Source organism: Calditerricola yamamurae (genome assembly GCF_054654135.1).
The window spans coordinates 627348-682523 of record NZ_BAAIFH010000006.1 but is presented as its reverse complement, the minus strand read 5'-3'; the positions used below and the strand labels follow the sequence as shown (position 1 = coordinate 682523).

General features: G+C 61.4%; 56 protein-coding genes and 3 pseudogenes (2 of these 59 running past the window's edge). 43 read left to right on the top strand and 16 right to left on the bottom strand.

Going from position 1 to position 55176, the window contains the following annotated elements; translation table 11 throughout:
• Nucleotides 1-39, bottom strand: partial view of an aminotransferase class I/II-fold pyridoxal phosphate-dependent enzyme gene (locus ACYQ0Z_RS09690; protein ID WP_459867329.1) — the 5' portion only. 1434 nt of this gene lie to the left of the window's left edge; only the first 39 of its 1473 coding nucleotides appear in the window; the start codon lies at nt 37-39; its stop codon lies off the left edge, out of view.
• Between the two features lie 143 nt (nt 40-182).
• Between ACYQ0Z_RS09690 and ACYQ0Z_RS09685 the strand changes: the two are divergent.
• From ACYQ0Z_RS09685 to ACYQ0Z_RS09675, 3 genes and pseudogenes are all read left to right on the top strand, one after another.
• Nucleotides 183-755 (top strand): annotated as a pseudogene (locus ACYQ0Z_RS09685) (NAD(P)H-dependent flavin oxidoreductase); the annotation flags it as partial.
• 240 nt (nt 756-995) lie between these two features.
• Nucleotides 996-2282, top strand: a complete 1287-nt coding sequence (locus ACYQ0Z_RS09680; RefSeq protein ID WP_459867326.1) for an IS110 family RNA-guided transposase — start codon at nt 996-998, stop codon at nt 2280-2282.
• Nucleotides 2283-2673: 391 nt separating this feature from the next.
• A complete protein-coding gene (locus tag ACYQ0Z_RS09675; RefSeq protein WP_459867323.1) occupies nt 2674-3660 on the top strand; it encodes a tyrosine-type recombinase/integrase in 987 nt (328 codons plus the stop codon).
• 65 nt (nt 3661-3725) lie between these two features.
• Here ACYQ0Z_RS09675 and ACYQ0Z_RS09670 read toward each other — a convergent pair whose 3' ends face one another.
• Nucleotides 3726-4952 carry an IS256 family transposase gene (locus ACYQ0Z_RS09670; RefSeq protein WP_459864370.1) on the bottom strand — a complete coding sequence of 409 codons (1227 nt, stop codon included), beginning with the start codon at nt 4950-4952 and terminating at the stop codon, nt 3726-3728.
• 199 nt (nt 4953-5151) lie between these two features.
• On the opposite strand from ACYQ0Z_RS09670, the gene ACYQ0Z_RS09665 reads away from it, so the two are divergent.
• Complete coding sequence (locus tag ACYQ0Z_RS09665) at nt 5152-5397, top strand: hypothetical protein (RefSeq protein ID WP_157057615.1); 246 nt, start codon at nt 5152-5154, stop codon at nt 5395-5397.
• Here ACYQ0Z_RS09665 and ACYQ0Z_RS09660 read toward each other — a convergent pair.
• Nucleotides 5394-6005, bottom strand: a complete 612-nt coding sequence (locus ACYQ0Z_RS09660; RefSeq protein ID WP_188816670.1) for a VanZ family protein — start codon at nt 6003-6005, stop codon at nt 5394-5396. The two genes, ACYQ0Z_RS09665 and ACYQ0Z_RS09660, sit on opposite strands and share 4 nt — an antisense overlap.
• 89 nt (nt 6006-6094) lie before the next feature.
• Complete coding sequence (locus tag ACYQ0Z_RS09655; protein ID WP_157057998.1) at nt 6095-6523, bottom strand: hypothetical protein; 429 nt, start codon at nt 6521-6523, stop codon at nt 6095-6097.
• 178 nt (nt 6524-6701) lie between these two features.
• Between ACYQ0Z_RS09655 and ACYQ0Z_RS09650 the strand changes: the two genes are divergently transcribed.
• Nucleotides 6702-7922 (top strand): ISL3 family transposase, encoded by a 1221-nt coding sequence (locus ACYQ0Z_RS09650; protein ID WP_459867318.1) that lies wholly within the window; start codon nt 6702-6704, stop codon nt 7920-7922.
• Here the strand turns inward: ACYQ0Z_RS09650 and ACYQ0Z_RS09645 are convergent.
• Complete coding sequence (locus tag ACYQ0Z_RS09645) at nt 7911-9422, bottom strand: IS1182 family transposase (RefSeq protein ID WP_157057714.1); 1512 nt, start codon at nt 9420-9422, stop codon at nt 7911-7913. The genes ACYQ0Z_RS09650 and ACYQ0Z_RS09645 overlap by 12 nt on opposite strands.
• A gap of 272 nt (nt 9423-9694) precedes the next feature.
• Between ACYQ0Z_RS09645 and ACYQ0Z_RS09640 the strand changes: the two genes are divergently transcribed.
• A complete protein-coding gene (locus ACYQ0Z_RS09640; RefSeq protein ID WP_054670724.1) occupies nt 9695-10138 on the top strand; it encodes a GNAT family N-acetyltransferase in 444 nt (147 codons plus the stop codon).
• 248 nt (nt 10139-10386) lie between these two features.
• Here the strand turns inward: ACYQ0Z_RS09640 and ACYQ0Z_RS09635 are convergent, their stop codons facing one another.
• Together ACYQ0Z_RS09635 and ACYQ0Z_RS09630 are read right to left on the bottom strand one after the other, a co-directional pair.
• Nucleotides 10387-10572: an excalibur calcium-binding domain-containing protein gene (locus ACYQ0Z_RS09635; RefSeq protein ID WP_218185365.1), complete on the bottom strand. Its 186-nt coding sequence runs from the start codon at nt 10570-10572 to the stop codon at nt 10387-10389.
• A 121-nt stretch (nt 10573-10693) separates the two neighbouring features.
• Nucleotides 10694-11170, bottom strand: a complete 477-nt coding sequence (locus ACYQ0Z_RS09630; RefSeq protein ID WP_054670721.1) for a thermonuclease family protein — start codon at nt 11168-11170, stop codon at nt 10694-10696.
• A gap of 284 nt (nt 11171-11454) precedes the next feature.
• Between ACYQ0Z_RS09630 and ACYQ0Z_RS09625 the strand changes: the two are divergent.
• Nucleotides 11455-11855 (top strand): annotated as a pseudogene (locus ACYQ0Z_RS09625) (NAD(P)H-dependent flavin oxidoreductase); the annotation flags it as partial.
• A 73-nt stretch (nt 11856-11928) separates the two neighbouring features.
• Here ACYQ0Z_RS09625 and ACYQ0Z_RS09620 read toward each other — a convergent pair.
• On the bottom strand, nt 11929-12555 hold the full coding sequence (locus ACYQ0Z_RS09620) for a YktB family protein (protein WP_229725851.1): 627 nt from the start codon (nt 12553-12555) through the stop codon (nt 11929-11931).
• A gap of 211 nt (nt 12556-12766) precedes the next feature.
• Between ACYQ0Z_RS09620 and ACYQ0Z_RS09615 the strand changes: the two genes are divergently transcribed.
• From ACYQ0Z_RS09615 to gerQ, 6 genes are all read left to right on the top strand, one after another.
• Nucleotides 12767-12955, top strand: coding sequence for a hypothetical protein (locus ACYQ0Z_RS09615; protein ID WP_054670718.1), 189 nt, complete (start codon nt 12767-12769; stop codon nt 12953-12955).
• 160 nt (nt 12956-13115) lie between these two features.
• Nucleotides 13116-14621, top strand: a complete 1506-nt coding sequence (locus tag ACYQ0Z_RS09610) for a leucyl aminopeptidase (RefSeq protein WP_459867311.1) — start codon at nt 13116-13118, stop codon at nt 14619-14621.
• A 30-nt stretch (nt 14622-14651) separates the two neighbouring features.
• On the top strand, nt 14652-15593 hold the full coding sequence (locus tag ACYQ0Z_RS09605; RefSeq protein ID WP_459868864.1) for an NAD(P)-dependent oxidoreductase: 942 nt from the start codon (nt 14652-14654) through the stop codon (nt 15591-15593).
• Nucleotides 15580-16350, top strand: a complete 771-nt coding sequence (locus tag ACYQ0Z_RS09600) for an endonuclease III domain-containing protein (protein WP_459867308.1) — start codon at nt 15580-15582, stop codon at nt 16348-16350. Before ACYQ0Z_RS09605 ends, ACYQ0Z_RS09600 begins: the two co-directional genes overlap by 14 nt.
• 286 nt (nt 16351-16636) lie before the next feature.
• Nucleotides 16637-17068, top strand: coding sequence for a cell wall hydrolase (locus ACYQ0Z_RS09595; protein WP_459867305.1), 432 nt, complete (start codon nt 16637-16639; stop codon nt 17066-17068).
• Nucleotides 17069-17117: 49 nt separating this feature from the next.
• Nucleotides 17118-17510, top strand: a complete 393-nt coding sequence (gene gerQ, locus ACYQ0Z_RS09590; protein ID WP_459867302.1) for a spore coat protein GerQ — start codon at nt 17118-17120, stop codon at nt 17508-17510.
• A 122-nt stretch (nt 17511-17632) separates the two neighbouring features.
• Here the strand turns inward: gerQ and ACYQ0Z_RS09585 are convergent, their stop codons facing one another.
• Together ACYQ0Z_RS09585 and ACYQ0Z_RS09580 are read right to left on the bottom strand one after the other, a co-directional pair.
• Nucleotides 17633-18025 (bottom strand): hypothetical protein, encoded by a 393-nt coding sequence (locus ACYQ0Z_RS09585; protein ID WP_459867299.1) that lies wholly within the window; start codon nt 18023-18025, stop codon nt 17633-17635.
• Nucleotides 18026-18248: 223 nt separating this feature from the next.
• Nucleotides 18249-19418 carry a DDE-type integrase/transposase/recombinase gene (locus ACYQ0Z_RS09580; RefSeq protein WP_459865126.1) on the bottom strand — a complete coding sequence of 390 codons (1170 nt, stop codon included), beginning with the start codon at nt 19416-19418 and terminating at the stop codon, nt 18249-18251.
• 182 nt (nt 19419-19600) lie between these two features.
• Here ACYQ0Z_RS09580 and ACYQ0Z_RS09575 point away from each other — a divergent pair, with 182 nt between their 5' ends.
• The 6 genes from ACYQ0Z_RS09575 to ACYQ0Z_RS09550 all read left to right on the top strand — a co-directional run bounded on the left by ACYQ0Z_RS09575 (nt 19601) and on the right by ACYQ0Z_RS09550 (nt 24124).
• A complete protein-coding gene (locus ACYQ0Z_RS09575; protein WP_459867296.1) occupies nt 19601-21145 on the top strand; it encodes a fumarate hydratase in 1545 nt (514 codons plus the stop codon).
• A 68-nt stretch (nt 21146-21213) separates the two neighbouring features.
• The gene (locus tag ACYQ0Z_RS09570) at nt 21214-21645 is read left to right on the top strand and encodes a CoA-binding protein (RefSeq protein WP_459867293.1); all 432 of its coding nucleotides are present in this window, start codon (nt 21214-21216) and stop codon (nt 21643-21645) included.
• 4 nt (nt 21646-21649) lie between these two features.
• Complete coding sequence (locus tag ACYQ0Z_RS09565; protein WP_459867290.1) at nt 21650-22549, top strand: TatD family hydrolase; 900 nt, start codon at nt 21650-21652, stop codon at nt 22547-22549.
• Nucleotides 22550-22711: 162 nt separating this feature from the next.
• Nucleotides 22712-23551 carry a deoxyribonuclease IV gene (locus tag ACYQ0Z_RS09560; protein WP_459867287.1) on the top strand — a complete coding sequence of 280 codons (840 nt, stop codon included), beginning with the start codon at nt 22712-22714 and terminating at the stop codon, nt 23549-23551.
• A gap of 7 nt (nt 23552-23558) precedes the next feature.
• A complete protein-coding gene (locus ACYQ0Z_RS09555) occupies nt 23559-23852 on the top strand; it encodes a YlaH-like family protein (protein WP_459867284.1) in 294 nt (97 codons plus the stop codon).
• Nucleotides 23849-24124 (top strand): hypothetical protein, encoded by a 276-nt coding sequence (locus ACYQ0Z_RS09550; protein ID WP_459867281.1) that lies wholly within the window; start codon nt 23849-23851, stop codon nt 24122-24124. Before ACYQ0Z_RS09555 ends, ACYQ0Z_RS09550 begins: the two co-directional genes overlap by 4 nt.
• Before the next feature lie 5 nt (nt 24125-24129).
• Here the strand turns inward: ACYQ0Z_RS09550 and ACYQ0Z_RS09545 are convergent, their stop codons facing one another.
• Together ACYQ0Z_RS09545 and ACYQ0Z_RS09540 are read right to left on the bottom strand one after the other, a co-directional pair.
• Nucleotides 24130-24363: a YlaI family protein gene (locus ACYQ0Z_RS09545; RefSeq protein WP_459867278.1), complete on the bottom strand. Its 234-nt coding sequence runs from the start codon at nt 24361-24363 to the stop codon at nt 24130-24132.
• A gap of 73 nt (nt 24364-24436) precedes the next feature.
• Nucleotides 24437-24796, bottom strand: a complete 360-nt coding sequence (locus ACYQ0Z_RS09540; RefSeq protein ID WP_459867275.1) for a DUF5665 domain-containing protein — start codon at nt 24794-24796, stop codon at nt 24437-24439.
• A gap of 99 nt (nt 24797-24895) precedes the next feature.
• On the opposite strand from ACYQ0Z_RS09540, the gene ACYQ0Z_RS09535 reads away from it, so the two are divergent.
• A complete protein-coding gene (locus tag ACYQ0Z_RS09535) occupies nt 24896-25960 on the top strand; it encodes an LCP family protein (protein WP_459867272.1) in 1065 nt (354 codons plus the stop codon).
• An 82-nt stretch (nt 25961-26042) separates the two neighbouring features.
• Nucleotides 26043-26495, top strand: coding sequence for a pyridoxamine 5'-phosphate oxidase family protein (locus tag ACYQ0Z_RS09530; protein ID WP_459867269.1), 453 nt, complete (start codon nt 26043-26045; stop codon nt 26493-26495).
• Nucleotides 26496-26559: 64 nt separating this feature from the next.
• Here ACYQ0Z_RS09530 and ACYQ0Z_RS09525 read toward each other — a convergent pair whose 3' ends face one another.
• Entirely contained in the window at nt 26560-27132 is a 573-nt protein-coding gene (locus ACYQ0Z_RS09525) for a YhcN/YlaJ family sporulation lipoprotein (protein WP_459867266.1), read from the bottom strand.
• A 187-nt stretch (nt 27133-27319) separates the two neighbouring features.
• Between ACYQ0Z_RS09525 and ACYQ0Z_RS09520 the strand changes: the two genes are divergently transcribed.
• Nucleotides 27320-28651 carry a PhoH family protein gene (locus ACYQ0Z_RS09520; protein WP_459867263.1) on the top strand — a complete coding sequence of 444 codons (1332 nt, stop codon included), beginning with the start codon at nt 27320-27322 and terminating at the stop codon, nt 28649-28651.
• Nucleotides 28652-28668: 17 nt separating this feature from the next.
• On the opposite strand, the gene ACYQ0Z_RS09515 is transcribed toward ACYQ0Z_RS09520, so the two are convergent.
• Together ACYQ0Z_RS09515 and ACYQ0Z_RS09510 are read right to left on the bottom strand one after the other, a co-directional pair.
• Nucleotides 28669-29445 (bottom strand): class I SAM-dependent methyltransferase, encoded by a 777-nt coding sequence (locus tag ACYQ0Z_RS09515; protein ID WP_459867260.1) that lies wholly within the window; start codon nt 29443-29445, stop codon nt 28669-28671.
• On the bottom strand, nt 29442-30086 hold the full coding sequence (locus tag ACYQ0Z_RS09510; RefSeq protein WP_459867257.1) for a hypothetical protein: 645 nt from the start codon (nt 30084-30086) through the stop codon (nt 29442-29444). The genes ACYQ0Z_RS09515 and ACYQ0Z_RS09510 overlap by 4 nt, the downstream gene beginning before the upstream one ends.
• A 128-nt stretch (nt 30087-30214) precedes the next feature.
• Here ACYQ0Z_RS09510 and ACYQ0Z_RS09505 point away from each other — a divergent pair, with 128 nt between their 5' ends.
• Both ACYQ0Z_RS09505 and ACYQ0Z_RS09500 read left to right on the top strand, forming a co-directional pair.
• On the top strand, nt 30215-30847 hold the full coding sequence (locus ACYQ0Z_RS09505; protein WP_459867254.1) for an MBL fold metallo-hydrolase: 633 nt from the start codon (nt 30215-30217) through the stop codon (nt 30845-30847).
• Nucleotides 30848-31092: 245 nt separating this feature from the next.
• A complete protein-coding gene (locus ACYQ0Z_RS09500; protein ID WP_459867251.1) occupies nt 31093-32247 on the top strand; it encodes a class I SAM-dependent methyltransferase in 1155 nt (384 codons plus the stop codon).
• On the opposite strand, the gene ACYQ0Z_RS09495 is transcribed toward ACYQ0Z_RS09500, so the two are convergent.
• The gene (locus ACYQ0Z_RS09495; protein ID WP_459867248.1) at nt 32244-32531 is read right to left on the bottom strand and encodes a DUF2626 domain-containing protein; all 288 of its coding nucleotides are present in this window, start codon (nt 32529-32531) and stop codon (nt 32244-32246) included. The two genes, ACYQ0Z_RS09500 and ACYQ0Z_RS09495, sit on opposite strands and share 4 nt — an antisense overlap.
• 241 nt (nt 32532-32772) lie before the next feature.
• On the opposite strand from ACYQ0Z_RS09495, the gene ACYQ0Z_RS09490 reads away from it, so the two are divergent.
• The 19 genes and pseudogenes from ACYQ0Z_RS09490 to spoVE form a co-directional block, all read left to right on the top strand.
• Nucleotides 32773-33369, top strand: a complete 597-nt coding sequence (locus tag ACYQ0Z_RS09490; RefSeq protein ID WP_459867245.1) for an RsfA family transcriptional regulator — start codon at nt 32773-32775, stop codon at nt 33367-33369.
• Between the two features lie 161 nt (nt 33370-33530).
• Nucleotides 33531-34898 (top strand): acetyl-CoA carboxylase biotin carboxylase subunit, encoded by a 1368-nt coding sequence (locus ACYQ0Z_RS09485; RefSeq protein WP_459868861.1) that lies wholly within the window; start codon nt 33531-33533, stop codon nt 34896-34898.
• The gene (locus ACYQ0Z_RS09480) at nt 34895-35110 is read left to right on the top strand and encodes an acetyl-CoA carboxylase biotin carboxyl carrier protein subunit (RefSeq protein WP_459867242.1); all 216 of its coding nucleotides are present in this window, start codon (nt 34895-34897) and stop codon (nt 35108-35110) included. The genes ACYQ0Z_RS09485 and ACYQ0Z_RS09480 overlap by 4 nt, the downstream gene beginning before the upstream one ends.
• A gap of 4 nt (nt 35111-35114) precedes the next feature.
• Nucleotides 35115-36020, top strand: coding sequence for a hydroxymethylglutaryl-CoA lyase (locus ACYQ0Z_RS09475; RefSeq protein WP_459867239.1), 906 nt, complete (start codon nt 35115-35117; stop codon nt 36018-36020).
• Nucleotides 36021-36064: 44 nt separating this feature from the next.
• Entirely contained in the window at nt 36065-37630 is a 1566-nt protein-coding gene (locus ACYQ0Z_RS09470) for an acyl-CoA carboxylase subunit beta (protein WP_459867236.1), read from the top strand.
• A gap of 137 nt (nt 37631-37767) precedes the next feature.
• Nucleotides 37768-38781, top strand: coding sequence for a ketopantoate reductase family protein (locus tag ACYQ0Z_RS09465; protein WP_459867233.1), 1014 nt, complete (start codon nt 37768-37770; stop codon nt 38779-38781).
• 78 nt (nt 38782-38859) lie between these two features.
• Nucleotides 38860-40479, top strand: coding sequence for a bacillithiol biosynthesis cysteine-adding enzyme BshC (gene bshC, locus ACYQ0Z_RS09460; protein ID WP_459867230.1), 1620 nt, complete (start codon nt 38860-38862; stop codon nt 40477-40479).
• 37 nt (nt 40480-40516) lie between these two features.
• Nucleotides 40517-41761 (top strand): adenosylhomocysteinase, encoded by a 1245-nt coding sequence (locus ACYQ0Z_RS09455; protein WP_459867227.1) that lies wholly within the window; start codon nt 40517-40519, stop codon nt 41759-41761.
• 287 nt (nt 41762-42048) lie between these two features.
• On the top strand, nt 42049-42480 hold the full coding sequence (mraZ, locus tag ACYQ0Z_RS09450; protein WP_459868858.1) for a division/cell wall cluster transcriptional repressor MraZ: 432 nt from the start codon (nt 42049-42051) through the stop codon (nt 42478-42480).
• 51 nt (nt 42481-42531) lie between these two features.
• The gene (gene rsmH / locus ACYQ0Z_RS09445) at nt 42532-43509 is read left to right on the top strand and encodes a 16S rRNA (cytosine(1402)-N(4))-methyltransferase RsmH (RefSeq protein ID WP_459867224.1); all 978 of its coding nucleotides are present in this window, start codon (nt 42532-42534) and stop codon (nt 43507-43509) included.
• Nucleotides 43506-43877 (top strand): cell division protein FtsL, encoded by a 372-nt coding sequence (gene ftsL / locus ACYQ0Z_RS09440; protein WP_459867221.1) that lies wholly within the window; start codon nt 43506-43508, stop codon nt 43875-43877. Before rsmH ends, ftsL begins: the two co-directional genes overlap by 4 nt.
• A gap of 15 nt (nt 43878-43892) precedes the next feature.
• Nucleotides 43893-45929 (top strand): penicillin-binding protein, encoded by a 2037-nt coding sequence (locus ACYQ0Z_RS09435; RefSeq protein WP_459867218.1) that lies wholly within the window; start codon nt 43893-43895, stop codon nt 45927-45929.
• A 147-nt stretch (nt 45930-46076) separates the two neighbouring features.
• Nucleotides 46077-47417: pseudogene (locus ACYQ0Z_RS09430) on the top strand (IS1182 family transposase); the annotation flags it as partial.
• Nucleotides 47418-47639: 222 nt separating this feature from the next.
• Nucleotides 47640-49607, top strand: coding sequence for a stage V sporulation protein D (locus ACYQ0Z_RS09425; protein WP_488193080.1), 1968 nt, complete (start codon nt 47640-47642; stop codon nt 49605-49607).
• A 135-nt stretch (nt 49608-49742) separates the two neighbouring features.
• Nucleotides 49743-51212 carry a UDP-N-acetylmuramoyl-L-alanyl-D-glutamate--2,6-diaminopimelate ligase gene (locus ACYQ0Z_RS09420; protein WP_459867215.1) on the top strand — a complete coding sequence of 490 codons (1470 nt, stop codon included), beginning with the start codon at nt 49743-49745 and terminating at the stop codon, nt 51210-51212.
• A complete protein-coding gene (locus ACYQ0Z_RS09415) occupies nt 51206-52573 on the top strand; it encodes a UDP-N-acetylmuramoyl-tripeptide--D-alanyl-D-alanine ligase (RefSeq protein ID WP_459867212.1) in 1368 nt (455 codons plus the stop codon). Before ACYQ0Z_RS09420 ends, ACYQ0Z_RS09415 begins: the two co-directional genes overlap by 7 nt.
• Nucleotides 52574-52585: 12 nt before the next feature.
• Nucleotides 52586-53551, top strand: a complete 966-nt coding sequence (gene mraY / locus ACYQ0Z_RS09410) for a phospho-N-acetylmuramoyl-pentapeptide-transferase (RefSeq protein ID WP_459867209.1) — start codon at nt 52586-52588, stop codon at nt 53549-53551.
• Complete coding sequence (gene murD, locus ACYQ0Z_RS09405) at nt 53548-54927, top strand: UDP-N-acetylmuramoyl-L-alanine--D-glutamate ligase (protein WP_459867206.1); 1380 nt, start codon at nt 53548-53550, stop codon at nt 54925-54927. Before mraY ends, murD begins: the two co-directional genes overlap by 4 nt.
• Before the next feature lie 58 nt (nt 54928-54985).
• A protein-coding gene (gene spoVE, locus ACYQ0Z_RS09400; RefSeq protein ID WP_459867203.1) for a stage V sporulation protein E crosses the window boundary here: on the top strand, nt 54986-55176 show its start. 904 nt of this gene lie beyond the right edge of the window; 191 of the gene's 1095 nt are visible here — the first part of the coding sequence; it begins with the start codon at nt 54986-54988; its stop codon lies beyond the right edge, outside the window.

Here is a 55176-nt window from a genome sequence, read left to right as displayed (position 1 = left end):
CAGACCCGTGAATAGCGGCGTACGCGCCTGCCGATTCATGGCTCTCTCCTCGCTTTATTAAAAATCAAGGTAGAGTATAACAGATTCCCCCCCGTTTGCAAGAGGAATTTGTGACAATCGCATGGTAAAATAACCAACGAGTAGGCAAACGATTTCGAATGGTCTGAAGGGAGGAACGCGATGTGAAGACGCGCGTGACGGAACTGTTGGGGATTCGTTACCCGATTGTACAGGGCGGGCTGGCCTACTTGGCCTACGCCGAGCTGGCGGCGGCCGTCTCGAACGCCGGTGGGGTGGGACAGATCACGGCCATGACCATCGGGGATCCCGAAGCGTTGCGCGAGGAGATTCGCAAGGTACGCCGGCTGACCGACAAGCCTTTCGGCGTCAACTTTGCCATCGGTCAGCACGGCCGGCCGTATGAAGATCTGCTGCAGGTTGCCATTGAGGAGCGGGTGCCCGTCATCTCCGTCACCGGCGGCAATCCGACGCCCCTGGTGGAAACCATCAAGCCCCATGGCATCAAGGTGTTGGTGCTCGTTTCCTCGGTGCGGCAGGCCAAGAAGTGCGAAGAGATCGGGGTTGACGCGGTAATGGCCGTGGGGCAGGAGGGTGGCGGTCATCTCGGGCGCGACGACGTGGGGACAATGGTGCTCATCCCTCGCGTGGTGGACGCGGTGTCCATTCCCGTGCTCGCCAGTGGCGGAATCGGCGACGGGCGGGGGCTCGTGGCGGCGCTGGCCTTCAAAACCGAGGTTAATATTTTGATATTCTGAAATGTCAATCGATGTGGTTTCCAACCGAAAACACGTGCGGTCTCCCGAACATTTTATCGGAGTACGAGGGGGTTACTTTATACCGAGACCGTACGTGTCTTTTAAGGAGCATTCCTGTAATGAAACAAACGGGGGTTTGAACAAAACGAAAACCTCCTGATATCGTGGTGGTGTCAGAAGAAGCACCCACCACCACGAAAATCAGGAGGTAGTACCCCTATGATAGCACAAAATCGCAAGCTTGCCACCATTCACGATTCCACGCTCATCGTAGCCGTTGACATCGCGTCCCAGAAACACGTGGCACGTGCGATTAACTGGCGTGGGCACATCCTTGGCGAACCGTTGATCTTTGACAACCGACTTGAGGGGTTTGAGGGGTTCTTAAAGTGGATCCGCCAGCTGCAGGCGAAACACGGGCTTTCAGAGGTCGTGGTCGGCATGGAGCCGACCGGTCATTACTGGCTGAACCTTGCCGCTTATTTGCGTGCTTGCGATGTCCCGGTCGTCCTTGTCAACCCCTTCCATGTCAAGCAAACCAAAGAGTTTGTAGAGAACTCGCCGACCAAAAACGATCGCAAGGACGCCTTGGTCATTGGCAAGCTTATCAAAGACGGGCATTTCGTCATTCCCACATGGCCGCAAGGCGATTTCGCCGAGCTGCGCGGCCTTGTCCATCTCCGCTACCAGCTCATGAAGAACCTTCAGCGCCTGCACGCGCGCATCCGCCGCTGGTTGGACCAGTACTTCCCGGAGTTCCTCGATGTGTTCCCGGACTGGGAAAGCAAAACGGCCCTCGTGTCGCTTCGTCTCTTCCCGCTTCCGCAAGATGTGTGTGCGTATACGCCCGAAGAGCTGGTTCGCCTGTGGCGAGAACACGGGGTACAGCGGGCCGTGGGACTTTCGCGCGCTCGTTCCTTGCGCGCAAGCGCCGAGCGTTCCATCGGTCTGACCCAAGGCCTGCATGCCGCGCGCCTTTCGCTTCGCTGCTGGCTGCAGGAATACGACCTCCTGCGCCAGCAGCTTGAGGAGATTGAGCAGGCAATCGCAGAGCTCCTCAAGCGCATTCCCGGGGCTATGGAAATGCTGAGCATTCCCGGCGTCAGCGAAATGACGGTGGCGGGGTTTCTGGCCGAGACGGGTGACTTGCGCCAATACCGCGACTGGCGGCAAATTCGCAAGCTAGCAGGGCTGAACATCGTCGAAAACCGTTCCGGGAAACACGTAGGCAAAACGCGCATTTCCAAGCGCGGACGTGCGCGCCTGCGCGCGCTTCTGTACCGTTGTGTCTTCGTGCTGGTGGCCAAAAATGCGGAGTTCCGGGCCTTGCACCGCTATTACACGAAGGAACGCCCAAACCCGCTGAAACCCAAACAATCTCTCGTTGCGTTGTGCTGCCGGTTGATTCGCCTGCTCTATGTTCTGGGGACGCGCAAGATCCGCTACGATGCCAGCCGAATGCCCAAACCTCCGCAATCCATTGCGACGGTAGGTCTCGTCGCCTAGGGTCAGGAATGCTCCTGATGGTGTGACGAACGCCTTGATCCGTTCTCGCTCATTCGTGCACGCAGAGAGCCGGTATTTCAATCCATTCGGGCTGAGACCCTGCCTAGGAGCAAACGTGGCCTCCTCCCTCGACAGGTTGGACGAAGGAATGTGGTGGGCACAAGACTCCGTGAGATATGGGAGGGTAGCTGCGAGGGAAAACAGGGGAGGCCTAGGAACGGCCTAATAAATGGAAGTTCGTTGATCTTTTCCCTCAACAGCACCCCCTCAAACCAATATTCAACTTATAATCAACAAATAGGAAATAATTCTGATTTCGCCGAGGGAGTAAACGTGCGAATGGGTGAGCAAAACGAAGAAAATAGCTTTTTGCTTGAGGGAGGGGTTTACTATGAGAAAATACGTCAGAAATTTCGGTCAAATTGGTGTTAGCTCCTACCAAGTGCGTCATCACTTCGTCAAGGGAAAGTTGCCGATGGAAAAAGCAATGAGCCTCTTCCTGTCGCACAAGGATGCCGAAGGATTAAACGAAAGCACGATGCAGATGTACCGGGAGCACTTCCGTTACCTTCTGTATTACTTCAACCCGGAAATATCGGTTTCCGATCTGACCAGTGACGCGGTTCTGGGATACGTAAGATGGATGAAAGACGAAAAGAGGCTGTCCCCCGTAACCATCAATATCCGAATCCGCACCCTTCGGACCTTCCTGCGATGGCTGGAACGGGAGGGATATCTCAGCGAACCCCTTCACGAAAGGCTGACAAAGATTCGGGAACCCGATACGGAAATCGATGTACTGACCCCAAGGGAGATAAGGAAGCTTCTTTCCGTTATCGACACGAATCGTTACGTAGGTTTCCGGGATTATGTGATGATCTGCATCCTCCTGGATACGATGGTAAGAATCAGCGAACTGTTGAAGATGAAACGGTCAAACGTGCGAGGTGGATCGATCCGGTTAGATGCTCAGGACACGAAGGTAAAGCGTGGTCGAACCGTCCCCGTTTCCGATAAAACGGAAAAGCTTCTTCTGGAATACATCGCTGAAACCAATGATTTTGGCCGGAATGAGCTCTTTCTTAACTACGACGGCACCCCGGTCAAAGCCAATACCTGGAGAAAGCGGTTACAGGAATATGCACGGAACGCCGGATTGGAGCATAAGCGAATCCGGCCGCACCTATTCCGACACACCGGAGCGGTTCTCTACCTCCTGAATGGTGGTGATCCGTTTTCCCTCCGGTTAATCCTTGGCCACTCCGACATGTCGATGGTTAAACGATACATCAACATGACCGAAGTGGACGTTAAACGCCAACATTCCGCTTTCAGTCCTCTACGGGATATTCGGGATCAAGTCCAAATTTCTGTGTAAAATTGCCCCTCGGCTCGAACGGGCTTATCCCAAGAAATTACATACGGTCGGTAAGGGAATGGCCCCTAGCTGACCCGCACCACTTTCGCAGACGCTTCGGCCTCCTGAGCGGCACGCCATTCCAGGTATTCGGTCATGCCCAAATACTTTTTGCCGCTGGCCCACTTCTCGTCAATCTCCATCAGCAAAGCACCCAAAAGCCGCAAGGCGGACTCGCGGTTGGGGAAGATCCGAATCACTCGTTCACGGCGCCGAATCTCCTCATTCAGCCGTTCAACGGCGTTGGTGGTGCGCAGCCGCCTCCGGTACTTTTCTGGCAACGCCAAGACCGCCGTCGCGTCTTCAAAACCGGCTTCCAGGATCGCCATCGCTTTCGGTGCCTTCTCCTCGTACGCCTTCAGCGTTTGCTTCAGGAGTTGCCGTGCCGTCTCCATATCCGGTGCCTCCAGGATGGCCCGTACCCGGCCATGGACCTCCTCCTGCAGCGGTTTTGGTGTAGCATCGAGAATGTTTCGCACAAAGTGCGTCTGGCACCGCTGCCAGGTTACGCCCTGAAAGTGCCGCCGAATGGCGCGTACGAGCCCGCGATGGTCATCCGACACCACCACATCAACACCATGCAGCCCGCGGCTTTTCAACCAGCTGAAAAACTCGCCCCAGCTGGCTTCCGACTCGCTGTCGCCAAGCATCAGGCCCAACACCTCACGATATCCCTCGGTGTTGATGCCAATTCCGATAAGCGCGCCGCGTGACCGGACGCGCCCCTCTTCGCGTACCTTCAGCACCAGCGCGTCGACGAGGACAAAGGGATAGGCCTTCTCTTCAAGCGACCGGTTGTTCCATGCCTTGACCACCGGATCCAGCCGCTTGCACAGCTCCGAGATGGTGGATTTCGAGAACTCCGTACCGCACAGCTCCTGCGTGATCTGTTCAATTTTGCGCGTCGATACCCCGTTCACCACCATTTCCATTAAGGCCAACACCAGCGCCTGTTCGCTCCGTTGATAACGGGCAAACAGCTCCGTCGAAAACTTCCCGTTTCGAAACCGCGGAACCCGAAGCGTGAGGGTACCCACCCGGGTCGTGAGCTGATGCGGATACGTCCCATTGCGGTATCCCTGGCGTTCTTCCGTCCGTTCATAGGGCTCTGCACGCAGCTGCTCCGTGGCCTGAGCTTGCAAAATTTGATTCAAGACGGACTCCAGGAGCTTGGCGAGCGCATCGTCTTTCGTGTCGCGGAGAAAAAGTTGATGCAAAAGCTGTGCATCTACGGTAATCTGATAGTGAGCCATTTCGATCCCCTCTCCCTTTTTGGTTTTTGTGGGTTCAAGCTCCATTCTAACCGAGGGGGATTGGAAATGGCTCTCTGACTTTTTTCAGAGAGTCCTTTTTACACAAGAATATGGACTCAACTATATTCGGTTGTAACAAAAATGAACCGAATAAACTGAATTGTATGTGTGGAAACAAGAAAAGGAGGGTTTGCTTTTGATGTACATCAATCAAACCCTCCCGTATCAAATAGAAGATGCTCCACTTGAAGAATCCGAGTGCTTCGGGTATTATTACGATCCCATAGCAAGGGAGTGCAAGCATTGCGACTTTCAACAGAAATGCGCTTCTGTATTTAACACCAGAAAATCCCTTGGATTGATTGAAGATGATGAACTCCGTGAAGAAGTAAGAAAGCTGTTGGAAGAGTATAAAGCCCCCTTTAGTATCTTGCCTCTTAATTAGTCAATGGTTTTTACACTTTGACTCGTCAGGACGTTGTGGATGTGGCTCCATACACCCTTGGTGGGTTCGTCTTTAGACACAGATTTGCGGTAAATCCAGGCAAAAAAGCAAAACAGCGCATATCCAATTAATACACCCGAAAGGTTCAACAAAACATCGTTGATGTCAATGGTTCTGTAAGGAAATCTGTATAGCAAGGATATTACCAACTGTACAAGCTCAATCGTGAGCGTAAAAAATAATCCTCTTAGCAAAATTGACTTATAATTACTTTTAACGAGAAACGGCAATCCAAATCCAAATGGTATCCCAAGAACAATATTTCCAACACCCTGGATAGACAGCAAATAGTCAATAGACATTCCCCGGAGAGGAATGAGATTTATACTGGACATCAGATTTGCATCACGCCTAAGGAATTCAAGTACTTCTGGATCAAACCAAAGAGGCAGGATAGTGTATCCCACTACATAAGTCAGGTATATGTAGAAGATGGTAAAGCATATCAAATAACCGCTTGTTCGCCCTTTCCTTTTCTTTAAATAGATAAGAAGTGAAACAAGGATGATGACAGCAAGCGGGATGATACTTTCGATATCGATTCTCACAAAAACCCCTCCCTTATATGTGACACGGCCCGGCAGAGGTTAAACCTTTGCCAGGCCATATATAATGTGTTTTTTAACTAATGTGTTTTTTAACGGGTGGTTAATGTGCCTTGTGCCTTGATGTCCCAACCGTCATCGTTTGTTTTCCATGCTTCGATATAATAAACGCCCGTTGGTACGCTACCACACGCTTTGGAAAAAGATTTTTTCTCATTCAACGTAGTGGATGGTGTTACAGACACTGTGCAGATTGTGTCATCGATGATTTCGTCTTTTACAACTGCAATTGTTACGGAGTACGGACCAACCGCTCCTGCAGCTTTTCTATAAGCCCAGAGACTACCTGAATTCGTAAGGGAACCTGCACTGAGTCCATGAGTTACCCCGTTATCCTTTCCGTTAACATAACGATAGTCCATCGTGAAGGAATAACTTGAACTATTGGCAAGAGCAACGGGCATTGCCATGATCAAAAGTGCTACTACTGCTAATGTACTCCGGATAAAAAACTTCTTCATACAAAATCCCTCCAATAGACAAAATTTTTAATATGCTTTAATTATAAAGAACGAGTACAAAAATGTCAACCATTCCAAGGCTCTACGCTAAAAAGTGTGGGAACTAAGAGGAAAAGGCGGTCGACGAGCCAAGGGATAGTTAAGCGCACCACATCCCGAAGGAGGCTCGCGACCGCCTATGAACAAGCTTACCGCAGAAATGTTCGGCTTACAATCGTGGATTGTTTACCGTACCGTCCATCAATCCGACAGCATCCACGTCTACGCAGGTCGGCCGCGTAAGGAAGCGCGGTGTCCGGATTGTGGACAGCTGACACGCCGCGTCTACGATCGTGCGCGCGAATGGAAACGAAAGCTGCACACCTGGTGCAACGAGAAACCGGTTTACCTCTGGGTACGTCCCCGGCGCTTCCAGTGCACGGCCTGTCGAAAAGTGTTCACCGAACGCTTCCCTGGCATTCGCCCCTGGGCACGCAGGACCGAACGGGCCGAAGCCCTTTTGCTCCAGCGCCTGAAAGCAGGCAGTTTTCGTCGTGCCGCCCAGGAAAGCGGAACAAGCACCAGCACCTTGCGCCGTCTGCTTTTCCGGTGCGTAGGCCAGCAGATAAACCTCGAGGAAGCCCTCCGGGATGTTGATGCGTTCGTGCTGAGCATCGATGAACACAGCTATCGCGGCCGTGACATGATGGTCACGGTCACATGCGTGTGGCCAAAACGGCGCCTTTTGGCCATCTTGCCGGATGACCGCATGAAAACGCTGGAGCGCTTTTTGCGACAGTTGCCGGATACGGTTCGTCGGCGCATTCGGGCCGTATGCATCGACCTGAAGGATGCTTGGCGCCATGCCGTGAAGCGCGCTTTGCCCGGCGCTGTCATCGTGGCAGATCCGTTTCACGTTATCCAGGACGCGAATCGGCGGGTTGACGAAGCACGGCTTGTGGAACAGCAGGTGACCGGGGTACGCCTGCCTCGATGGCCGCTTTTGAAGAACGAGGACGATCTCACTGAACGCCAAGCTGCCCAGCTTGCCGCCATTCGGAAGCATCACAAAAACGTGGCCCACTTTCACTGGGTCAAAGAGCAGCTGCGAGACGTCTACCGCGCCTCCAATCGAGACGAAGCCACAGCCATCCTGGACCGCGTGATCTTTGAGACCCAGTCGGCAAGCGATGCCGCGCTCCTGCAGTGGGGACGCACGCTCCGCCGCTGGCGCGAGGCGATTCTGGCCTATCACACCTGGCGTGTTTCAAACGGCTACACGGAGGGCGTGCACACCAAGATCAAACTGCTCAAACGAATCAGCTACGGGTTCCGCAACCGCGAAATCTATGTGCGAAAGATGCTCCTCGCTTTTATGCCCTTGGCTTGGTTGACCTCCCATCCACAGTTATTGACTTAGAGCCCCATTCCAAGTTATATAAAGCACTCTCAGCGATCCGATACGGATCGCTTCAGACTGCAGACAAACTCCCTCGGTGCCAACGCAGCCGAGGGAGTTTTCTTGTCGTCTGAGAACAAAAAGGATACCGAAATGAAGGGCATGGCGCCCTGTTTTTCCTAACCTCCATAACCAATTCGCCAGCTTTTTTAAATTCATACAAGCAAAAACAAGCATCGCCTGCATTGTCACTTTTTCCAATCCTCGCAACGTGGTCCAACGCAAGCCATGCTTCTCCTTGAGATCCGCAAATACACGCTCGATCGTTTCCTTTCGGCGTGCATATAGGCGTTTATTCACTTCTGTATGGCGCAGGTGCTCCACTTCCTCCATGTAATGGGCCCAGATATGGCGGCTCACGCGTTTAACCGCATCGTGACTTTCTGTGCACTGGGAGCGGAATGGACAAGATCGACAGGTCGTGGCATCGGAACGGTAGATTCGGTAACCCTCACGGGTCGTGGTTTCGTAGGTGAGCACTTGTCCGGCAGGACAAAGATAGCAATCGTAGTACTCATCGTACACGTAATCCTGCTTTCGATACCTTCCGTCTTTTGTGTGGGGACGAGTATACGGCATGACCGGACGGACCTGTTGGTCCAAGAGGTACTTGCAGATATAAGGCGTTTTATACCCTGCATCCACCGCGACAGCGCCGGGTTTTCCGACGTGCTTGACGGCTTGCTCGAACACATCTGTGAAGACCTGACTGTCATGAACGTTGGCGGCCGTGACGACGGCACTGACGACAAAGCCGTTTTGGTCGCTGGCTGCATGGAAGGAGTAAGCGAACGTCTGTTCCTTTTCGTTTTTGACAAACCAGCCGCTGTCTGGATCGGTGGTGCTTTGCTTCACCTCCTTCCAGACGGCTTTAGACTTTTTTGGCAACGGCTTTTTCCCGTGCGCTACGCGGTCCTGGTTGATTTCCTCTTCGAGAAGTTCTTGATATTTCTTGCCTTCTTCCTGGACAAGCCGCTTGAGATATTTCCTCTTGTTGGCGTTGGCTTTGACATGGGTGGAATCGATATACAACACGGAAGGGTCGACCAGCCCATGATGGCAGGCTTCTTCGAGAATGCGCGTGAAGATCCTTTCAAAGAGGTCGGTACCCTTGAATCGGCGGACATAGTTTTTTCCAAACGTCGTGAAATGGGGGATGGGCTGGGTGAGATCGTATCCCAGAAACCACCGGTAGGCGAGATTGGTTTCGATTTCTTTGATGGTTTGCCGCATGGAACGGATGCCGAACAGATACTGGATGAGCACCATTTTGATGAGGACAACGGGATCGATGCTGGGTCTTCCGTTGTCTGGGCAGTAACGATCTTCCACTAGCTCGTAGATAAACGAGAAGTCGATGGCGTTTTCGATTTTGCGGACCAGGTGATCCTGAGGAACCAATTCGTCCAACGAAACAACGGTAAGCTGGTAACGGCCTTCGGCCGATTGTTTTCTCAGCATGTGGCCACCTCTGCATGATGGGATAAGAACTCTATTCGACAAAAAAGCGTGTAGACCTTGTACCTCCCGGTACTTTGTCTACACGCTGCAGCGATCCGATACGGATCGCTTTTTTGTTTTCCCGCGCGGTCCCGCCGGACCGGAGGAAAGGAACGAAGGGCTTTCTCACATCTTCCGGTATTTGTTCACAAGCGCAACCGCTTGCTGCCTCTTTTTTGAAAGAGGTGGGTAAGTTACCATCGATGATGGGGAGAAAACGAGGGGGGAAGACGATGATCCGCGAATTGACGACGGAAGAGGAATGGATCGCCGCTTTTCCGGTCATGAAGGAATTGCGCACCCATCTGGATCTGGAAACCTACTTGTCCCTGCTGTCGGAGATGCGGGCACAGGGTTACCAGCTGTTCGCCCTGGAGAAGGAGGGCCGGTTCGTCGCCTTGGCGGGTGCGGCGGTGATGACCAACTTTTACAACGGCCGGTATCTTTTCCTCTTTGACTTGGTGACGCGGGAGGAAGAGCGCTCCAAGGGGTACGGCGCCGAACTGCTCCGCCATGTCGAAGCCTTCGCCCGGGACAACGGCTGCCAGCTGGTGGAGCTGACCTCGGGTGTTCAGCGGAAGGATGCGCACCGCTTCTATGAGGAGAAGATGGGATATTCGAGAACCAGTTGGGTTTTCCGGAAAGCGCTTCACGGTGAGCCGAACAAAGGGGAATGATTTTCGGAAGAAAGAGAAAACCGGAGAAAGTTCTTCGGTCGATGACAAAGGACCGGGATGGACCGATTTTCGCCGAGCGACTCGCCTCTGCGCCGGAGCGAAGGGGGAAGATCGCGTCCCGCCCCCTTGGATGCAGGGTTTGTCAGCAGTCTCGGGCGGGTAGAAAGACCGCCCCAGGCTGTTGACCCTTCTTTGTCAACAGCCTCACCCAACCACACATGGTTGGGCTTGTTTATTGGTGTTTTCCACTACGGCAGGGACTCACACGCCACCCCATCTTTATCCGGATCCAACCGATGTGGGTCTTTCTCTGGTCCTCCTGCCGCTTCAAAGAAGGCCTGCGCTTCCTTTTGGGTTTTAAAGTCCGAACAGTCCCGATCAGGACCAAAGGGATCAAAGGGACCGTTATAACCCGTGGTTTTCGGTTTCGGCACTGATCCGTTCAATTTCCCCTTACACCACTTCTCTACCACATACCCTTCATCCGTAGCGTATCCCGGACATTGCTAGATACCAATCTTCTTCTCCTGTGCAATGTCCTCCGCTTTTCTGAATTCATCCAAATGCCGGCGGGAGTTCGTATATGTACCCAACCCTAGCCAAACCCTTTTTCAGCAAAGCTTCTTGAACGTTTTTTCCGTCAGCATAGACATAAGCCAGCACCCGACCGTATTTGTCCCGCTTCTCCACGTCATACTCCAAGGTGATCCGGTTTGCATTCTCCAGCATCTTTCGGGTGAATTCGCTGGCCTCTTTCCCCAGCGGCTGTTCCCCCAATTCGGGATGCTTGGTCTCCGGTGTATCGATCAACAGGTACCTAACCGTCTCTACTTTCCCGTCAATCCGGAATTTGCTTGTGTCCCCATCGACATGCTCCACAAACTGAACCTCCTCCGCATCCTTCGGTTCCTTTACAAATATATGTCCTGCTATATGATGCTTGTCCACTTGTTTCGATGAATCAGCATTCTGGTCCACACAACCGGTCAGAACCAGTGCAAACGCCAACATCAACAACATCCATTTCTTCATGCCTTCATTTCCTCTCCGTTTCGCTGTTTTTAAAGTATCTTTCCTAAACAGTTTAAAAACGTTAAAGATATTTACCATTTTTTAACAAACGTAAGTTCCCGTAACGAAACAAAAATTTCGTTACCCTTTCTCCCTAGCCCCGTCCCCTTCCCGTTATAATTAAGACCGTACGCCTCCACTTCGGGTCCGTACGCGTTCAAAAACGGAGATCGGACGTCTTAGGCGGAAAACCGAATCACCATGCGGGAAATGTGGGAGCGGATGGGGTGCTGGTGTCCCCCCCGGTCTTGGGGGCCGAGGGGGTGGAGATGGGCACACGTTTTATCGCCACAAAGGAGTGTGTTCACGCGCACGAGCGGTATAAACAAGCCCTGGTGGAGAGCGCCGAGACCGATACCGTTGTGATCAAGCGCTCGCTCGGTGCTCCGGGGCGCGTGTTGAGGAACGCATGGACAGAAAAAATTCTCGAGCTGGAGCGGCAAGGCGTGGGGTACGAGGAGCTTAAGGACTACATTATCGGGCGGCCAACCGCGCATTCATCCATGAAGGGCGCGTGGACGAGGGCTACGGCTGGGCGGGCCAGGTAATCGGGCTCATCCGCGACATTCCATCGGTTCAGGAACTGATCGAGCGGATGGTGGCCGAGGCGGAAGCGGTGCGCGATCGGCTCAACTGCTTGTGGTAAAAGGGGATACGCGGCGGCAAAACCACTGAAGGCCAGGGATGTGTCCCTGGCCGTCTCCGTTTTCGTGGCCGTCTCAGCGTGCCAACCGGTACAGGGGCATCAGCGTCTGGAAGGTCTCCTCGATGCGGGCAAACAGGGCATCGCCGTCGGTGAGGAGGGGGTCGGTGCGATCAATGGTGATGCCGCACAGCACTTCAGCTTTCTTTACCTCTTTTAACCGACGGATGAGCGTGACGAAGTCCTCGTCGGTCATGTCGGCGTGCGGCGTGCTCTCCGGAACCGTGTGGTCTCGTGACCAGCGGAAATGGGCGGGGATCGCGGCACGGATCTTGTCCAGGTGGCGTTCGAGGTTTTCGGCGAAATGCGGCTTAAGCGGCGACTCCTCGATCAGGGCAAACCAGACGAACAGGTGGGTGGACCACAGGCCCACCTGGAAGTGGGGATCCTTCTTATAGCCGCGCGGATTGGCCGCCCAGGCCACCCATGTGCTGTCGGGCGGGTTGACGGTGCGACGGGCGTGCTTGGCCACATGGGCGAAAAACCGATCCCCGCTCATCGCCGACAGAGCAGGGGCCAGCCGCTGGCCGAGGGCCTCCAGCTTCGGGCGTACCGTTTCCTTGATCGCGCGCATCCGTGCCTCCAAGCCAGGAACGGTCATGGCCTCGAAGTCGGCGGCGGTGAAGCCGGTAAAGGCTGGCACATGAGACACCTCCTCAGCGCATACACTTGCTATCACTATAACACAACCGGCATATACTGGACAAAAAAGCGTCAGTTGCACGGGAAACGGAGGGGACGGATTTCCGGGGGCGGAACGCGGACTGCAGGATGTGACTGGCATCCGGCCATTCCAACGGCAAAGTGAGGGATTCGCATGGACTCCTTTCCCTAAAAAAGGCCAAGGCGTGACCATGGAGCAAGTGCTTCGGGCGTTCAAGCGTACCGACGCCGAACGGCGCATTCCCCTACTTCGTCGGGAGATTGACGAGGAGCTGGCCAAATTGCACCACGCGATTATGTGTGAAGACCTGGAAACCATCGAAGCGTGCAAAGAGCGATTGGAGGCGTTGCGGCGAGAAATGTTGCTTCTGGAACTGTAGCGCGTCTCACACCGGTGTCATCGCGGTGGGGCGCGTTTTTTTGTGGATTGCGGCCGCGTGAAAGCGCCTACGGTTCCGTTTTTTCGCGTGCCTTCCATCCCTGTCATCTCGTATAATGAAAAACGGGAACGGACACTGGACAAGTCGAGGAGGGAGACGGGTGGAGATTCGTGTTACCCGTGAAAATCCGACGAAGCTGACGACTGATGCGCTGGTGGTCACGGTGTGTGAAGGCCACGAGGCCCTGCGAGGGTTTGCCCGCATGGTCGACGAGGCGCTGGGGCATCGCATTGCCGAGCTGATGGCGCTCAAGGAGGTACGCGGCAAGTTCGGGGAAGTGACCATCTTGCACAACTGGGGCAAAATCCCGGCTCGCCGCACGATCGTTCTGGGATTGGGGAAAGAGGAAAAGCTCACGCTGGAAAAGATCCGCGATGCCTTTGGCATCGCTGCCCGCAAAGCGCGAGACGTGGGTGTGCACCACTTGACGCTGACCGTCCTGGAGAACCATGACAAAAAGTGGAATCCGGTTGACGTGGTGCAGAGCCTTGTGGAAGGGGTGCTGCTCGGTACATACCGGTATCAAGGCTACAAAACCGGCGAAAAGGAAGAAAAGTTGGCGTTGGAGCGGCTGACCGTCGTTGTCGACGATTCCATATCCGACCGCGCCGCGGCGGTGGCCGTGGAGCGGGGCGAGGTGTTTGCCCGGGCGACCAACTTCGCGCGTGATCTCGTCAACACGCCGGCCAACCGCATGACGCCGACGGTACTGGCCGAAAAGGCGGCGGAGATTGCCCGCCGGCGCAACCTGGAGTTTCGCGTGCTCGAGCGGGACGAGCTGGAGGCCCTCGGCTTCGGCGCCTTCCTCAGCGTGGCCAAGGGCAGCGACGAGCCGCCGAAGCTGATCGTCCTGCAGTACAAGGGGGCGGCGGACAGCAAGGAGATGCTCGGCTTTATCGGCAAGGGGATTACCTTCGATGCCGGCGGCGTGCAGATCAAGCCCGATGAGGGGATGCACGAGATGAAGATGGACATGGCCGGCGCCGCCGCAGTGCTCGGGGCCATGGATGCCATCGGCGCGCTGCAGCCGCATGTCAACGTGGTGGCGGTGATCCCGGCCTGTGAAAACCTTGTTTCCGGGCGCGCCTTCAAGCCGGGGGATGTGATCACCTCCTTCTCCGGGAAGACCATCGAAGTGCGGCACACCGACGCCGAGGGCCGCCTGATCCTGGCCGACGGCATTGCCTACGCCAAGCACCTCGGCGCGACGAAGCTGGTCGACGTGGCCACGCTCACCGGGGCGGTCATCGTTGCCTTGGGCAAGGCGGCCAGCGGTCTGATGACAAACGATGCCGAGTGGGCCGAAGAGGTGAAGAAGGCGGCCGAGATCGCCGGCGAAAAGGTGTGGGAACTGCCGCTCTTTGACGAGTACGAGGAGTACATCGAAAGCGATGTGGCCGATCTGAAGAACGATGCCGGCCGCCCGGCGGGCACCATCCAGGGCGGGCTGTTCCTGCGCGCCTTTGCCGAGGATACGCCGTGGGTGCATCTCGACATCGCCGGCACGGCGGACACCGACAAGGACCGCGGCCACTATCCGGCCGGCGCCACCGGTGTGGCGGTACGCACCCTCACGCAACTGGCCATCCGCTTCGGCGGGAAGTAACGGGGAGGACGCCGGCGCCGCGCGCGCCGGCTGTCTCGTTCCCGCAGACCGCAAGGAGGAGAGTACGAGATGAAGGTCGGTTTTGTCGGACTCGGGACGATGGGGCTGCCGATGACGAAAAATTTGCTAAAAGCGGGGTTCGAGGTGGTCGTGGTCAGCCGCAGCCGGGGGCCCATTGAGAAGGCGGTGGCCCTGGGGGCGAAGGAAGCGGCCAGCCCGGCCGACCTGGCTGCGCAGGTGGACGTGGCGCTGACCTGCTTGCCCATGCCGGATACGGTAGAGGAGGTGTACCTCGGGGAAAACGGCCTCCTGACCGGTGCGCGACCGGGCACGATCCTGGCCGACCACAGCACGGTCAGCCCGTCGCTGAACCGCAAGATTTACGAGGCGGCGCGGGCTAAGGGGGTGCACTTTCTCGACGCGCCGGTGAGCGGGGGGCCGATGGGTGCCGAGGCGGGCACCCTGACGATCATGTGCGGCGGGGATCTGGAAGCCTTTGAGAAGGCGAAACCCGTCTTCGAGGCGATGGGCAAATTTGTGGTCCTCGTCGGCCCCGTAGGCAGCGGGAGCGTGGTCAAGCTGATCAACAACCTGCTCGTCGGCGTGCACACGGCGGCGCTGTCGGAGGCTTTCGTGATGGGAGCCAAGGCGGGCATCGATTCGCGCGTCCTCTACGAGATCCTCAAGCATAGCACCGGCCACAGCTACATGATGGACCGCACCGTTCCGCTCATCCAGGCCGGGGACTTTGCCCAGCGTTTTTCCATCGATCTCTTGTACAAAGACATGCGCATCGCTACCCAGTTGGCGGAGGAGTTGGGCGTGCCGCTGCGCCTCGGGCGCGTGGCCGAGACGATGGTCGGCGAGGCGCAACAGCAGGGACATGGGCGGGAAGATGTGGCGGCAATCATCCGCCCGCTCGAAAAAGCGGTTGGCGTGGAGGTGCGCGTGGAGGACGATGGCGGGAAGTAAGCGTGCCGCAGGCCGTTCTGGGGCGGCGGCCGATGCGGGAGACGCTCCCGCGGGAACCCGGCGCGCGGCCCTGACGTGGCGGGTGCTGTACCGCGCACTGGCGGCATGGGCGCCCGGCCTCACCCCCGACGGGTGGTGGGGCATCACCGATCCCTACGAGCGGGCGTGGGGGACGGTGCTGGTGCAGAACACGGCGTGGACGAACGCCAGGCGGGCCCTGGAGGGGCTGCGTGTCCGTGGCCTCACCGCACCGGACGCGCTCGAGATCGCCGACCGCGCCGCGGTCGAGGAAGCCATTCGTCCGGCCGGGTTCTACCGCCAGAAGGCATCGACGCTGCAACGGTTGGCCGCCTTTTTGCGGCGCACGCCGCTCGTGCAGCCGTCCGACGTGGCTTCGGTCGAGGCCTTGCGCCGCGCGCTGCTTGCGATCAAGGGCGTCGGCGAGGAGACGGCCGATACCCTGCTCCTCTATGTCTTTGGCCTGCCGTCGTTCATCGGTGATGCCTACACCCGGCGCCTGGCCGAACGGCTGTGGGGGCGGCCCTTTGCCTACGGCGACGTGCGCCGCGCCGTCCTTACCGAGGGGTTTGCGCTTGACGAACTGGCCTTGTTTCACGCCCTGATTGTGGAGTTCGGAAAAGCCGTTTGCCGCAAGAATGCGCCGAGCTGTGCTGATTGTCCTTTGGCGGATGCGTGCGCGCATGTCGGTCGTGCGGCGGACACGGCGACGGGTCTGGACAGCCGGAGCCTGTCCTGATAAGGCGGGCGGGGACGGGCGGAGGAGGAGCACCCGGCATGAAAAACAGGGCTGCCGACATCTGGTGTCGGCAGCCCTGATTGTTCGGAGGCGGCGTTAGGGTTACGCTGGATCCACCATCTCGATGGGTTTGCTTGCGACCCCATGATCCACGGTATCGCCCACGTGTAGACCGGGATCCTCTCTGAGGCGGCTCCGTTGCTCGGTTTTCTTTGCCCCGTGCGTCACCTTTTGTGCGATCACCCAGTATCCTAGTCAGTGATCTTGTTGGCAAAGGAGTGGGGTGATGGCGGTTATCCGGGCGAGAGAACAGGACATCCGGCTGTTGGCCCAGTTGATCCGCGCTGAGGCCGAAGGCGAGGGGGAGTTGGGGATGCTCATGGTGGGCAACGTCGGCGTGAACCGGGTTCGCGCGGATTGCCTCGATTTCCGAGGCATTCGCACGATCGCGCAAATGGTTTTCCAATCGCCGGGCGGGTTTGAAGCGGTGCGCTTTTCATATTTTTACCAACACCCGCGCGAACACCATATGCGCTTGGCCCGTCAGGCCGTCAACGGCCGGCGGGTTCACCCGGCCACGTTCGCCCTGTGGTTTCACCGTCCCCCGCAGACGTGTCCGCCACAGTGGTTCGGCCAACCGTTAAGCGGGCGGTTCAAGGCGCATTGTTTCTTCCAACCGGTGCCCCAGAACTGCCCCAACGTTTACGGAACGTACTGACGCGTGACTGGCCGACGATGGCGCAAACGCAAACCGGAGGAGGGCGGCGATGTATCCATCTTACGTTCCCTACCCGTTTTGCTGGCCGCAAGGGTATCCCATCGCGGGGAGAGAGAATCCAGGTCCGCCGGGCATGGAGGGCCGACGCCCAATCCCCACCCCCGCGCCGGGTGTGCCGCCGCAGCTTCCGCTTGAGGAGTCGTACATTGAGAACATCTTGCGTCTCAACCTGGGCAAGATGGCCACCATTTACATGACCTTTGAGAACAACACGCAATGGAACGCCAAGGTGTTCCGCGGGCGCCTGGAGGCGGCAGGGAAGGACCACATCATCATCAGTGATCCGAGGACGGGGAAGCGGTACCTGTTGCTCATGGTCAATGTCGATTGGATCGAGTTTGAGGAGCCCCTGCGCTATTTTTCTCCACCGCGCGTACCGTAAGCGGAGGGAAAGGGAAGCGGTTGGCCACGCCTGCCGGAATCCCTGCGCGACAATGCCCGGAGCGCTGGACGAGGCCAGCCGTTCCGGGCATTCGCGTGCAGGCGAACGGGCGAAAAGATGGGCTAATGGCGGTGCTGCAAGGAACGGACGAAGGTGCGGACGAGGGGGTTTTTCAGCAGTTCGGCAAGGGCGGGCATCTGTTTGACCAGTTCGCTGGGGTTCAGCGGTGTGGAAGGGGTTCGGGAACGATCCGGTTCGGGCGAACGCCGCAGGCCGGGTTTCGGCGGGCTGACACCGGGAGGCGCGCCGAGCTGACGTCGCCGGCGCGGTGGTACCACATAATACCGAATTTCGTCGATGCGTTCCAGGAGATGGTTCATTTGCCCGAGTTGTTCCTCGATGCGGGCCATCCGTTCGCGGGCCTCGGTGACCGCGCGATACATCTCGCGCAGGGATACGGGGGGGCGACCCGGTCCGGTGCGCGCACGGTTCGCCCGTTTTCGTGCTGCAGGCATGGCAAACCCTCCTTCGGTTTTCGGGTGCGAGAGGATGTCACGTTATAGTGTATGGACGGTGGGGGAAAGGGGCGCGCGCAGCGCAGGGAAACGGGCCAGCGCCTGAGGCTGACGTGTCAACTCACATAAAAACCTAACCGAAGTGAAACCGATCCCTCACGTAAAAACCTAACCGAATACTCTTGGCAAGAGGCTCCCTCAGGTAGGAAAATGGAGTTGAGGTCTACCCGACCTCAAGAGGTTCTTGGTTAGGTGGCTCGGGGGAGGGAGCCCAAGGACCCCGAGCCACGATTTTTTCGAGCTGATCATGAAGATCGAGCGGGTTGAGCGTTTCAAACTGAGCCTTGAGCACGTGTTCCATCTCCGGTTTTAAGGCGCCGCTTTCGATCAGGCGTTGGAAAGGCGTGCGGGCTTGGTCGAAGCGTTTGCGAATGCGCTTGCCTTCGTAGGATTTTTCGACGACCTTGCGGGTGGGCAAAAAGAGATTGGCGTAGGGGTCGAGGAGGGCATAGACGGCGTTGAGCCACTCCACAGCCTCTGGGGTGTCGTAGCGGGCATAGCCCACGATCTCGCGAACGAACTGGCGGTTTTTCTGTTCGACATGGGGGTTGTCGTTTTTGCGGTAGGGACGGCTGCGCATAAACGCAATTCCTTTTTGCCTGCAGAAACGGAGGAGATGATGGTTCAAGAACTCGGAACCGTTATCGCTGTGGAGGGTATGGACAGCTGTAGGCCACTGCGAGAGGATGGATTCCAAGGCAGCGAAGACGGCTTTTTGGCTTTTGCCGAGGATGGCCTGGCGGCGGCTGTAGCCGGTGACCATGTCGGTAACCGACAAGGTGCAGGCGAACTGGCCGGACGAGTCGCCGCCATTGTGTTCGACGAGATCGATTTCCAGGGCGCCGGGGCGGGATTCGTTCCAAGGGAGCCGGCCTGCAGGGATGTCCCTTTTCAAGCGATTGGTGGGTTTGGGGCGCATAAAGCGTCTGGGTTTGGGCGAATCGAATTCCTTCAGGCGCCGAGCGAGCGTAGATCGGCTGATTTGGGCGAGTTGCTGGCGGATGAGCGAGGTTAAGCGAAGTTTTCCATGGCGTTCTAAATGCTCGGCAGTCGGCAGGAGGACCGGATGGAGGCGTTCGGCACAAGGGTAGTCAAGGGCTTCCCAAACGGTTCGGATGACAGGGAGCGCTTCTTGATACCGCTTGGGCCGTTTGCGCCGGATCTGTTTGGGTTTCCACTCCGGGCCGTTGAGAACCTGGATAGCGTACTTGCGGTGATACCCCAGCACGCGCGTGACTTCATCGAGAATGCGCGACTTTTCTTTTCGGGACGAGGCTTTGGCATACCATTTCCGGATTTGCGTAAGGTATTCGCGACGGCTTTGGAGAGACATGGTCACGTCACATCCCCCTCGGTAAGATTTCGATGTGAGTGATCCAGTCTCCCTTCGGTTAGATTTTAGCTGAGCGATTGCGGCTGACCGCCAAAGGGGCGAATTTGTGCTATACTGATGAATGGAAAAGATGTGACTCCGCTTCGGTTTCCGTCGAAAGATTACGGAAAAGGGGTATGCATATGGATCTGCGGCAATTCAAGGAAAGCATCTATGAGCTGATCGTCGAGACGTCGACCAACCTGCCTGCCGACGTGCGTCGGGCCATCCTGCGTGCCAAGGAGCGCGAGGATGCCGGGACGCGCGCGGCTCTGGCCCTGACGACCATCGTCGACAACATCCGCATGGCCGAAGAGAACGTCTCGCCCCTTTGCCAAGATACCGGGATGCCCACCTTTGAGATCAAGTGCCCGGTGGGGGCCAACCAGATCGAGATGAAGCAGGCGATTCGCGAGGCGGTGGCTGAGGCGACGAAGAACGGCAAGCTGCGCCCCAATTCCGTTGACCCGGTCACCGGCAAGAACACGGGTGACAACGTGGGTCCGGGGATGCCGGTCATCCACTTCGAACAGTGGGAACGCGATGACATCGAGGTGCGCCTCCTGCTCAAGGGCGGTGGCTGCGAGAACAAGAACATCCAATACAGCCTGCCCTGTGAGCTGCCGGGGCTGGGCCGGGCGAACCGCGATCTCGACGGGGTGCGCAAGTGCATCCTGCATGCCGTCTACCAGGCGCAGGGGCAAGGATGCAGCGCCGGCTTCATCGGCGTGTGCATCGGCGGCGACCGTACCACCGGTTACCAGGCGGCCAAGGAACAGCTTTTCCGGCCCGTTGACGACGTCAACCCCGACCCGCAGCTGCGGGAGCTGGAAGCGTACATCATGGAACACGCCAACAAGCTGGGCATCGGGACGATGGGCTTTGGCGGACAGACGACGCTCCTCGGCTGCAAGATCACCAAGCTAAACCGTCTGCCGGCCAGTTTCTTCGTGTCGGTGGCCTACAACTGCTGGGCCTTCCGCCGCATGGGCGTGGTCATCGACGCACAGACGGGGAGAATCAAGCAGTGGCTGTATCGGGACGAGAAGGTGGAGATGCCGGCGGTGTCGAACGACCTGGCCGCCGCGGGCGGAAGCGGTACCCGCACTGTTGTGCTCACGACGCCGTTGACCGAAGAGCAGGTCCGCGAGCTGCGCGTCGGCGACGTGGTAATTCTGAACGGGCTCGTCTACACCGGTCGCGACGCGCTGCACAAGTATCTGGTCGACCACGACAGCCCGGTGGACCTGCGCGGCGGCGTGATCTATCACTGCGGTCCGGTGATGATCAAGGATGAGGCGGGCAACTGGCAGGTCAAGGCGGCCGGCCCGACGACGAGCATCCGCGAAGAGCCCTACCAGGCGGACATCATCCGCAAGTTTGGTATCCGCGCCGTAATCGGCAAGGGCGGAATGGGCAAGAAAACCCTTGCGGCCCTCAAGGAATGTGGGGCGGTGTATCTCAACGCCATCGGCGGCGCGGCGCAGTACTACGCCGACTGCGTCGAGGCGGTCGAAGGGGTGCACTTCCTCGAGGAATTCGGCATTCCCGAGGCCATGTGGCTCCTGCGGGTGAAAAACTTTGCCGCCGTGGTGACAATGGACGCCCACGGCAACAGCCTGCACGAGGACGTGGAAAAGTCGTCCTTCGAGCGGCTGGCTGAACTGGCCGACCCGGTCTTCAAGTGAGGACGCCTGCCCGCTGCGCACCCGCGCGCAGGGCCGGGCGTGCAGACGGGCGGAAAGGAGGAATCCCCATGGCCTTTCACAATCCCCCCGATGACGTCCGCCGCCGACTCCTGGAAGAGGCGAAAACCATCGCCGTGGTGGGCCTCTCCGACAACCCGGAGCGGACGAGCCATCAGATTGCCGCTGCGCTCCAAGCGGCGGGTTACCGCATTATCCCCGTCAATCCCAACGTGACGGAAGTGCTGGGTGAAAGGGCTGTCGCCTCCCTGACGGAGATTGCCGAGCCGGTCGACATCGTCAACGTCTTTCGGCGCAGCGAGCACACCGTCCCTGTCGCCGAGGAAGCGGTGAAAATCGGCGCCAAGGCCTTGTGGCTGCAGGAGGGTGTGTACAACGAGGAGGCGGCGCGCATTGCCCAGGAGGGCGGGCTGGTCGTGGTGATGGACCGGTGCATCAAGGTGGACCATGCCCTCCTCGTCAAGGGACGCCGGCGGGGGTGAGCGCATGGTGATGCGACAGACGGACACGGCCTTCGGGCCCCGGCAAATGACCGGGGCCTTTTTTGCGCCGGAAGCGCCTTTACCTGGCGGCGAGGAGAAGGGTTCCCCGACAGGCGACCGTTGCGGCGACTGCCCCGCAAGCCCGTGGTGGGATGCCCACGTGCACCTCGACCGCTACAGCGATCCCAAGGCGGTGCTCGCGCGTGCCCGGGCGGCGGGCGTGGCCTTTCTTCTGGCCGTGGCCACCGACGCTGCTTCCTGCCGCCGCCTGCTCGCCCTCAAGCGGCGTTTTCCCGGCCGCGTCGGCATTGCCTTTGGGCTGCATCCCGAGCGGAAGATATGGAACCGCGACGAGGTGGAAAGTGTGCTCGAACTGCTCGAGGCCCACGCCGACGAGGTGGACGCGGTGGGCGAGGTGGGCTTGCCGCATTACATCCTGCCGGAAACCGAGCGCGCCCGGCCCCCGTGGGAGGCCGTCGAGGTGCTGGACGCCTTTCTCGATGCCGCCGTACGGCTGGGTAAGCCGGTGCTCCTGCACGCCGTCTACCATGGGGCGTCCATCGCGCTGGAGCGTCTCCGCCGCGCCGGTGTGGCGCGGGCCCATTTCCACTGGCTCAAGGCGGAGCCCGACGTGCTGGCGCGCATCCTAAGCGAGGGGTATTTCGTTTCCGTCACGCCCGACGTGCTGGTGCGCGCGCGCGACCGGGACCTGGTGCGACGCGTGCCGCTTGCGCAACTGTTGCTGGAGACCGACGGGCCGTGGCCCTTTGACGGACAGCCGGCCGAGCCGGCGTGGATTCCGCGTGTTGGAGCGGCCGTCGCCGCGCTGTTGGGGCTTGACGAGGCGGCCGTGCGGCGGACAGTGTGGGAAAATGGCAGGCGGCTGCTGAACGGCCGAATTTGATGATTGTACGACCGTTTTAGACAAATTTCGGGTTTTCTCTTGTCGGATGGCCGTAGAACACGCTACATTAATAGAAGATGTGCAATGAGGCGGTGCGGGTTCGCACCAACACGAGGCCGAAACGGCCCCGAAACCAGAGGGACGGGCAATTGAGGTGAGGACGTGAAGATCGGGTGCCATGTGAGTGTTGCTAAGGGCTTCGCCCAGGCGGCGAAAAACGCGCGAGCCCTGGGGGCGGATGCCTTTCAAATCTTTACGAAAAATCCGCGCGGCCTGCGCAGCAAAAAGATCGACCCGCGCGATGCGGAAGAGGGCGTGGCATACTGCCGCGAGCACGGGATGGTGCTCGTTGCGCACACACCCTATGTGACCAATCTGTCCACGCCGGATGACGAGCTGTGGAATGTCACCGTCCGTTCCATCGCCGAGGACCTGCGGATCGCCGAAGCGTACGGCGCTGTGGGAGCCGTGGTGCATTGCGGCAAGCATGTCGGCCAGGGCGAAGCCTATGGGCTGCGGCGCATGGTGGAGGCGATCGACGCCATTTTCGAGCTGTACGAGGGTCCGACCAAGCTGCTCCTGGAAAACACGGCGGGGCAAGGGTCGGAGCTGGGGCAGACGTTTGAGACCCTGCTGGAGGTGCGCGCAGCGACGCGGCACCCCGAGCGCGTCGGCTTTTGCTTCGACACGTGCCATGCCTTTGCTGCGGGGTTGTGGAACGGGCACACGGTGGACGAGCTGGTGCGGGCCATGGAGGAGACCGGCTACCTCGACCACCTGGTCGCCATCCACGTCAATGACAGCAAGGCGCCGTTCGGCAGCCGCAAGGATCGGCACGAAAAAATTGGCCGCGGGGAAATCGGCGCCGATGCCCTGAAACGGTTCCTGCTTGCCGAACCCCTCGCCCATCTGCCGGCGGTGTTGGAGACGCCGGTGGAGGAAGAAGGGGAGTACGCCGAGGAGATCGCGCTGTTGCGTTCGTGGCTTGCGGAAAGGGAGTGAACGACCGGTGGGAATCGCGGCGTGGGAGGCCGTTGCGGCGTTTGTACGTGACCACGCCTACGCGGTCATTCTGGTGTTGACCGTCATCATCTATAACCTTGGCTTTGCGCGCAAACTGCCGCTGCTCAAGACGGTGATCGTGTACCTGCTGCTGGCCATCGGCTGTATACCGCTGACCGTTCTCTATGCCCTCGGGCTGCCGATCGTCGCCGCACTCCTCGTAGGTGTGGCCTTGCTGACGGTGGTACAAATCCGGCGGCGCGCATCCGAGCGTCGCAAGCGGGAGGAACCCACTGCATGAACCGTGCGGATGCCCTCTTCAACTGGCTGCAGAGCAAGGTGCTGTCCGATGCCCGGCCCGGCGATCGGGCCGCGGCCGAGACGCGAGAATTTTTTGAAGACCTGCTGCGGCGCGATCACCGCGTCGACCACCTGGAGGTTACCGTCGACGAGACGATGTACACGGTGCGCTTTGTGGCCGGGGGCCAGCGGGGGCTGCAGCGGTTTGATCGTGAAGCGGTGGAACAGCTGTTGCGCGACGTGATGGAACTGGAAAAGCCGGTCCGTGACTGAAACCATCACGGTCGTCCATTTGTGTGACTGGCGGAATCGCCTGCGTCTCGTTCGTTCTCGGCCTGCACAACGCCACGGGCTTCTTTTTGTTGCCGGCGGGCCAGCGTTTTTTGGGCAATGCGGTCGTGGCAGGCCGGGCAGAGGTACGTGGTGAGGGGACGGTTGCGGATCCGCTTGGCCAGCAGGCTGTTGTCGTCGATCTCGTCCACGCGGTCACACAGAAAACACGTGACGCGCATGCAGGGTCGCTCCTTTCGTACCGCGAATTCGGGCTCGGGCGGATTGCCCACCCCAGTATACCACGTGCGCCGGTCAGGGAGAAAAGGGCTCGTGATACTGGGCACGGTAGTACTCGATCCACTCGAGCACGTGGGCCGCTTTTTCGCCGATAACCGGCACGTTGACAAATTGGCTCAGCACATAGCCGGCGATGCCGATGACGATGGCCGTGCCCACGGTCAGGCCCAGCCCGCGGGACAGCCCGCTGAGAAAATGAAGCCAGAAAATCCGCCGCGGCCGCGTATAGTTGAGCAACACTTCACCCAGGCGCACGCGTTCGGCCGCGAGGGCCAAGCGTTCCAGGCGGTTGTGCAGGCCTTCCACCGCCTCGAGCCGCTCGGCAAGGACATCAAGCGTATCGAGCAATTCGCGGACATCGTCGGAGCGTCGCATGAAACTGTCCTCCTTCGGGGTAGGCGAGCAGGGAAAACGCATCTCATATGGGGCACCGGAAACGGAATTGTGCAAATCGGCAGTTGGAGGTGAAGGCGTATGGCGGTGGCCGCTCAGCCCGTTCAAGTACCGTCACGTCGAAAGCGGCGCCGGAGATGGCCAAAGGTACTGCTCTCGTTTTTCCTTATGGTCATTCTATCCGTCGGGGCCTATGCCGGGTATTTGTATTGGAAAATGGAACGTGCGCTGCAGAAGATCACCCAGCCGTCGCCACCGGGGACGTCCGTGGTGAGCATACCAACCGACAGCCGCATTACCGAAAAGCCGTTTGCCGTGCTGTTGCTGGGGAAAGATACGCGTGCCGAGACGGGATCGCTGAACACGGATGTCATCATCGTCGGCGTGGTCAATCCGAAGATGCACAAGGTAACGCTGGTGTCGATTCCGCGAGATACCAAGGTGAAGATTCCCGGGCTGCGCGCGCCACACAAAGCCAACTACGCCTTCGCCTACGGCGAATGGAAGAAGGAACGGGCCCTGCAGCGCGGCGAGGTGCCCGAGGTAGACGGTCCGACGATGGCCAAGGAAACCGTCGGCCGGCTCCTAGATATCCCGATTGACTACTACGTGCTGATCGATTTTGAGGGCTTTGTGAAGGCCGTTGACGCCCTCGGCGGAGTCGACATTGAGGTGGAGCGTGACCTTGTCTATCATGACCCAACGGATGGGACGCGCATCAACCTGAAGAAAGGGTTCCAGCACCTCGATGGCGAGGAGGCGCTTGGTTACGTTCGCCACCGCTTGGACGACCGCGGCTGGCGATACTACTCCAATGACTTTGAACGCAATGTGCGCCAGCAGAAGGTGTTGCGCGCGTTGGTGGAAAAGGCCCAATCCATCGGCGTGTTAACAGCCCTCGCCGAGCTTCTGGATGTGGCCGGCGAACACATTCGCACCGACCTGACACCGTCGCAGATGAAAGCGCTGGCGTGGACCTTCCGCAGCATGAAGGACGAGGATATCTTCAGTCTGACCCTCGACGGTACCTATTGGGACCGCGATTCCGGATTCACCATCATTCCGCGTGACACCCTCGACCGTGTCAGCCACATTCTCCAGGCCGAACTGGCCGGGAAGATGGTGACGGCGGCGCAGAAGCCGTGAGCGAGAGCGGGCAGCCCATCTGTGGAGCGGGATCGCCATCTATGGTAAACTAGAGGAAACCGCGCAGGGGAGGAGGGCGCCCATGACCGAACCGCTTTCGACGTCGTTGACCCCGGAACTGGTAACGCTGCTGGCCAAGGAGCATCTCGTGCTCTTGGCGACCGTTGACGAAACGGGCGCGCCAAACGTCAGCGCCATCTCGTGGGTGTACGCGCCGGATGCACGTCGCGTGCGGTTTGCCGTGGCCAACCGCTCGCGGATCGTGGAGAATGTGCGGCGAAACAGCCGGGTGGCGCTGGCCGTGTTTGCCCACGAATCGATCTTGTCCATTTCCGGCGAGGCGCGCATCCTGCAGGAGACGATGGAGGGGGTGCCCCTCAAGCTGGCGCTGGTGGAGGTCGCTGTATCCGAGGTACGCGACGTCATGTTCTATGGGGCGAAGGTCGCTGTCGAGCCCCGGTATGAGAAGACCTACAACCCGCAGGCGGCGGCCAAACTGGATCAGCAGGTACTGGAAGCGATGAAAAAAGCCTAGTCGGTGCATGGGCCGACTGGGCTTTTGTGTTTGGGCATCGGTTGTTTTCCTGCGGGACAGGGCGTCAGCGACCCGGTGGTTTCGGTTCCGGGGTTTGATTCAACCGCTCTTGTGATTCGCGATCGGCGGGCCGTTCGCGCCGTTCCACTTCCCGTGTCGGTTGGGGAACGATCCGACCGACGATGTCGGCCAATTCCTCGGCGACGCCGCCGATGGGCCGCCCCCGGCGAATGTCGGCGGCCATCTCACGCAACCGCTGGACAATGTCCGGATCGGCCGTGACGATGGCGTTGGCCCCCTGAGGGTCTTCTTTCAGGGCTTCGGCCACGGTGTACTTGATGGTGCCCACTCGGGAGCGGTCCAGCGTGGCGCTGACGTCGATTCCCACGACGGCAAACTTGCCGGCCACCACGGCGGTCGCGTCCTGCACACCGGGAACTTTTACCGCCAGGCGGACCAGCCGCTCGGCCGTGGCTTGCGCACTCTGGTTTTTCGGTGCTGCCGGTTGTGTCTGGCGCACACGGACGTCTTCGTTCGGTGCCTGGGGAGGAACCGCTTCGTTGGCGGGCGGTTCGTTGGCCGGTCGACAGCCGGCAAGGGCGACCATCAACAGGCCGATGACGAGGAGGTTTCGCATACCGGGATCGTCCTTTCCTGCGGAGTCCTTGTCGGTTGTAGTATGGGCCGGGGGATTTTTGTTCATGTATTGGGAATGCGCGCGGCATCCAATCCAAGCCGTATAGAACGGCATACGCTATACTACGCTGTACTAGGGGTGGATGGGCAAGGGGGTTTGACCATTTGTTCTGTAGGGGGCGAAAGGATTGAAAATTTACGTGCTCGATACCAGCGTCCTGTTGCACGATCCGCGGGCTATCTTCGCGTTTAACGAAAACGAGGTGGTGATCCCGGCCGTCGTGTTGGAGGAAGTGGACGCCAAAAAACGGCTCATGGACGAGCTTGGCCGCAATGCGCGGACGGTGTCCCGCCTCATCGACAGTCTGCGGGCCCGCGGCCCGCTGCACAGCGGCGTGCCCCTCGAAAATGGCGGGCGGTTGCGGGTCGAACTGAATCACCGATCTTTTGCCAAAATGCAGGAAATTTTCCTGGAAGCGACCAACGACAACCGCATTTTGTCCGTTGCCCTCAACCTCCAGGAAGAGGCGGCCAAGCACGATCCGCCGCCGCCGGTGATCCTCGTCAGCAAGGATGCGTTGGTGCGGGTAAAGGCAGACGCGTTGGGATTGCGGGCGGAAGATTACCGTTCGGACCGGGTGGTTCAGGACGACGCCTTGTATGCCGGGTATGCCGCGATCTACGTGGAACCGGACGTGTTCGACGTGCTGTACCAGCACGGCAAGGTGCCCACCGCCCAGCTTGCCTCATCGAGCACGAGGTTGTACCCCAACCAATTCCTCATCCTCCGCAGCCTGGCCGGCGGTTCCGCCTCAGCCGTGGTGCGCGTGTCCGCCGGGTGCGAATGGGCGCACCTCCTGCCGTCCAGCCAGGAGCCGGTATGGGGGATTCGACCCCGGAATGTGCAGCAGAAGATGGCCCTATCCCTGTTGCTGGATGACGAGATTCCCCTTGTCACCCTGACCGGAAAGGCCGGAACCGGAAAGACGCTGTTGACGCTGGCCGTCGCCCTGCACAAGGTGGAGGAAGAACGGCGTTACCAGCGGCTCCTCGTCGCGCGTCCCGTCGTGCCTCTGGGCAAGGACATCGGGTATTTGCCGGGAGAGAAGGAGGAAAAACTGCGCCCGTGGATGCAACCGATTTACGATAATTTAGAATATTTGTTTAATGCAAAGCAGCGCCGCGACCTGGACCGCATCCTGGACGGGATGGGCAGCATCCAGGTAGAGGCGCTGACCTACATTCGCGGACGAAACATTGCCAACCAGTTTATCCTCATCGATGAAGCGCAGAACCTCACGCGACACGAGGTGAAGACGATCCTGACGAGGGTGGGCGAGGGAAGCAAAATCGTGCTGATGGGCGACCCGCACCAGATCGACCATCCCTACCTCGACGCCTACAGCAATGGGCTCACCTATGTGGTCGAGCGGTTCAAGGAGCAGCCCCTCAGCGGACACGTTCGTTTTGAAAAAGGTGAACGCTCCGCGTTGGCCCAACTGGCGGCAGACTTGCTTTAAGGGTGCAGACCCGGCCATCAATAGGGCCAAATGACGCCGTCCCTTGTCGGGGTGCCGGGCACCAGGCCGAGGGCGTCCAGTTCCGCTTCCCACGGGTAGGGCACCGTCGCCGGAAGATCCAAGGACGGCGGCGCCTCCTGGTCGGCGCGCAGGAACAGCTGGTGCTGGTTTGAAGCTGTCAGGGCCGTGTCGGGATCAGGCCGCTCGCCGCGCGCGAGGAGGGCCAACCAGCCCAGGACCTCGTGCCATGCGGGCGTGCGGTAGGAAAGCACGCGAACGTATCGGCCCATCTCTGCCGAAGACGCGGACCCCGTCGCTTCGGGTTCGCCAACCACATAGACGAGAGGAGCGTCGGAGCCGAACAGGAACGCCCCCCAGCGGCTGTAAGGGGGGACCCATGACACGAACAACGCGTCAGCTTCGTGCCCCCAGCGATGGGGCAATTCGGCTACGTCCCCCTGCACGAAGGTAATGCGCGGATGGTCGCCATACAGCGCCCGAGCCGCGTCCAAGGCGGGGGCGGAGGCGTCAAGGGCGATCACCCGGCACCCTTCTTGCGCGAGCAGGTAACTCATAAGGCCGAGCCCGCACCCCACGTCGACGACGAGGGGATCGGTCCGGCCGATGACGTGCTGGGCCAGCTGCACGAACAGGGCAATCTCCCGTCGCCGCGGCACGTACCAGAAGCGGCGGCGGGAGGGGTGCACAAAGGCGCCCAGCGTCAGCCAGCGGGCATGGCAGGCGGTGGAGGCATCACTCTGGGGTTTCCACATTGCGTCGCGCACGTATTTCATTCCCGATCCTCCCGCATCAAGGGGATGGCTTGGCGGCGAACCGCAAAGCCGTAACGCTCCAAGTAGTACAGGTAGGTGGCCAGGTCGTCCGTCATCTCGCGGGTCCACACCGTTACGGTATCGACCTGGGCCTGTTGCAGCCATTCTTCCGTCGGCAAGTCATCCTCGGTGAGGAAGCGTCCGGCGCTGAGCCGCCCACGGTCCAGAAGGAGGGCGTACCCCCAGCAGGTGGCCTCGGCGGCCGCCGACAAGAGGGGGACGAGGCGCCGGGCTAGTTCGGTGCGCGCCGCGTCCGATCCGAAGGGCCCGGGCCACGCGAGGACGGGAAAGGTGCGCTGGGCGAGCAAGGCATGCGCCATGTGAACGCCTTCGTCCGCCGTGACGTCAACGAGGAGCAGATGGGAGGGTGACGGGTCCCAGTCCGGAAGGGCATGGCGCAGGTTGTCCACCATGTTGGCCGGCGAGGCGGAATTTCCGATCGGGGCGCCGGTCGACTCGATGGCCTCGCCGTCGAGCCGGGCGAGCAGATCGGGCAGCGCTGCGCCGATGTACGGGCTGTAGGGACCGGCGGCGAACGCGTACCGCTGGTAAAGGGGGTACCACGTCGACGGTGTGATGGCAATGTCAGAAAGCGGGTTCATCACATCGGCTCCTTTGCTACCAAAGCGCGTTTGGGTTGATTGGTCTCCTCGTTAGTGTAAAATAAGAGCAGCGTACGGACAATGCCGGAAAAAACGCCGAAAGGTTCAAAAAAAGGAGGCCGTGCGACGTGGAAATCCTTTCCTTTGTGCTCGGCCCGCTGCAGACCAACTGCTACGTGCTGGTGAACGAGCGCGAGGGGCGGGCTGTTGTGGTGGATGCCGGCATGTACCCCGACGAGCTTATTGCCGCGGTGAAACCATACACCGTGGAGGCGATCCTTCTCACCCATGCCCACTTTGATCACATGGGGGGACTCGAGGAGGTGCGGGAGGCGACAGGTGCCCCGGTCTACATTCATCCTGCCGAGCAGACGTGGCTGCATGACCCGATGAAAAACGGGTCCGGCCTGTGGCCGATGTTTGGGGAAATGCGTGCCCGTCCGGCGGAACGGGAGCTGGAAGACGGTGAGATCCTCAACCTGGCCGGAATGACCTTGACGGTTTTGCACACGCCGGGGCATTCGCCGGGTAGCTGTTCATTTTTGGTCGACGGCCATCTCTTCGGGGGGGACACGTTGTTCGCACAATCCATCGGCCGCACCGACCTCCCCGGCGGCGACTACACGACGCTGATGAGAAGCATTCAGGATAAGATCCTCACCCTGCCCGACGAGACCGTCGTGTGGCCGGGACACGGCCCGCGTACGACGGTTGGCGCGGAAAAGGACACCAATCCCTTCGTGACGGGCATCTTGCGCTGAGACGGTATGGCACATCGGCCGGCTGTCTACACTGGGGAACGGATCACCGGTTCCGGAAGCGATACCCACACCCCGGGCCGGTGATCCGGCCGGTGCGAGCCCAAAAAGAAAACAACCTTCCGCGAGATGGGGAAGGTTGTTCCGGGGGAGGTCGTTTTGTTGGGTGGGGGATTGTGTATCTGGCATAATTGTAGCGAAGCTTGTCTAACCTGTCAAGAAAACGTGTCAGCGGGAGAGGAAAAAAGGTGAAGGATGTCGATTTGGCGAACCGCTTGGCGGCCCGCATCCGTGAGGACGGGCCCCTTTCCTTTGCCGCGTTTATGGAGGCGTGCCTTTACGACCCGCAGGGTGGATACTATCTGCGCGCCGGGGACAAGATCGGGCGTTCCGGCGATTTTTACACCGCGCCCGCGGCGCATCCGGTGTTCGGAAAAGCTCTGGCCAGCGCACTGCACGCGATGCGCGACGCGCTGGGCGGGGCCCCGCTCGTCGAAATCGGAGCCGGAACCGGGGCCCTGGCCCGCGCTGTGCTCGACGCGCTGCAAGCCGAGCATCCCGATGTTTACCCGGATGTGCTGTACGGCATCGTGGAACGCAGCCCGACCCTCCGCCGCGCCCAGGCGGAAACGCTCGCTGTCCATCGCCGGCAGGTCCGGTGGGGAGATACGGTGGCCGACGTGGTCGGCGGAGCGGGACAGGCGGTCCTTGTGGCGAACGAAGTCCTGGATGCTCTTCCGGTGCGCGTCCTGCGCCGGGTCGGCGGGACGGTGGAGGAGCTGCACGTGGGATGGGACGGCGGGCGGTTTGTCGAGGTGTGGCGTCCGTGCACCGACGCGGAGATGCTGGCGCATTGGGAGCGGCTGCGCGCACGGTTGCGCGCAACGGGCGGCGACGTGGCCGAGGGGCAACGCGTCGAGGTGCACGCGTCGGCGCGCGCGGCGCTTCGTGCGTGGGGGGAAGGGATCGCACGCGGGTTTTTGCTGCTCATCGACTACGGGGGAACAACGGCGGAACGGATTACGCCCGAGCGGGTGCGCGGGACGCTGCGCGCCTTCTGGCGACATGCGGTGACGGAGGCGGTCTTGGCGCGCCCCGGAGAGCAGGACCTCACCGCCGACGTCGATTTCTCCGACATCATGGAGTGGGGAGCCGAGGCCGGCTGGCGCACCGTGTGGTACGGGACGCAAGGCGCCTTTCTTATCGCCTGCGGCATTCTGAAGTACCTCGAAGCGCCCGGCGCGGACCCCTTTAGCCCGGCCGCGCGGCAGAACCGCGCCATTCGCCATCTGGTGCTCGGTGGGGGCATGGGCGAGCGGTTTCGCGTTTTGCTCATGGCCAAGGGAGACGCGCCGGACGCTCTCGCGTTTCTTCAAGACATGAAAAAAAGAGGTGTCGGTTAACCAACACCTCTTTCCAACGTGGCCAGCAGGGTGGACAGGGCCTGCTCGCTTTGGCCGGGCTCCAACCGGAAAAACGACCAGTACAGGATGCCGGTGAAGGCGAGGATCATGTAGCCCCAGAAGATGAGCAGGTAGGCGCGCTCCGACAGTCCCATGTAGCTCACCGTGAGGAACACGGCCGTCTGGGCGAAGAACAGGATGGCGGGGCCCCACAGCTCACCCCAGGCGAACATGAGCCCGATCACCAGCGTCCAGAAGGCCAGCACCCGGTACATCCGTGCCATGCGCGGTCCCTCCTTTGTGGCGTTTGGCCATCCGTCGGTTCACGTTGTCCATTATAGCAAGGGAGGAAACGGGTGTAAACGAAAACTGTGTGATGTTTGTGCCGAATCGGCCGTTCTCCTCGTATAATCTGCGTCCGGGCGGGCATAACTTATACTAGAAAAAACGGCACGTATTACGAGAATAGACGGACACGGCGGGTGCAAGGCGCACCGCCTGCGGCGTTTCGGGAGGAGGATGGCGTTGCCTGGGACGAGACAGGATGCCTGGACGGCCGATGATGACCTGCTGCTTGCTGAGGTGACGCTTCGCCATATCCGAGAGGGCAGCACCCAGTTGAAAGCATTTGAAGAAGCGGCGCAACGGCTGGGACGAACTCCGGCGGCCTGTGGGTTCCGCTGGAACAACACGGTGCGCAAGCAGTACGAGGAAGCGATTCGGATGGCCAAGGCGCAGCGGCAACAGCTCAAGAAGTCGCGGGCATCCCGCGAGCAGCGGGAGGAAGGAGAGGCGGCGGATTCGATTTCATACGATGCGGTCATTCGCTTTCTGCGCCAGCAGCGGCAGGCTGTGCAGGAATGGCAAAGGCGAGTCAAACACCTCGAGAAGGAGCTGCAGGAAAAGGAGACGGTGCTCAAACAGCTCCAGGACGAGAATGAACGGCTACGCGGCGAGCTGTCCAACATGCGCGCCGACTTTCACGCCATGAACGATGACTACAAGACGCTGATCCAGATCATGAACCGCGCGCGCAAAATGGCCCTTTTGCAGGACGGGGAAGCGGTCGAGCAGAAAGTGTTCCGCATGGACGAAAACGGCAATCTGGAGCGGATCGAATGAGCCCTGTAGCGGGGCTCATTTTATTGCTCCCTTCCTTCGAAATTCTCGAAATTGATTTAATCGTGTATAATAAAAGCGGGAGACGCGGTTCCGGTCGAGCGGGGGACACGCGTGGCACAAAATAGCGAGCGCTCAGTCAGAAAGGAGTGGCCTTCGTGATCATTCGGAAGGTTCTTGTTGCCAACCGCGGGGAGATTGCCCGTCGGATCCTTCGCACCTGCCGGGCGCGCGGGGTGGCCACCGTGGCGGTCTATTCGGAAGCCGACGCCGGTTGGCCGTTCGTACGCGAGGCCGACGAGGCGGTGTTGGTGGGGCCACCCCCCGTAGCGCAAAGTTATCTGAATATCGAAAAAATCGTGTCCATTGCGAAAGAAACGGGGGCCGACGCGATTCATCCGGGGTATGGGTTTCTGTCGGAGAACCCGACCTTTGCCCGCCGCTGCCGGGAAGAAGGCCTCGTGTTCATCGGGCCTGATCCCGATGTGATTGCCGCCATGGGCGACAAGGTGAACGCCCGGCGGCAAATGCAGCAGGCGGGGGTTCCGGTTGTCCCCGGAACCGACGCCCCGCTGCCCTCGGTGGAGGCGGCGCTCGAAGCGGCGGCGGCCATTGGCTACCCGGTGATGCTGAAGGCCAGCGCCGGTGGAGGCGGTATCGGGATGCAGGTGTGCCGCACGCCGGAAGAGCTCAAGGCCGCCTACGGGACGGCGGCGGCGCGGGCCAGGGCCTACTTCGGGAGCGGTGATCTCTTTTTGGAGAAGTACATCGACGAGCCGCGGCACATTGAAGTGCAGATTCTTGCCGACGCCCAGGGGAACGTCGTCCATCTGTTCGAGCGCGATTGTTCGGTGCAGCGACGCCATCAGAAGGTAATCGAGGAGACGCCATCCCCTTTCCTCACCGAGGAGGCGCGGCAGGCCATCTGCGCCGCGGCCGTAACCGCGGCAAAGGCGGTGGGCTATGTTGGCGCCGGGACCGTCGAGTTCATCGTCGACGCCGACCAGAACTTCTACTTTCTTGAAATGAACACCCGCCTGCAGGTGGAGCATCCGATCACGGAAGAGACGCTGGGGCTCGACCTCGTCGCCCTGCAGCTGGACATCGCCGAGGGCAAGCCGCTGCCGTTCACCCAGGAAGACGTGACGGCGCGGCGGAAGGGGCACGCCATCGAGTGCCGGGTCTATGCCGAGGATCCCGTCACCTTTCTCCCGGCACCGGGACGGATCGTCGCCTACGAGCCGCCCGGCGGGGCGGGGGTGCGGATCGACGACGGGGTGGCGGCCGGTCTGACGGTGACGCCCTACTACGATCCGATGATCGCCAAGTTGATTGTCAGCGCTTCCACGCGCGAGGAGGCGTTGGCGCGATGCCGCGCGGCCCTGGCCGCCTACCGCATCGAGGGGATCAAGCACAACATCCCGTTCCTGCAGCGCGTGCTGGATTGCGAGGCGTTTGTGCAGGGACGGTACACCACGCACCTGGTACAGGAGCTGCAACCCCAGGAGCAGAAAGGAGCGAGACAGCCATGAGCGCAATTGCTGCCCACATGGCCGGCATCGTCATCCGCATTAACGTGCAAGTGGGTGACGCGGTACAGCCGGGACAGGACGTGGTTGTCCTTGAGTCGATGAAGATGGAAATTCCCGTCCAAGCGGAAGCGGCGGGAACGGTACGCGCCGTCAACGTGAAGGAGGGGGACTTCGTCAACGAAGGGGATATTCTCGTGGAGCTGGAGGGGTGAGAGCGTGGCCGAGGCGGTGCGCATTGTCGAAGTGGGGCCGCGTGACGGACTCCAGAACGAGGCTGCGTTTGTGCCGACGGAGGACAAGGTGGCGCTGATCGAGCACCTGCAGGAAGCCGGTCTCGCATACCTTGAGGTGTCGTCCTTCGTCCATCCGCGGTGGATCCCCCAACTGGCGGACGCCGACGAGGTGTTTCGCCGCCTCAAACGGCGGGAAGGGGTGACCTATGCCGCCCTCGTGCCCAACGCGCGCGGGCTCCAGCGGGCCCTGGCCGCCGGGGTGACGGAAATTGCCGTGTTCCTGTCAGCCAGCGAGACGCACAACCAGAAGAACATCAACAAGACGATCGACGAAACCTTCCCCGTGCTGGATGAGGTGGTGCGGGAGGCGACGGCGGCAGGGCTGTCGGTCCGCGGCTACGTGTCGACGGCCTTTGGCTGCCCGTACGAGGGCGAGGTGCCGCTGGGGCGCGTGTTGCGCGTTACCGAGCGACTCTTGGCAATGGGCGTCCGTGAGGTGTCCATCGGCGACACGATCGGCATTGCCACGCCCAAGCAGGTGCGGGAGCGGTTTGCCGAACTGGTGCGTTGCTTCGGGGCGGAGCGCCTGGCCGGTCACTTCCATGATACGCGCGGCACGGGGTTGGCCAATGTGTGCGCGGCGCTGGAGGTGGGCATCCGCACCTTTGACAGCTCGGTGGGCGGGCTGGGCGGTTGTCCCTACGCTCCTGGCGCCTCAGGGAACGTGGCCACGGAAGAGCTGGTCTATCTCCTGCGCGGGATGGGCTACGAGACGGGGATCGATCTCGACCGCCTTGTGGCCGCAGGGCGGTTCATCCAGGAGCGGCTGGGTCGGAAGCTCCCGTCGCGTGTGTTGGCCGCTTGCACAGCCGGGCAGCGTTCGGCCTGAGGACGCAGGCGAGCAAGGGAAAACGCGGAAGGAGGCGTACCGAAATGAGCGTGCAAGAGGTGAAAGCAGGGACGCATCAGCTGGATGCGGTCTTGCGCGAGCGGACCGAACAGGTGCAACAGGGCGGTGCCCCCAAGTACCACGATAAGCTGAAGGCGTCGCGCAAGTTGTTCGTGCGCGACCGTCTGAGGCTCCTCTTTGATGACGGGGCCTACGTGGTGGAAGACGGGCTGTTTGCCAACTATATGGCGGGGGACCTGCCGGCTGACGGCGTGGTAACGGCTGTTGGGAAGATCCACGGACGCACGGTATGCGTGATGGCCAACGATGCCACGGTGAAGGCCGGCTCGTGGGGCGCGCGGACGGTGGAGAAAATCCTGCGCATTCAGGAGACGGCCGAACGCCTCAAGGTGCCGCTCCTCTACCTCGTCGATTCCGCCGGGGCGCGCATCACCGACCAGGTGGAGATGTTTCCCGGGCGCCGGCACGCCGGGCGCATCTTCTACAACCAGGTGAAGCTGTCGGGGATGGTGCCGCAGGTTTGCCTGCTCTTCGGCCCGTCGGCGGCCGGCGGGGCCTACATTCCCGCCTTCTGTGACGTGGTGGTCATGGTGGACGGCAATGCCAGCATGTATCTCGGCTCGCCGCGCATGGCCGAAATGGTGATCGGGGAGAAGGTGACGCTGGAGGAGATGGGCGGGGCGCGTATGCACTGTTCGGTGAGCGGCTGCGGCGACATCCTGGCCGCGAGCGAAGAGGAAGCGATCGCCCTGGCCCGCCAGTACCTCGCCTACATGCCTGACAACTACAAGGGCCGCCCGCCGGCTGCTGCGCCGCGTCCGCCCAGGGCCGACGCGCGCCCCATCGCCGACATTGTGCCGGTAGACCAGAATGTGCCCTTCGACATGTACGAGCTGATCGACGCCCTCGTCGACGAAGGGTCCTTCTTCGAGATCAAGAAGCTGTTTGCGCCGGAGATCATCACCGGCTTCGCCCGCTTGAACGGCGAGGCGGTGGGCATCGTGGCCAACCAGTCGAAGGTGAAGGGCGGCGTGCTGTTCGTCGACTCGGCAGACAAGGCCACGCGGTTTATCCACCTGTGCGACGCCTTCAACATCCCCCTCCTCTTTTTGGCCGACGTGCCCGGCTTCATGATCGGCACGAAGGTGGAGCGGGCCGGCATCATCCGCCACGGGGCGAAGATGATCGCCGCCGTGTCCGAGGCGACGGTGCCGAAGATTTCCGTGATCGTGCGCAAGGCCTACGGGGCGGGGCTGTACGCCATGGCCGGTCCGGCCTTCGAGCCCGACTGCTGCCTGGCCTTGCCCACGGCGCAGATCGCCGTCATGGGGCCGGAGGCGGCCGTTAACGCCGTGTACAGCAACAAGATCCAGGCCATTGCCGATCCCCAGGAGCGGCAGGCCTTCATCCTCGAAAAGCGCAGGGAATACCAGGAGGACATCGACATCTACCGCCTGGCTTCCGACTTGATTGTCGACGCCATCGTGCCGACGGATGCCTTGCGCGACGAGCTGATCGCCCGCTTTGCCATGTATCGGTCGAAGGAGATGCGCTTTTCCGAGCGGAAAAAGCCGGTGTATCCGGTATGAGGGGGCGGGAGAAGGAGATGTGCCCCCTCTGTCGCAGGGGAGAGGTCGGGGGTTCCCGGACGAGCAGTCCGGGGGCTTTTTTGTTGCGCGTAAAAGCGGTATGTTGGGGAGGGAAACCGAACGCAGGAGGTGCGACCATGATCGTAGAGGAGACGGCCGCCGCTGCGGGGCGCATCGCCGTGATCGGTGGCGGGTCGCTGGGGCTTTTGCTGGCCGGACGCCTGGCGGCTGCGGGAGCCGATGTGCGTCTGGTGGTGCGCACCGGGGACCAGCGTGATCGGCTGCGGGCCGAGGGTCTCTTCGTGGAAACCGCGGGTACCATCCTTCATGTGCGTGTTCCAACTTTTGCCGCCGTCGATCCGCCAGATGGCCCGGTGGCGTGGGGAGTGCTGTGCGTCAAGCAGCGTCATGTCGCCAATGCCGCTCCGGTGTGCGCCGCGTGGCTGGGGACGTCGGGGCGGCTGGTGGCGTGGCTTAACGGGCTGGGCCACGAGGAGGTGCTGGCCCGGTGGGTGGACGATGCGCGCCTCTATGCGGCGGTGACGACGGAGGGGGCGCTGCGGATGGACGCCGTGCGCGTGCGCCACACCGGCCGGGGCGAGACGCATCTGGGCCCGATGAACCCGAGGGCAGGGACACGGCCCGAAGGGGATGCGGCGCTTTCCGCCCTGGTGGCCGTCCTGCGGCAGGCCGGCTTTGCGGCGCACGTGACGCCCGACATTCGCTCGCGCATGTGGCGGAAGCTGGCTGTCAACTGCGCGATTAACCCGCTCACCGCGCTCCTCGGCGTGCCCAACGGGGCATTGGTCGAGGCGGCGGATCTGCATCCGGTGATGCGCGCGGTGGTCGAGGAAGTGGCGGCGGTGGCGGCCGCCGAAGGCGTTGCGCTCGGGGACGGGACCGTGGGCGCCGCCATCGCCGAGGATCTGATGGCCGAGGCCCTCGCTGTCTGCCGCAAGACGGCGGCCAACTTCTCGTCGATGCTGCAGGACCTTTCGCGCGGGCAGCCCACAGAAATTGCTCATCTGAACGGCGCGGTGGCCTCCCGCGCCGTCCGGCGGGGCCTCGCGGCGCCGGTCAACGCCACCCTTGCCCGGCTGGTCCGAGCCAAGGAAGCGCTGGGCAAGCAATTTCCAAGTAATCCAGGATAAACAATCGGAATTGTCCTCACCGCAGTGCCCGTGCTATACTGCGAGAGGAACGATCAGGCGAACCGGGAGGGCCGCGAATTGGACATTGTCAAAACCGCATGGCCGGACTTGTCTCCCTTTGTGCGTGACTACCTCGACGGCCGCGCCACAGCCCGCGCGCGCTTTGTCTATCCACCGTTTGACGTGGCGGCGCTGAATGTGCGCGCCGCCCGCTTGCACTATCCGGCCGAGCGCCGAACTGCCCTCGCCGACGCCTTGGCCGCCTTCAACCGCGCCGTTGGCAACCATCCCGCTGCCTTGGCCAACGTGGAGCGCCTGCGCGACCCGACGGCGCTGGTCGTCGTCGGCGGCCAGCAGGCGGGCCTCCTCACCGGACCCCTGTACACGGTGTACAAGGCGATCACGCTGATTCGCTTGGCCCGGCGGGAGGAAGCGCGTCTGGGCCGGCCGGTGGTGCCGGTGTTCTGGATTGCCGGCGAAGACCACGACGCGGCCGAACCGGGGCATGTGACGGTGCTGGCGCCCGACCGCACACTGGAGACGGTGCGCCTGTCAACCCTGCCGGAGACCCGCGTCAGCGTCACGCGATGGCGCCTGCCGGCGGGGGAGCTGGAGGCCTTCGTTGAGCGGGTCTTCGCCTTGTTACCGGACACGGAGTTCAAGCCGGCGTGGCAGGAAAAGCTGACCGCCTTCGCTGCCGAATCGGACACCCTGGTGACGTTTTTTGCCCGGGTGATGGCCGAGCTGTTCGGGAAACACGGTCTCGTTCTGCTCGATTCAGGCGATGTGCGCCTCGCTCCGTTGAAGGTGGACGCCTTCCGGGCGGTGGTGGAGAAGAACGACGAACTGCGTGCAGCGTTGGCCCGTAATGCCGCGTGGTTTGTGGCCCAGGGACAGACGCCCCAAGTGGACGTGCGCGAGGGGGATGCCCACTTGTTCTGGACCGGGGCGGGGGAGCGCAAGAAGCTGTGGGTAAGGGACGGCATCTTTGTCACCGACGATGGCACCCTCCGCCTGCCGCCGGGGGAGCTGGCGCGGCGGGTGACGGAAGCGCCGGAGGAATTTTCCGCCGACGTCGTCAGCCGCCCGCTGACGCAGGAAGTCCTGCTGCCGGTGCTCGCCTTTGTGGGCGGTCCGGGCGAAATCGCGTACTGGGGACTGTACCGGGAACTGTTTGCCCTGGGCGGTTGGGAGATGCCTCCGGTGGTGCCCCGCCTCAGCGTTACCCTGGTCGAAGGGACGCTGCAGAAGGCGCTTCGCCGCGTGGGCCTGTCTCCCCTCGATGCGCTGGCCGGGCCCGAGGTTCTGGAGGCGGCGTGGCGCAGGGGGCTCGGCCGTCCGGATTTCGACGCGGCCTTTGCCGAAGCGGGGGCCGCCCTCGCCGCCCTTTACGAACGGCTGGCCGAGCGGCTTGAGGCGCTGGGCCAGGCGGCGCGCGATCTTACGGGGGCGAGCCGCGCGCGGGCGGAAGAGGGCCTCGCGTGGTTGCGCCGCCGCGTCGAGCGGGAGTGGGAGGGGCGCCATGAGGCCTCCCTGCGCCAGCTGAGCCGCGTGCGCTTGTCGCTGTGGCCGAAGGACCGCCTTCAGGAGCGGGTGTTCAATGTCTTCGCTTACCTCGTGCGGTACGACGGGCTTGTCGACCAGCTGCTCGACGCGCTCGGCGAGCCCGACGGACGCCACGCCATCGTGTTGTTGTAAGCGTGATACGGGAGATCCCCGAAGGAGGAGCCGATCGATGAGCATCGTTCGCGACATGGACCTGGCCAAAGACGGCCATCTGAAGATCGAGTGGGCCGCCGCCCACATGCCCGTCCTCAACCGTATTCGTGAGGAATTTGAACGAACCAAGCCCTTCGCCGGCCTGAACGTGGCGATCTGCCTGCACCTGGAGGCCAAAACGGCCTACCTGGCCAAGGTGATCCACGCGGGCGGGGCCAATGTGGCCATTACCGGGTCGAATCCCCTCTCCACCCAAGACGACGTGGCCGCGGCGCTGGTGGAGGACGGCATCACCGTCTACGCCAAGTACAACGTGACGGCAGACGAGTATAAGGCGTTCCTCATCAAGACGCTGGAGACCGAGCCGGACCTGATTATCGACGACGGCGGCGACCTGGTGGCCCTTCTGCACGCCGAACGTCCGGACTTGGCCAAGAAGATCCGCGGCGGATGCGAGGAGACGACGACGGGGATTATCCGCCTGCGCGCACTGGAAAAGGAAGGCCGGCTGCGCTTCCCTATGGTGGCCGTCAACGACGCCTACTGCAAATACCTGTTCGACAACCGCTACGGCACGGGGCAGTCGGTGTGGGACGGCATCATGCGCACCACCAACCTGGTCGTGGCCGGCAAGACGGCGGTGGTCGTTGGCTATGGCTGGTGTGGCAAGGGCGTGGCCATGCGGGCCAAGGGCCTCGGGGCGCGCGTCATCGTCACCGAGGTGGATCCAATCAAGGCCATCGAGGCGTACATGGACGGCTTTGAGGTGATGCCGCTCGAAGAGGCTGCCCCGCTGGGAGACATCTTCGTTACCGTCACCGGAAACATTAGCTGCATCGACGCCCGTCACTTCCCCAAGATGAAGGACGGGGCCATTTTGGCCAACGCCGGCCACTTCGATGTGGAAGTGAACAAGAACGACCTGCAGAAGCTGAGCCGGTCGGTGCGCGTGGTGCGCAAGAACATCACCGAGTACACCCTGGAGGACGGCCGCCGGCTCTACCTTCTCGCCGAAGGCCGCCTGGTCAACCTGGCCGCCGGCGACGGGCATCCGGCGGAAATCATGGACATGACCTTCGCCCTGCAGGCGCTGTCGCTCCAGTATATCAACGAACACCATCACGAAGTGGGCCCGCGCGTGTTGAACGTGCCCTATGCCCTCGACCAGCAGGTGGCCCGCTTCATGCTGGAGGCGCGGGGCATCCGTATCGACGAGCTCACCGACGCGCAAAAGCGGTATCTTGAAAGCTGGAAGGTGTAACGCAAGGACACGGATTCCGGGCACGAACGGCCGCCGGTCCGATTATCTGGACCGGCGGCCGTTTTTTGGTTGGACGGCGGCACGTCCCGCCGCGGGTCTTACCCGATTCTCCCCCCCCTTAGGCCTTTTTCCCTCCCTTCCCGCCGTGTCGAAATGAGTCGATTGTCGCGATTTTGGATCATTTACGTAACTCAGCAGGAATTTGCTTGTGCGTAGAGAATTGGGTATAGCGTGGTGAAGAGTGGGGAGCTGTGGGGGAGAATGGGGAACAAGACGGGGGATGGGCCATGTTTATGGGGGAGTTCCAGCACGCCCTCGATGACAAGGGACGGCTCACCATCCCGGCCAAGTTCCGGGAAGGGCTGGGGTCTCCCTTCGTCGTGACACGCGGTCTGGACCACTGCTTGTTTGCCTACCCCCTCAGCGAGTGGAAAGCCCTCGAACAGAAACTCCGGACGCTCCCCTTTACCCGCGCGGACGCGCGGGCGTTTACGCGGTTTTTCTTTTCCGGTGCCGTGGAATGCGAAGTGGATCGGCAAGGGCGGATCAACCTGCCGGCGAACCTGCGCGAGTACGCCCGCCTCACCAAAGATTGCGTGGTCATCGGTGTGGGGAGCCGCGTGGAGATTTGGGACAAGGCGCAGTGGGAAGACTACATTCGCCGGCAACAGGAACGGTTTGTGGAGATCGCCGAAGCCATCGTGGATGTGGACTTGTAGCGTTGCTCGTCGCAGCGGTTGTGCGGGATATCCAAAAAAGAGGGATGCGTGGTGTTCGTTCACCAATCCGTGCTCTTAGAAGAGGCGGTCGGGGCCCTGGCCGTGCGGCCCGACGGCGTCTACGTTGATTGCACGGTGGGCGGCGGCGGGCACAGCCTGCGCATTGCCGAGCAGTTGGGACCCAAGGGGCTCCTGATCGCCCTGGACCAAGATGATGCGGCCTTGGAAGCGGCGGCGAGGCGCCTGGCGCCGTATCGCGATCGCGTGCGCCTGGTCAAGCGCAACTTCCGCCATCTGGCTGCTGTTTTGGCCGAACAAGGAATTCGCCGTGTGCACGGGATCTTGTTTGACCTGGGCGTCTCCTCTCCGCAGGTGGACGAGGCGGAACGGGGCTTCAGCTATCGGTTTGATGCGCCGCTCGACATGCGGATGGATCCCGAGCTGTCCATCACCGCAGCCGACCTCGTCAACACCTGGACGGAGGCGGAGCTGGCCGATCTTCTCTGGCGCTACGGGGAAGAGCGTTTCGCCAAAGCCATCGCCCGTGAAATTGTGCGGACACGGACCAAGACGCCGATCGAGACGACCGGCGAGCTGGTCGAGGTGGTGAAGCGCGCGATTCCGGCGCCGGCGCGGCGCACCGGCCCGCACCCCGCCCGGCGCACGTTTCAAGCGCTGCGCATCGCCGTCAACGACGAGCTGGGCGCCCTCCGGGAAGGACTGGAGGCGGCGGTGGCGCACCTTGCCGTGGGCGGGCGCGTGGCGGTAATCTCGTTCCACTCCCTGGAGGACCGCATCTGCAAGCAAGCGTTCCAGGAGTGGAGCCGCGGGTGCGTCTGTCCGCCCGGTTTGCCGGTATGTGCGTGCGGCAGAAAGCCGCTGGTGCGGGTGCTGACGAAAAAGCCGATCGTGCCGAGCCAAGAGGAGGTCCGGCGCAATCCGCGCGCGCGCTCGGCCAAGCTGCGGATTGCCGAGCGGGTAGGTGACGCGACCGGTGGGCATACGGGAGAGAGGGGGAACCACGGGTGAGCAAGCGATTGGGTTATGGGAATCTAGCCGTGGCGCAGCCGCAGGCCAAACCGCGTCAACACGCAAAGCGGACGGTGGCCGTGCGGACGCGCACGCGGCTGTCCATGGGCGAGAAACTGGCCTATCTGGGGGCTTTGCTCGCCGTACTGGCCACCCTGGTCTTCTTGCTGGACCGGCAGAGCCAGATCGTCGAGAATAACTACCAGATTCAGGCGCTCCAGAAGCAGATCGCCCAGACCCGGGAGGAAAACGTTGCCCTGCAGCTGAAGATCGCCGAGCTCAGCTCGCCCCAGCGCGTGTACGCGATTGCCAAGAAATATGGGCTTGTGGCCAATGATGGCGCGGTGCGGTGGCTCGACCGTCCATAGGGGGGAACGACGCGCATGGACGGAAAAACGGCGATCAAGGTGCGCGCCTTGTTGATGGGAGCAGTCGTTACGCTGCTCTTTTTTTTCCTGCTCGCGCGCCTGTTCTGGCTCCAGGTGGTTGAGGCCGATTGGTTGGTGGCGCGGGCCGAGCGGATGTGGGCGGCGGGGAGCCAAGTGCCTCCGGAGCGCGGGGCCATCCTCGACCGGAACGGCAAGGAACTGGCCAAGAACGCGACGGCGTATACGGTTGTGGCCACCATCAGCCCGAAGGATGAGCACCGCGTGCGAGATCCGGAGGACGCGGCGCGCAAACTGGCGCCGGTACTGGGCATGTCGGAGGACCAGATCCTTGACCTCCTGACGCGACGGGACGCCTATCAGGTGGAATTGCGTCCCGGCGGGTGGAAGATCGATCGGGAAAAGGCCAACCAGGTGCGCAAGCTGGGCATTCCGGGTATCTCGCTGGTGGAAACGACGCGCCGGTACTACCCCAACGGCGAGCTGGCCGCCCATGTCCTCGGGTTCCAGTCCCTTGACGGGAAGGCCGTGGGGGGAATCGAACAGGCGTATGATCAGGCGCTCGCCGGAACGCCCGGCACGATGACCGTGTGGCGAGACCTGAAGCGCAACGTGTTGCCAAACGGCCTCAAGGATGTGCGGCCGCCCAAGCCGGGGAAGACCGTCGTGCTCACCCTCGACGAGCAAATCCAATCGTTTGTCGAGCAGGCCCTCGACGAGGCGGAAAAAAGCTTTCGCCCCAAGAGCATGACGGCGATCGTCATGGACCCGAACACGGGCGAGGTTTTGGCCATGGCCAACCGGCCCACCTACAACCCGAACCGGTATTGGGAGGTGAAGGACTACCGCCAGTTTTTGAACGGGGCCGTCGCCTCCGTCTTTGAACCGGGGTCCACCTTTAAAATTATCACCCTGGCTGCGGCGATCGAGGAGAAGCTGTTCAACCCGAACGAAACGTATTTGTCGGGACGCATCAGCGGCCCCTTCGGCACCGTGCGCGACCACAACCGCCGGGGCTGGGGGCGCATCACGTTTCTCGAAGGCGTTCAGAAGTCGAGCAACGTCGCCTTCGTCATTCTCGGGTACCAGCGGCTGGGGAAAGAACGCCTCTACCAATACGTGATGCGCTTTGGCATCGGTGAAAAGACGGGCATCGAGTTGCCGGGCGAAGTCCCCGGCCTGCTCAAGCGCACGCACCAGATGTACCCGGCGGACGTGGCCAACATGGCCTTTGGGCAAGGGGTTGGCGTCACGGCCATTCAGCAGGCCGTGGCCGTCTCGGCCATCGCCAACGGCGGGAATCTGCTCAAGCCGCATATTGTCAAGGAGATCCGCGATGCCGAAACCGGGCAAGTGCTCTACCGGATGCAGCCGGAGGTTCGCCGTCGCGTCGTTTCCGAGGCCACGGCCAAACAGGTGCGCGACATCCTGGAGACCGTGGTGACCGACGGCACCGGACAGCCTTACGCCCTCGACGGATGGCGCGTGGCGGGTAAAACGGGGACGGCCCAGAAGGTGGGACCGGACGGTCGCTACCTGTCGGGGAAGTACGTCTACTCCTTTATTGGTTTTGCCCCCAAGGACCACCCCCGTCTGCTGGTCTATGTGGTCGTCGACGAACCGGAGGTGGACCCGGCGCGTGGCGGCGGGGCGGTGGTGGCGCCGATCTTCAAGACCATAATGCGCAACAGCCTGTTGTACCTGAACGTGCCCCAGGACAAGCCCGGCGCGCCGGGTGCGGGTGCTCCCACGGTTCAGCCGGGGCAAGCGGCGCAGAGCCCGGCAGGACCGTCCGGCGCGGCAAACGCCACCGGAGCGCGTGGAGATGGGGACGGGCAGACCGGCTACATGCCCGACCTGCGCGGGTTGTCGCTACGCGACGCCCTGGCCGTCTGCGGCGAAATGGGCCTGCGGGCCGAGGTCCACGGGTCTGGTTACGTGGTTCGCCAGAGCATAGCGCCGGGCGCGCCGCTGCCCAAGGACAAGCGCGTCCGGCTGGAGTTGGCCGATTTCAGAGAAGCCGACGAAAACTAGAGAAAAAATATAGGATAAGGCACCCGGAATTCGGGAAGGAAAAGGCCGCTTTGGCCTTTCAGCGTGTAGACAAAGTACCGGGAGGTACAAGGTCTACACGCTTTTTTGTCGAATAGAGTTCTTATCCCATCATGCAGAGGTGGCCACATGCTGAGAAAACAATCGGCCGAAGGCCGTTACCAGCTTACCGTTGTTTCGTTGGACGAATTGGTGCCTCAGGATCACCTGGTTCGCAAAATCGAAAACGCCATCGACTTCTCGTTTATCTACGAACTAGTGGAAGATCGTTACTGCCCAGACAACGGAAGACCCAGCATCGATCCCGTTGTCCTCATCAAAATGGTGCTCATCCAGTATCTGTTCGGCATCCGTTCCATGCGTCAAACCATCAAAGAAATCGAAACCAATCTCGCCTACCGGTGGTTTCTGGGATACGATCTCACCCAGCCCATCCCCCATTTCACGACGTTTGGCAAAAACTATGTCCGCCGATTCAAGGGTACTGACCTCTTTGAAAGGATCTTCACGCGCATTCTTGAAGAAGCCTGCCATCATGGGCTGGTCGACCCTTCCGTGTTGTATATCGATTCCACCCATGTCAAAGCCAACGCCAACAAGAGAAAATTCATCAAGCGGCTTGTCCAGGAAGAAGGCAAGAAATATCAAGAACTTCTCGAAGAGGAAATCAACCAGGACCGCGAAGCGCACGGGAAAAAGCCGTTGCCAAAAAAGTCTAAAGCCGTCTGGAAGGAGGTGAAAAAAAGCACCACCGATCCGGACAGCGGCTGGTTTGTCAAAAACGAAAAGGAACAGACGTTCGCTTACTCCTTCCATGCGGCCAGCGACCAAAACGGCTTTGTCGTCAGTGCCGTCGTCACGGCCGCCAACGTTCATGACAGTCAGGTTTTCCCGGATGTGTTCGAGCAAGCTGTCAAGCACGTCGGAAAACCCAGCGCTGTCGCGGTGGATGCAGGGTATAAAACACCCTATATCAGCAAGTACCTCTTGGACCAACAGGTCCGTCCGGTCATGCCGTATACCCGTCCCCACACAAAAGACGGAAGGTATCGAAAGCAGGATTACGTGTACGATGAGTACTACGATTGCTATCTTTGTCCTGCCGGACAAGTGCTTACCTACGAAACCACGACCCGTGAGGGTTACCGAATCTACCGTTCCGATGCCACGACCTGTCGATCTTGTTCATTCCGCTCCCAGTGCACAGAAAGCCACGACGCGGTTAAGCGTGTGAGCCGCCATATCTGGGCCCATTACATGGAAGAAGTGGAACACTTGCGCCATACAGAAGTGAATAAACGCCTATATGCACGCCGAAAGGAAACGATTGAGCGTGTATTTGCGGATCTCAAGGAGAAGCATGGCTTGCGTTGGACCACTTTACGTGGGTTGGAAAAAGTGACAATGCAGGCGATGCTTGTTTTTGCTTGTATGAATTTAAAAAAGCTGGCGAATTGGTTATGGAGGTTAGGAAAAACAGGGCGCCATGCCCTTAATTTCTGTATCCTTTTTGCTCACAGACGACAAAAAACTCCCTCGGCTGCGTTGGCACCGAGGGAGTTTGTCTGCAGTCTGAAAGGCCGCTTTGGCCTTTTTGTTTTTTGGCCCGGAACGTCCCCCCAAGGCCTGTTCTACCGGTTTGTCTTCGGGAATAGGGTATATCCGGAAGGCACTGGGGCAGGGGGGAGGGCCTTGCGTGTCTCGAACGTGACCGTTCGCCGGCGGCTGGTGTGGCTTCTCGTGGGCGGGCTGCTCGTGTACACGACGTTGTTGTTCCGTCTGGGGTACTTGCAGCTTTACCAGTCGCCGTGGCTGTTGGGGAAGGCGGAGGACCTGTGGAGCCGCGACATTCCCATCGAACCGAAGCGGGGCCGGATTTACGACCGGCATGGCCGCCTCTTGGCCCAAAACGTCAGTGCCCCGTCGGTGCTGGCCGTGCCGGCGCAGGTCCGCGACCCGGCGGAGACGGCCCGCAAGTTGGCGGCTGTCCTCGGCATGCGCGAGGAGAAGGTGTACCGCCTGATTACCAAGCGGCAGCTGATGGTGCGCATCCAGCCGGAGGGGCGGAAGATCAGCCAAGAAAAAGCGGAAGCCGTGCGCGCCCTCCGGCTGCCCGGGATCATCGTTGCCGAAGACAGCCGTCGCTACTATCCGCGCGGCGCTTTCGCCGCCCACGTGCTGGGATTTGTGGGCATTGACAATCAAGGCCTCGCCGGGGTGGAGAAGGTGTACGACGAACGGCTCCGCGGCGTACCCGGCTATGTCTCCTTCTACGCCGACGCCAAAGGAGGGGCCATCCCCAACGAGCGGCAGCGGTATACGCCCGCCAAGGACGGGCAGGACCTGGTCCTGACCATCGATGCCACCATTCAGGCCATCCTCGAGCGCGAACTGGAGCATGCCCAGATGACCTACCAGGCGGAGAACGTGATCGGGGTGGCCATGGACCCGAAAACGGGGGAAATCCTGGCCATGGCCAGCATGCCGGACTTCGATCCGGGGCGCTATGCCCAGTATCCCGTCGAGGTGGTCAATCGCAACATGCCAATTTGGCGGCAGTATGAGCCCGGGTCGACGTTCAAAATCATCACCCTCGCCGCGGCGCTGGAAGAAGGCGTGGTGCGCCTCGACGAGACGTTTAACGACCCCGGGTACGCGACGGTAGCCGGGGTGCGCCTGCGCTGCTGGCGACGGGGCGGACACGGACACCAGACATTTTGGGAAGTGGTGGAAAACTCCTGCAACCCCGGGTTTGTGGAGCTGGGCGAGCGGCTGGGAAAAGAACGGCTGTACCGCTACATCCGGACCTTTGGCTTTGGGGACCGCACCGGCGTCGACCTGGTTGGGGAGCAGCGCGGTCAGCTCTTTTCCCTTGAACGGATGGGCCCGGTGGAGCTTGCCACCACCGCTTTCGGGCAAGGGGTGTCGGTTACACCGATCCAGCAGGTGGCGGCAGTTTCGGCGGCCATTAACGGGGGCAAATTGATGCGCCCGCACATTGCCAAAGCGTGGCGCGATCCGCAAACCGGCAAGGTGGTGGAAGAGGTTAAACCGCAGGTGGTGCAGCAGGTGATTTCACCCGAGACGTCCAAACTGGTGCGTGAGGCGTTGGAGAGGGTTGTGGCCAACGGTACAGGGCGCAATGCCTACATCGACGGCTACCGTGTCGGGGGCAAGACGGGCACGGCCCAGAAGCCGGCCCCCGGCGGCGGCTACCTGCCGAACGAGCACATCGTTTCGTTTATCGGGTTTGCGCCCGCCGATGACCCGCAAGTTGTCGTTTACGTCGCCGTGGACAACCCGCAGGGCATCCAGTTCGGCGGGGTGGTGGCGGCGCCCATCGTGCGGAACATTCTCGATGAAACGCTGCGTTATCTGGAGGTGACGCCGCGTAAGGAACAGCTCGAGCGGAAGTTCCGCTACGGCGACGAAAAGCTGGTGCCGGTGCCCAATTTGGTCGGGGAGAGCATCGACGAGCTGCGCCGCAGCTACTACACTTTCCGCCTGGATGTGGAAGGAAGCGGCACCACCGTGCTGTACCAGTCGCCGCAGCCCGGGGTCAAGGTCAGACCCGGGGCGGTGATCCGCCTGTACCTGGGGCCCGGGGGGCAAGGGGCGTCGCAACCGAAACCGGATGACAATCCGCCGGCGGTTCATTAAAATGATAGCGTGTGCGCGACGCATCCCGCCCACAGGCGGGGGAGAACGCCTTGTTCCATGCGGCAGGATACGCGCAACGAAATGTCTGGGATCGCGTACCATTCGTCTATACTGAGGTTGAAGAAGGTGCCGCCGATGAAGTTGAGCCAACTGTTTGGGCCCTATCGCACCGCCCGGCGGGTGGGGGAAGATGTCGCCGTCACCGGCATTCAAACCGATTCCCGCCTGGTCCGTCCGGGCGATCTGTTTGTGTGCATCCCCGGGTTTCGGACGGACGGCCACCAGTTTGCCCGCGAGGCGGTGGCGAAGGGGGCGGTTGCCCTTGTAGTGGAGCGGGAGGTTCCGGTGGAGGTGCCCAAGGTTTTCGTCCGCGACGCCCGGCGGGCGCTGGCCTTTGCCGCAGACCGCTTTTACGGGCATCCCACGCGGGAGCTGAAACTGATCGGCGTAACCGGAACCAACGGCAAGACCACGACCACCCATTTGCTCACACGTATCCTGGAAGAAGCGGGGCACACGCCGGGGTTGATCGGAACGATGGCGATCCGGTACGCGGGGCGGGAGGAGCCCGCGGTCAACACGACGCCCGACGCGCTGGTTCTACAGCGCACGTTTCGGGCGATGGTCGACGCCGGCGTCGATTACGCGGTGATGGAGGTTTCCTCCCATGCCCTGGCCCTGGGACGCGTGCGCGGATGCCGGTTCCGCACGGCTGTGTTCACCAATTTGACGCAAGACCACCTGGATTTTCATCAGACGATGGAAGCCTACAAGCAGGCCAAGGGCCTGTTATTTGCCCAGCTGGCCGGCGATTACCGTGATGGCCGCGAGACCTTCGCCGTGCTCAACGCCGATGACCCCGTCGCGGAAGAATATGCCGCGCTGACGGCGGCCCAGGTGCTGACCTATGGCATGGGCGAAGGCTGTGACGTGCGCGCGCGCGACGTGCAGGTGACGCCGGCGGGCGTGTCGTTTCGCCTGGAAAGCTTCGCCGGGGCTGCGGACGTGGAGCTGCCCCTGGTCGGCCATTTCAACGTGTACAACGCCCTGGCTGCCGTAACCGCTGCGCTGGCAGAGGGCATCCCCCTCGAGACGGCCGTACGGGCCCTTGCCGACGTGACGGTACGGGGGAGATTTGAAAAGGTGGACGAGGGCCAGCCCTTCACCGTGATTGTCGACTACGCCCACACTCCCGATGGCCTGGCGAACGTGCTCAAGGCGGCGCGCGCGCTGACGTCGGGGCGCGTCATCGTGGTGGTCGGCTGCGGCGGTGATCGCGACCGCACCAAGCGCCCGGTGATGGCCCGCATTGCCGTAGCGTATGCCGACCTTGCCGTCTTCACTTCCGACAACCCGCGGTCGGAAGATCCCGAGCGCATTCTCGACGAGATGGAGGCGGGCGTGCCGGACGACGCCCGCACGCGCACGGTCCGCCTCACGGACCGGCGCGCGGCGATCCGCTATGCCATCGACGCCGCGAAACCGGGTGACCTGGTGTTGATTGCGGGGAAAGGTCACGAAACGTATCAAATTATCGGCGACCGCGTCTTGCCCTTTGATGACGTACAAGAGGCGCGGGAAGCCCTAAGGGGTCGAGGATGGTGAAGCGTCGTCTGCGCGAGGTCATCCGCATGGTGGGCGGCGCGTGGACGGGCACACCGGAGGAGCTGGACCGGTGGGTCAGCGGCGTTTCCACCGACACGCGCACGCTGACGCCCGGCGCACTGTTTGTGCCGCTCGTGGGGACGCGATTCGATGGCCATCAGTTCGTGCGGGAGGCGCTTGGCCGTGGGGCGTCCGCCTTCCTGTGGCAGCGCGACCGGGGGGTGCCGCCGGGTTCTGCCATTGTTGTCGAGGACACGCTGGCGGCGCTGCAGCGCCTCGCCCGTGCCTATCGTCGCGAGCTGGGCGCCCGCGTGATCGGCGTGACGGGCTCAAACGGCAAGACCACGACGAAAGATTTGATCGCCGCCGTGTTGGCCCAGCGCTATCGCGTCCACAAGACCCAGGGCAACCTCAATAACCACATCGGCCTGCCGCTGACCCTCTTGTCGGCACCGGCGGACACCGAGGTGGTGGTGTGCGAGATGGGCATGAGCGGACGCGGGGAGATCGCGTGCCTGTCCCGGATCGCCGAGCCGCAGCTCGCAGTGATCACCACCATCGGCGAGGCGCACCTGGCCCAGCTCGGTTCGCGCGAGGCCATCGCCGAGGCGAAGCTGGAAATTGTTGAAGGGCTGGATGCGGACGGTACCCTGTTTCTCGACGGCGACGAGCCCCTGTTGGATCTTGCGGCGGAGCGCTTTGCCGGGACGATCAGCCGATGCGGCTTTGGACCGCGTTGCCAGTGGCGGGCCCAGGATGTGGCGTTCCGTGGCCTTGACGGGATGACGTTTCGCGTCGGAAAAGAGCCGTATGCCGTGCCGATACCCGGCCGCCACAATGTGAAAAACGCCCTGTACGCCGTGGCCGTCGGTCGTACGCTGGGCCTTGCGCCGGAGGAAATCCGCCGGGGGCTGGCCGGTGCCACGATCACCGGCATGCGAACGGAGCGCGTGCGCGGCATCGGCGGTGCGACGGTGCTGAACGATGCCTATAACGCCAGTCCCACGTCGGTGCGCGCCAGCCTCGAGCTGCTCGCTGCCTTGCCGTTTGCCCGGCGGGTGGCCGTACTCGGCGACATGCTGGAACTGGGGCCGGAGGAGGAAGCGCTCCACCGCGATGTGGGGCGGGCCATCGACCCGGCGCGCATACACTGGCTGGTAACGGTGGGAAAGCGGGCGCGATGGATTGCCGAAGAGGCAGCGGAAGCGGGGTTCCCTGCCGCGCGCATCCGCTGCACCGAGACGCCGGACGAGGCGGCAGACGCCGTAATGCCGCTGACGGGCGCGGACACGGTGATCCTGGTCAAGGCGTCGCGCGGCATGGCGCTGGAGGCGATCGTCCGGCGCCTCACCGCTGAGTGAGGGGGGCTAGAGATGGACGCACGGATCCTGTTGTTCTCCTTGATCGCTGCTTTTCTCATCGCGGTATTGCTCGGTCCCCTGTTCATTCCCCTGCTGCGCCGCCTGAAGTTTGGCCAAAGCATTCGCGAGGAAGGGCCCCAGGGCCACCGCAAGAAAGCGGGCACGCCGACGATGGGCGGCACGATCATTTTGCTTGCTCTCACCCTGTCGGTGTGGAAGTTTGCCAACCCAACGTGGGAACTGAAAATGCTGCTCCTGGTATGTCTGGGCTTTGGCGCCGTGGGCTTTGTGGACGACTTCATCAAGGTGGTCATGCGGCGCAACCTGGGGCTGACCGCCAAGCAGAAGTTGTTCGGGCAACTCCTCGTGGCCTTTCTCTTTTTCCTCATGCTGCAAAAAACAGGTTATTCCACGACCGTGTACGTCCCGGGCACCGACTGGGGCGTTGATCTGGGCTGGGGCTACCTGCCCTTTCTGCTGTTTCTGGCCGTGGGGACGGCCAACGCGGTCAATCTCACCGACGGGCTGGACGGGCTTTTGGCCGGTTCCAGCGCCATTGCCTTTGGCGCGTACGCCGTGATCGCTTCGGCCTTCAGCATGGCCGACGTGGCCGTGTTCTGCGCGGCCACCGTTGGGGCAGTGCTGGGGTTTCTTGTGTTTAACGCGCACCCGGCCAAGGTGTTCATGGGCGACACCGGCTCCCTGGCCTTGGGCGGCGCGTTGGCCGCTGTGGCTGTGTTGACGAAGACGGAACTTTTGCTTGCGCTCATCGGCGGGTTGTTCGTCATCGAGGCCCTGTCGGTCATCATTCAGGTGATTTCCTTTAAGACCCGCGGCAAACGCATCTTCCGGATGAGCCCCATCCACCACCATTTTGAGCTGAGCGGTTGGTCGGAATGGCGCGTGGTGGTGACTTTCTGGCTGGTGTCCGCGCTCTTTGCCGGGGCCGGCCTGTATCTTGAGGTGTTTTCCGGATGAAAAACGTCAAGCATCTGACGGGCGCGCGCGTTCTCGTTCTGGGGCTGGGGGAAAGCGGGTATGCCGCCGCTGTGTTGCTGAGCCGCTTGGGCGCGCATGTGGTCGTCAACGACCAAAAGCCGCGGGATGCCGTACCGCTGTGGAAAGTGACCGACCTGGAACGGCGCGGCGTCTCGGTGGTGTTGGGCTCCCATCCGGAAGGGATTGTGCACGCCGGACTGGACTGGGTGGTGAAAAACCCGGGCATCCCCTATTCGGCACCGCCCGTCCAGCAGGCGCTGGCGCTGGGGATTCCCGTGATCACGGAAGTGGAACTGGCCTACTGGGTTAGTCCCGCGCCGATCATCGGCATCACCGGATCCAACGGGAAGACGACGACCACCACGCTGGTCGGGCACATGTTGCGCACCGATGGCCGTGACGTTGTCGTCGCCGGGAACATCGGGCGGGCGCTGTGCGCGGCGGCGGCGGACGTGCGACCCGATCAACTGCTGGTTGCCGAGCTGTCCAGCTTTCAACTCCTCGGCACCTGCACGTTCCGCCCATGGATTGGCACTGTGCTGAACGTATACCCCGCCCACCTCGACTACCACGGAACCTTTGCCGACTATCAGCGGGCCAAGGGGCGGCTGTTTGCCAACCAGACGGGTGCCGACCACGCCGTGGTGAACGCCGACTGTCCGGCGAGCGCCGAATTGGCGGCGGGCACCCGGGCGACGGTGTGGGCGTTTAGCCGCCAGCGTCCGGTGGAACGCGGCGTGTACCTGCGTGGTGACGCGGCGGTCTTTCGCGGGGACGGACCGGAGGAGGTCCTGTTTGGCGTCGGCGACATCGCGCTGCCCGGCGCGCACAACGTCGAAAACGTGCTTGCCGCGGCACTGATCGCCCGCCTGGCCGGCGCATCGGCGGCGGCCATACGGGAGGCGGTGCGCACATTCCGAGGCGTCGAGCATCGCCTGGAGTTTGTGCGCGAAGCGGGCGGGGTGCGCTTCTACAACGACTCGAAAGCCACCAATCCCGAGGCGACGAAACGCGCCCTGGACGCCTTTGACGCGCCGATCGTGTGGATCGCTGGTGGTCTGGACCGCGGCCTTTCCTTCGACAGCCTCATCCCGTCGCTCCGGGCACGCGTCAAGGCTGTGGTGGCGTACGGGCAGACGGCCGAAAAGATATTGGAAACGGCCCGCCGTGCGGGGGTCGACCGCCGCGCCCGGGTCGAGACGGTGGAGGAAGCGGTGGTCGCGGCCTATTCCTTCGCTGCGCCGGGCGATGTGGTGCTCCTGTCGCCGGCTTGCGCCAGTTGGGACCAATTTTCCTCGTTCGAGGAACGCGGGCGCATGTTTAAGACGGCGGTGCATAGGTTGATACCGAAATAGGAGCCTGTACCCATCGACCGGCTTCCCGACGACACGGGCCGGAGAAGGAGGCGGCGGGATGAAGACGCGCACCGCACCGGACTGGCTGATCCTTCTGCCCACCCTGGGCCTCTTGGCCATTGGCGTGATCATGGTCTACAGCGCCAGCGCGGTGCTGGCCCACCACGCCTATGGCGACAGCCTGTATTACCTGAAGCGCCAGCTTCTCTTCGCGCTGCTCGGGGTACTGGCCCTGTTCGTGACGATGAA

What these genes read in the sequence shown, in the direction of transcription:
- ACYQ0Z_RS09655 (WP_157057998.1), bottom strand. Translation starts at nt 6,523, where the DNA reads ATGAAGAAGTTTTTTATCCGGAGTACATTAGCAGTAGTAGCACTTTTG.
- ACYQ0Z_RS09540 (WP_459867275.1), bottom strand. Translation starts at nt 24,796, where the DNA reads ATGCGACGCTCCGACGATGTCCGCGAATTGCTCGATACGCTTGATGTC.
- mraZ (WP_459868858.1), top strand. Translation starts at nt 42,049, where the DNA reads ATGTTTATGGGGGAGTTCCAGCACGCCCTCGATGACAAGGGACGGCTC.
- ACYQ0Z_RS09525 (WP_459867266.1), bottom strand. Translation starts at nt 27,132, where the DNA reads ATGCGAAACCTCCTCGTCATCGGCCTGTTGATGGTCGCCCTTGCCGGC.
- ACYQ0Z_RS09630 (WP_054670721.1), bottom strand. Translation starts at nt 11,170, where the DNA reads ATGAAGAAATGGATGTTGTTGATGTTGGCGTTTGCACTGGTTCTGACC.
- ACYQ0Z_RS09570 (WP_459867293.1), top strand. Translation starts at nt 21,214, where the DNA reads ATGGCCTTTCACAATCCCCCCGATGACGTCCGCCGCCGACTCCTGGAA.
- ACYQ0Z_RS09530 (WP_459867269.1), top strand. Translation starts at nt 26,043, where the DNA reads ATGACCGAACCGCTTTCGACGTCGTTGACCCCGGAACTGGTAACGCTG.
- ACYQ0Z_RS09575 (WP_459867296.1), top strand. Translation starts at nt 19,601, where the DNA reads ATGGATCTGCGGCAATTCAAGGAAAGCATCTATGAGCTGATCGTCGAG.
- ACYQ0Z_RS09455 (WP_459867227.1), top strand. Translation starts at nt 40,517, where the DNA reads ATGAGCATCGTTCGCGACATGGACCTGGCCAAAGACGGCCATCTGAAG.
- ACYQ0Z_RS09665 (WP_157057615.1), top strand. Translation starts at nt 5,152, where the DNA reads ATGTACATCAATCAAACCCTCCCGTATCAAATAGAAGATGCTCCACTT.
- ACYQ0Z_RS09580 (WP_459865126.1), bottom strand. Translation starts at nt 19,418, where the DNA reads ATGTCTCTCCAAAGCCGTCGCGAATACCTTACGCAAATCCGGAAATGG.
- ACYQ0Z_RS09565 (WP_459867290.1), top strand. Translation starts at nt 21,650, where the DNA reads ATGGTGATGCGACAGACGGACACGGCCTTCGGGCCCCGGCAAATGACC.
- ACYQ0Z_RS09550 (WP_459867281.1), top strand. Translation starts at nt 23,849, where the DNA reads ATGAACCGTGCGGATGCCCTCTTCAACTGGCTGCAGAGCAAGGTGCTG.
- ACYQ0Z_RS09645 (WP_157057714.1), bottom strand. Translation starts at nt 9,422, where the DNA reads ATGCTGAGAAAACAATCGGCCGAAGGCCGTTACCAGCTTACCGTTGTT.
- ACYQ0Z_RS09465 (WP_459867233.1), top strand. Translation starts at nt 37,768, where the DNA reads ATGATCGTAGAGGAGACGGCCGCCGCTGCGGGGCGCATCGCCGTGATC.
- ACYQ0Z_RS09510 (WP_459867257.1), bottom strand. Translation starts at nt 30,086, where the DNA reads ATGAACCCGCTTTCTGACATTGCCATCACACCGTCGACGTGGTACCCC.
- ACYQ0Z_RS09585 (WP_459867299.1), bottom strand. Translation starts at nt 18,025, where the DNA reads ATGCCTGCAGCACGAAAACGGGCGAACCGTGCGCGCACCGGACCGGGT.
- ACYQ0Z_RS09535 (WP_459867272.1), top strand. Translation starts at nt 24,896, where the DNA reads ATGGCGGTGGCCGCTCAGCCCGTTCAAGTACCGTCACGTCGAAAGCGG.
- ACYQ0Z_RS09680 (WP_459867326.1), top strand. Translation starts at nt 996, where the DNA reads ATGATAGCACAAAATCGCAAGCTTGCCACCATTCACGATTCCACGCTC.
- ACYQ0Z_RS09415 (WP_459867212.1), top strand. Translation starts at nt 51,206, where the DNA reads ATGGTGAAGCGTCGTCTGCGCGAGGTCATCCGCATGGTGGGCGGCGCG.
- ACYQ0Z_RS09650 (WP_459867318.1), top strand. Translation starts at nt 6,702, where the DNA reads ATGAACAAGCTTACCGCAGAAATGTTCGGCTTACAATCGTGGATTGTT.
- ACYQ0Z_RS09515 (WP_459867260.1), bottom strand. Translation starts at nt 29,445, where the DNA reads ATGAAATACGTGCGCGACGCAATGTGGAAACCCCAGAGTGATGCCTCC.
- ACYQ0Z_RS09670 (WP_459864370.1), bottom strand. Translation starts at nt 4,952, where the DNA reads ATGGCTCACTATCAGATTACCGTAGATGCACAGCTTTTGCATCAACTT.
- ACYQ0Z_RS09480 (WP_459867242.1), top strand. Translation starts at nt 34,895, where the DNA reads ATGAGCGCAATTGCTGCCCACATGGCCGGCATCGTCATCCGCATTAAC.
- ACYQ0Z_RS09545 (WP_459867278.1), bottom strand. Translation starts at nt 24,363, where the DNA reads ATGCGCGTCACGTGTTTTCTGTGTGACCGCGTGGACGAGATCGACGAC.
- murD (WP_459867206.1), top strand. Translation starts at nt 53,548, where the DNA reads ATGAAAAACGTCAAGCATCTGACGGGCGCGCGCGTTCTCGTTCTGGGG.
- ACYQ0Z_RS09600 (WP_459867308.1), top strand. Translation starts at nt 15,580, where the DNA reads ATGGCGGGAAGTAAGCGTGCCGCAGGCCGTTCTGGGGCGGCGGCCGAT.
- ACYQ0Z_RS09595 (WP_459867305.1), top strand. Translation starts at nt 16,637, where the DNA reads ATGGCGGTTATCCGGGCGAGAGAACAGGACATCCGGCTGTTGGCCCAG.
- gerQ (WP_459867302.1), top strand. Translation starts at nt 17,118, where the DNA reads ATGTATCCATCTTACGTTCCCTACCCGTTTTGCTGGCCGCAAGGGTAT.
- ACYQ0Z_RS09615 (WP_054670718.1), top strand. Translation starts at nt 12,767, where the DNA reads ATGGAGCAAGTGCTTCGGGCGTTCAAGCGTACCGACGCCGAACGGCGC.
- mraY (WP_459867209.1), top strand. Translation starts at nt 52,586, where the DNA reads ATGGACGCACGGATCCTGTTGTTCTCCTTGATCGCTGCTTTTCTCATC.
- ACYQ0Z_RS09470 (WP_459867236.1), top strand. Translation starts at nt 36,065, where the DNA reads ATGAGCGTGCAAGAGGTGAAAGCAGGGACGCATCAGCTGGATGCGGTC.
- ACYQ0Z_RS09640 (WP_054670724.1), top strand. Translation starts at nt 9,695, where the DNA reads ATGATCCGCGAATTGACGACGGAAGAGGAATGGATCGCCGCTTTTCCG.
- ACYQ0Z_RS09495 (WP_459867248.1), bottom strand. Translation starts at nt 32,531, where the DNA reads ATGGCACGGATGTACCGGGTGCTGGCCTTCTGGACGCTGGTGATCGGG.
- ACYQ0Z_RS09420 (WP_459867215.1), top strand. Translation starts at nt 49,743, where the DNA reads ATGAAGTTGAGCCAACTGTTTGGGCCCTATCGCACCGCCCGGCGGGTG.
- ACYQ0Z_RS09675 (WP_459867323.1), top strand. Translation starts at nt 2,674, where the DNA reads ATGAGAAAATACGTCAGAAATTTCGGTCAAATTGGTGTTAGCTCCTAC.
- ACYQ0Z_RS09435 (WP_459867218.1), top strand. Translation starts at nt 43,893, where the DNA reads ATGGACGGAAAAACGGCGATCAAGGTGCGCGCCTTGTTGATGGGAGCA.